Source organism: Enterocloster sp. 210928-DFI.2.20 (assembly GCF_020554465.1).
GTDB classification, from domain to species: domain Bacteria; phylum Bacillota; class Clostridia; order Lachnospirales; family Lachnospiraceae; genus Enterocloster; species Enterocloster bolteae.
Genome location: NZ_JAJCHK010000007.1, coordinates 115,344 through 173,014, shown reverse-complemented (window position 1 = coordinate 173,014; position 57,671 = coordinate 115,344). Strand labels below are relative to the sequence as shown.

General features: G+C 48.6%; 55 protein-coding genes and 2 pseudogenes (2 of these 57 cut by a window edge). 9 read left to right on the top strand and 48 right to left on the bottom strand.

What is annotated here, in order from left to right:
- Together LI015_RS28700 and LI015_RS28215 are read left to right on the top strand one after the other, a co-directional pair.
- Positions 1–15 carry the end of an IS66 family transposase gene (locus tag LI015_RS28700; protein ID WP_270294399.1) on the top strand. 246 nt of this gene lie to the left of the window's left edge, so the window shows 15 of its 261 coding nt (coding positions 247–261); its start codon lies off the left edge, out of view; it ends in the stop codon at positions 13–15.
- A gap of 100 nt (positions 16–115) precedes the next feature.
- Complete coding sequence (locus LI015_RS28215; RefSeq protein WP_264468381.1) at positions 116–628, top strand: IS66 family transposase; 513 nt, start codon at positions 116–118, stop codon at positions 626–628.
- A gap of 317 nt (positions 629–945) precedes the next feature.
- Here the strand turns inward: LI015_RS28215 and LI015_RS28695 are convergent.
- The 10 genes and pseudogenes from LI015_RS28695 to LI015_RS09335 form a co-directional block, all read right to left on the bottom strand.
- A pseudogene (locus LI015_RS28695) lies at positions 946–1,243 on the bottom strand (transposase); the annotation flags it as partial.
- Positions 1,244–1,464: 221 nt separating this feature from the next.
- Entirely contained in the window at positions 1,465–1,971 is a 507-nt protein-coding gene (locus tag LI015_RS09375) for a GNAT family N-acetyltransferase (RefSeq protein ID WP_002568882.1), read from the bottom strand.
- A gap of 83 nt (positions 1,972–2,054) precedes the next feature.
- Entirely contained in the window at positions 2,055–2,402 is a 348-nt protein-coding gene (locus tag LI015_RS28985; RefSeq protein ID WP_235622320.1) for a carbamoyltransferase C-terminal domain-containing protein, read from the bottom strand.
- Between the two features lie 15 nt (positions 2,403–2,417).
- Positions 2,418–3,951: pseudogene (gene tnpC / locus LI015_RS28980) on the bottom strand (IS66 family transposase); the annotation flags it as partial.
- A gap of 92 nt (positions 3,952–4,043) precedes the next feature.
- Positions 4,044–4,403 (bottom strand): IS66 family insertion sequence element accessory protein TnpB, encoded by a 360-nt coding sequence (gene tnpB / locus LI015_RS09360; RefSeq protein WP_002568886.1) that lies wholly within the window; start codon positions 4,401–4,403, stop codon positions 4,044–4,046.
- A complete protein-coding gene (gene tnpA / locus LI015_RS09355) occupies positions 4,393–4,734 on the bottom strand; it encodes an IS66 family insertion sequence element accessory protein TnpA (protein ID WP_002568887.1) in 342 nt (113 codons plus the stop codon). Before tnpA ends, tnpB begins: the two co-directional genes overlap by 11 nt.
- Before the next feature lie 274 nt (positions 4,735–5,008).
- Entirely contained in the window at positions 5,009–6,460 is a 1,452-nt protein-coding gene (locus LI015_RS09350) for a 4Fe-4S dicluster domain-containing protein (RefSeq protein ID WP_227124681.1), read from the bottom strand.
- A 183-nt stretch (positions 6,461–6,643) separates the two neighbouring features.
- Entirely contained in the window at positions 6,644–7,822 is a 1,179-nt protein-coding gene (locus tag LI015_RS09345; RefSeq protein WP_002568889.1) for a SpoIIE family protein phosphatase, read from the bottom strand.
- Complete coding sequence (locus LI015_RS09340; protein ID WP_227124679.1) at positions 7,822–9,843, bottom strand: [Fe-Fe] hydrogenase large subunit C-terminal domain-containing protein; 2,022 nt, start codon at positions 9,841–9,843, stop codon at positions 7,822–7,824. The genes LI015_RS09345 and LI015_RS09340 overlap by 1 nt, the downstream gene beginning before the upstream one ends.
- 2 nt (positions 9,844–9,845) lie before the next feature.
- Positions 9,846–10,085, bottom strand: a complete 240-nt coding sequence (locus LI015_RS09335; RefSeq protein ID WP_002568891.1) for a (2Fe-2S) ferredoxin domain-containing protein — start codon at positions 10,083–10,085, stop codon at positions 9,846–9,848.
- Between the two features lie 165 nt (positions 10,086–10,250).
- On the opposite strand from LI015_RS09335, the gene LI015_RS09330 reads away from it, so the two are divergent.
- From LI015_RS09330 to LI015_RS09320, 3 genes are read left to right on the top strand one after another with little or no spacing between them, the layout of a single operon-like run.
- A complete protein-coding gene (locus LI015_RS09330) occupies positions 10,251–11,432 on the top strand; it encodes an ABC transporter substrate-binding protein (protein ID WP_002568892.1) in 1,182 nt (393 codons plus the stop codon).
- 24 nt (positions 11,433–11,456) lie between these two features.
- Positions 11,457–12,206: an ABC transporter permease gene (locus LI015_RS09325; protein ID WP_002568893.1), complete on the top strand. Its 750-nt coding sequence runs from the start codon at positions 11,457–11,459 to the stop codon at positions 12,204–12,206.
- Between the two features lie 14 nt (positions 12,207–12,220).
- Positions 12,221–12,829: an ATP-binding cassette domain-containing protein gene (locus LI015_RS09320; RefSeq protein WP_227124677.1), complete on the top strand. Its 609-nt coding sequence runs from the start codon at positions 12,221–12,223 to the stop codon at positions 12,827–12,829.
- A 149-nt stretch (positions 12,830–12,978) separates the two neighbouring features.
- Here LI015_RS09320 and LI015_RS09315 read toward each other — a convergent pair whose 3' ends face one another.
- The 3 genes from LI015_RS09315 to LI015_RS09305 are packed head-to-tail and all read right to left on the bottom strand — an operon-like array spanning position 12,979 to position 14,263.
- Complete coding sequence (locus LI015_RS09315) at positions 12,979–13,611, bottom strand: manganese catalase family protein (RefSeq protein ID WP_117625586.1); 633 nt, start codon at positions 13,609–13,611, stop codon at positions 12,979–12,981.
- Positions 13,611–13,895: a spore coat protein CotJB gene (locus LI015_RS09310; protein WP_002570570.1), complete on the bottom strand. Its 285-nt coding sequence runs from the start codon at positions 13,893–13,895 to the stop codon at positions 13,611–13,613. The genes LI015_RS09315 and LI015_RS09310 overlap by 1 nt, the downstream gene beginning before the upstream one ends.
- On the bottom strand, positions 13,892–14,263 hold the full coding sequence (locus LI015_RS09305) for a spore coat associated protein CotJA (RefSeq protein WP_002568897.1): 372 nt from the start codon (positions 14,261–14,263) through the stop codon (positions 13,892–13,894). The genes LI015_RS09310 and LI015_RS09305 overlap by 4 nt, the downstream gene beginning before the upstream one ends.
- Positions 14,264–14,340: 77 nt before the next feature.
- On the opposite strand from LI015_RS09305, the gene LI015_RS09300 reads away from it, so the two are divergent.
- Together LI015_RS09300 and LI015_RS09295 are read left to right on the top strand one after the other, a co-directional pair.
- Positions 14,341–14,964: a hypothetical protein gene (locus LI015_RS09300; RefSeq protein WP_227124675.1), complete on the top strand. Its 624-nt coding sequence runs from the start codon at positions 14,341–14,343 to the stop codon at positions 14,962–14,964.
- Between the two features lie 77 nt (positions 14,965–15,041).
- Positions 15,042–15,440: a PaaI family thioesterase gene (locus LI015_RS09295; protein WP_002565473.1), complete on the top strand. Its 399-nt coding sequence runs from the start codon at positions 15,042–15,044 to the stop codon at positions 15,438–15,440.
- Positions 15,441–15,622: 182 nt separating this feature from the next.
- Here the strand turns inward: LI015_RS09295 and LI015_RS09290 are convergent, their stop codons facing one another.
- The 20 genes from LI015_RS09290 to LI015_RS09195 form a co-directional block, all read right to left on the bottom strand.
- Entirely contained in the window at positions 15,623–16,045 is a 423-nt protein-coding gene (locus LI015_RS09290) for a hypothetical protein (RefSeq protein ID WP_002565474.1), read from the bottom strand.
- Between the two features lie 19 nt (positions 16,046–16,064).
- Positions 16,065–17,363, bottom strand: a complete 1,299-nt coding sequence (locus LI015_RS09285; protein ID WP_002565475.1) for a phenylacetate--CoA ligase family protein — start codon at positions 17,361–17,363, stop codon at positions 16,065–16,067.
- Between the two features lie 125 nt (positions 17,364–17,488).
- Positions 17,489–18,064 carry an indolepyruvate oxidoreductase subunit beta gene (locus LI015_RS09280; protein ID WP_002565476.1) on the bottom strand — a complete coding sequence of 192 codons (576 nt, stop codon included), beginning with the start codon at positions 18,062–18,064 and terminating at the stop codon, positions 17,489–17,491.
- 1 nt (position 18,065) lies between these two features.
- A complete protein-coding gene (gene iorA / locus LI015_RS09275; protein WP_117626898.1) occupies positions 18,066–19,814 on the bottom strand; it encodes an indolepyruvate ferredoxin oxidoreductase subunit alpha in 1,749 nt (582 codons plus the stop codon).
- Between the two features lie 66 nt (positions 19,815–19,880).
- Positions 19,881–21,188 carry a phenylacetate--CoA ligase family protein gene (locus tag LI015_RS09270; RefSeq protein WP_002565478.1) on the bottom strand — a complete coding sequence of 436 codons (1,308 nt, stop codon included), beginning with the start codon at positions 21,186–21,188 and terminating at the stop codon, positions 19,881–19,883.
- Between the two features lie 389 nt (positions 21,189–21,577).
- A complete protein-coding gene (locus LI015_RS09265) occupies positions 21,578–22,087 on the bottom strand; it encodes a CBS domain-containing protein (RefSeq protein WP_002565479.1) in 510 nt (169 codons plus the stop codon).
- A 117-nt stretch (positions 22,088–22,204) separates the two neighbouring features.
- Positions 22,205–23,242, bottom strand: coding sequence for a LacI family DNA-binding transcriptional regulator (locus LI015_RS09260; RefSeq protein ID WP_002570573.1), 1,038 nt, complete (start codon positions 23,240–23,242; stop codon positions 22,205–22,207).
- Positions 23,243–23,300: 58 nt separating this feature from the next.
- Positions 23,301–24,464 carry a M20 family metallopeptidase gene (locus LI015_RS09255; protein WP_227124673.1) on the bottom strand — a complete coding sequence of 388 codons (1,164 nt, stop codon included), beginning with the start codon at positions 24,462–24,464 and terminating at the stop codon, positions 23,301–23,303.
- A gap of 75 nt (positions 24,465–24,539) precedes the next feature.
- Positions 24,540–25,283, bottom strand: coding sequence for a glutamine amidotransferase (locus LI015_RS09250; protein ID WP_002570575.1), 744 nt, complete (start codon positions 25,281–25,283; stop codon positions 24,540–24,542).
- Positions 25,284–25,306: 23 nt separating this feature from the next.
- Positions 25,307–26,587, bottom strand: coding sequence for a M20 family metallopeptidase (locus LI015_RS09245; protein ID WP_038294520.1), 1,281 nt, complete (start codon positions 26,585–26,587; stop codon positions 25,307–25,309).
- 57 nt (positions 26,588–26,644) lie between these two features.
- On the bottom strand, positions 26,645–27,580 hold the full coding sequence (locus LI015_RS09240; RefSeq protein WP_002570577.1) for a nucleoside hydrolase: 936 nt from the start codon (positions 27,578–27,580) through the stop codon (positions 26,645–26,647).
- Between the two features lie 14 nt (positions 27,581–27,594).
- Positions 27,595–28,530 (bottom strand): ABC transporter permease, encoded by a 936-nt coding sequence (locus LI015_RS09235; protein WP_002570578.1) that lies wholly within the window; start codon positions 28,528–28,530, stop codon positions 27,595–27,597.
- Positions 28,531–28,541: 11 nt separating this feature from the next.
- Positions 28,542–29,585, bottom strand: a complete 1,044-nt coding sequence (locus LI015_RS09230; RefSeq protein WP_002570579.1) for an ABC transporter permease — start codon at positions 29,583–29,585, stop codon at positions 28,542–28,544.
- On the bottom strand, positions 29,582–31,207 hold the full coding sequence (locus LI015_RS09225) for an ABC transporter ATP-binding protein (protein ID WP_038269443.1): 1,626 nt from the start codon (positions 31,205–31,207) through the stop codon (positions 29,582–29,584). The genes LI015_RS09230 and LI015_RS09225 overlap by 4 nt, the downstream gene beginning before the upstream one ends.
- 40 nt (positions 31,208–31,247) lie before the next feature.
- On the bottom strand, positions 31,248–32,366 hold the full coding sequence (locus tag LI015_RS09220) for a BMP family lipoprotein (protein WP_227124671.1): 1,119 nt from the start codon (positions 32,364–32,366) through the stop codon (positions 31,248–31,250).
- Positions 32,367–32,749: 383 nt separating this feature from the next.
- Positions 32,750–34,822, bottom strand: a complete 2,073-nt coding sequence (locus LI015_RS09215) for a helix-turn-helix domain-containing protein (RefSeq protein WP_227124669.1) — start codon at positions 34,820–34,822, stop codon at positions 32,750–32,752.
- 497 nt (positions 34,823–35,319) lie between these two features.
- Positions 35,320–35,577 (bottom strand): hypothetical protein, encoded by a 258-nt coding sequence (locus tag LI015_RS09210; RefSeq protein WP_002565481.1) that lies wholly within the window; start codon positions 35,575–35,577, stop codon positions 35,320–35,322.
- A 30-nt stretch (positions 35,578–35,607) separates the two neighbouring features.
- Complete coding sequence (locus LI015_RS09205; RefSeq protein WP_227124667.1) at positions 35,608–36,897, bottom strand: dicarboxylate/amino acid:cation symporter; 1,290 nt, start codon at positions 36,895–36,897, stop codon at positions 35,608–35,610.
- 36 nt (positions 36,898–36,933) lie between these two features.
- Positions 36,934–38,103 (bottom strand): MalY/PatB family protein, encoded by a 1,170-nt coding sequence (locus LI015_RS09200; protein WP_117626894.1) that lies wholly within the window; start codon positions 38,101–38,103, stop codon positions 36,934–36,936.
- Positions 38,104–38,399: 296 nt separating this feature from the next.
- A complete protein-coding gene (locus tag LI015_RS09195; protein WP_117626893.1) occupies positions 38,400–40,535 on the bottom strand; it encodes a sigma-54 interaction domain-containing protein in 2,136 nt (711 codons plus the stop codon).
- A gap of 172 nt (positions 40,536–40,707) precedes the next feature.
- On the opposite strand from LI015_RS09195, the gene LI015_RS09190 reads away from it, so the two are divergent.
- Positions 40,708–42,000: an L-cysteine desulfidase family protein gene (locus LI015_RS09190; RefSeq protein WP_002570586.1), complete on the top strand. Its 1,293-nt coding sequence runs from the start codon at positions 40,708–40,710 to the stop codon at positions 41,998–42,000.
- A gap of 8 nt (positions 42,001–42,008) precedes the next feature.
- On the opposite strand, the gene LI015_RS09185 is transcribed toward LI015_RS09190, so the two are convergent.
- The 5 genes from LI015_RS09185 to LI015_RS09165 all read right to left on the bottom strand — a co-directional run bounded on the left by LI015_RS09185 (position 42,009) and on the right by LI015_RS09165 (position 46,904).
- Positions 42,009–43,532: a 4Fe-4S dicluster domain-containing protein gene (locus LI015_RS09185; RefSeq protein ID WP_002565486.1), complete on the bottom strand. Its 1,524-nt coding sequence runs from the start codon at positions 43,530–43,532 to the stop codon at positions 42,009–42,011.
- A gap of 404 nt (positions 43,533–43,936) precedes the next feature.
- Positions 43,937–44,971 carry a bifunctional GrpB family protein/GNAT family N-acetyltransferase gene (locus LI015_RS09180; protein WP_319638723.1) on the bottom strand — a complete coding sequence of 345 codons (1,035 nt, stop codon included), beginning with the start codon at positions 44,969–44,971 and terminating at the stop codon, positions 43,937–43,939.
- The gene (locus LI015_RS09175) at positions 44,958–45,764 is read right to left on the bottom strand and encodes a hypothetical protein (RefSeq protein ID WP_002570589.1); all 807 of its coding nucleotides are present in this window, start codon (positions 45,762–45,764) and stop codon (positions 44,958–44,960) included. The genes LI015_RS09180 and LI015_RS09175 overlap by 14 nt, the downstream gene beginning before the upstream one ends.
- A gap of 63 nt (positions 45,765–45,827) precedes the next feature.
- A complete protein-coding gene (locus LI015_RS09170; RefSeq protein ID WP_117626891.1) occupies positions 45,828–46,349 on the bottom strand; it encodes a peptide deformylase in 522 nt (173 codons plus the stop codon).
- A 123-nt stretch (positions 46,350–46,472) separates the two neighbouring features.
- Positions 46,473–46,904 (bottom strand): PPC domain-containing DNA-binding protein, encoded by a 432-nt coding sequence (locus tag LI015_RS09165; protein ID WP_002570591.1) that lies wholly within the window; start codon positions 46,902–46,904, stop codon positions 46,473–46,475.
- A 274-nt stretch (positions 46,905–47,178) separates the two neighbouring features.
- On the opposite strand from LI015_RS09165, the gene LI015_RS09160 reads away from it, so the two are divergent.
- Positions 47,179–47,511: a winged helix-turn-helix transcriptional regulator gene (locus tag LI015_RS09160; protein ID WP_002565491.1), complete on the top strand. Its 333-nt coding sequence runs from the start codon at positions 47,179–47,181 to the stop codon at positions 47,509–47,511.
- Positions 47,512–47,595: 84 nt separating this feature from the next.
- Here LI015_RS09160 and LI015_RS09155 read toward each other — a convergent pair whose 3' ends face one another.
- The 10 genes from LI015_RS09155 to LI015_RS09110 all read right to left on the bottom strand — a co-directional run.
- Positions 47,596–48,462, bottom strand: a complete 867-nt coding sequence (locus LI015_RS09155) for a patatin-like phospholipase family protein (RefSeq protein WP_227124663.1) — start codon at positions 48,460–48,462, stop codon at positions 47,596–47,598.
- A 27-nt stretch (positions 48,463–48,489) separates the two neighbouring features.
- Entirely contained in the window at positions 48,490–49,788 is a 1,299-nt protein-coding gene (locus LI015_RS09150; RefSeq protein ID WP_002565493.1) for a DUF4272 domain-containing protein, read from the bottom strand.
- Between the two features lie 153 nt (positions 49,789–49,941).
- The gene (locus tag LI015_RS09145) at positions 49,942–51,576 is read right to left on the bottom strand and encodes a class I adenylate-forming enzyme family protein (RefSeq protein ID WP_227124661.1); all 1,635 of its coding nucleotides are present in this window, start codon (positions 51,574–51,576) and stop codon (positions 49,942–49,944) included.
- 34 nt (positions 51,577–51,610) lie between these two features.
- Positions 51,611–52,312, bottom strand: a complete 702-nt coding sequence (locus LI015_RS09140; protein WP_002565495.1) for a FadR/GntR family transcriptional regulator — start codon at positions 52,310–52,312, stop codon at positions 51,611–51,613.
- Between the two features lie 97 nt (positions 52,313–52,409).
- Positions 52,410–53,705 (bottom strand): TRAP transporter large permease, encoded by a 1,296-nt coding sequence (locus LI015_RS09135; RefSeq protein ID WP_002565496.1) that lies wholly within the window; start codon positions 53,703–53,705, stop codon positions 52,410–52,412.
- Positions 53,706–54,206 (bottom strand): TRAP transporter small permease, encoded by a 501-nt coding sequence (locus LI015_RS09130; protein ID WP_002576083.1) that lies wholly within the window; start codon positions 54,204–54,206, stop codon positions 53,706–53,708. It abuts the gene before it with no gap.
- A 25-nt stretch (positions 54,207–54,231) separates the two neighbouring features.
- On the bottom strand, positions 54,232–55,296 hold the full coding sequence (locus LI015_RS09125; RefSeq protein ID WP_227124659.1) for a TRAP transporter substrate-binding protein: 1,065 nt from the start codon (positions 55,294–55,296) through the stop codon (positions 54,232–54,234).
- Positions 55,297–55,312: 16 nt separating this feature from the next.
- On the bottom strand, positions 55,313–55,708 hold the full coding sequence (locus LI015_RS09120) for a VOC family protein (protein ID WP_330592516.1): 396 nt from the start codon (positions 55,706–55,708) through the stop codon (positions 55,313–55,315).
- A gap of 21 nt (positions 55,709–55,729) precedes the next feature.
- A complete protein-coding gene (locus tag LI015_RS09115; protein WP_227124657.1) occupies positions 55,730–57,307 on the bottom strand; it encodes an acyl CoA:acetate/3-ketoacid CoA transferase in 1,578 nt (525 codons plus the stop codon).
- A gap of 62 nt (positions 57,308–57,369) precedes the next feature.
- Positions 57,370–57,671, bottom strand: the 3' end of a protein-coding gene (locus LI015_RS09110; RefSeq protein ID WP_002565501.1) for a thiolase family protein. It continues 883 nt past the right edge of the window; 302 of the gene's 1,185 nt are visible here — the last part of the coding sequence; its start codon lies beyond the right edge, outside the window; it ends in the stop codon at positions 57,370–57,372.

Below are 57,671 nucleotides of genomic sequence, written 5' to 3'. Positions count from 1 at the left end.
TTCGCAGGGTGCTGAACCCATGCGAGAAGGTATTTTGCCGATGCCCTGAAGGCATTGCCGAAACAAGATCATCAGGCAGCCAAAGATACGGTCGCTTACAAGGCGACCAAGCGGATTGGCGCCATATACCATCTGGACACCCAACTCGCTGATGAAACCGGATGACCGGAAAAAGCAACGGCAAATCAATCTCAAACCTCTGGTGGAGGCTTTCTTTGCGTGGGCAAAAGAAATCCAGACTTCCGGTCGCCTGACCAAGGGTAAAACTCTGGAAGGGAGCAACTACTGCATCAATCAGGAAGAGGCATTAAAAGTATTCCTGGATGATGGCGAAGTCCCGCTTGATAATAACGCAACTGAAGGGTCACTGCGTAGCTTCTGCCTGCACAAACATGCATGGAAGCTGATCGACAGTATCGATGGTGCACAATCCAGCGCGATCATCTACAGTATCACGGAAACAGCAAAGGCGAATAATCTAAATCCCTTCCGCTATCTGGAATATATCCTGACCGTGATGAAGGAGCATCAGGAGGATACGGATTATCGTTTTATGGAAGAACTGCTTCCCTGGTCTGAGCAGCTGCCGGAAATCTGTAAGAGCAAAACAAAAACAACAAATGTGTAAACTGACCGCCGGAAACGGCGGTCATAAAATGAGCTGGTACTCATGGTCTACCATATACGGTTTTTTTGCCGGGTACCGGCTATGAATCGCTTACACCCCCTTCCTGTCCATATGCTAGGGTTTTTTTTTGGGGGGGGGAGCCTCTGATAATAGCCAGATACTAAACCGTCCAAAAGGAAGCAATACTGGGACCAGCTCTGCACTGGGAGCAAGTTTGTGTTGAGATGACCGCACTGTGAGTAAGGCGTTAAAAAGCATATGCCGTTATGTGTAAAATATAGGCAAAATATCCGCCGAAAGAAATTGTGTATTACCGATTATTTTGGTAGACAGCCCTCATACATGATGCTATACTTACCATATACCTGTCCACAATTGCGGATGTGCATTGACCATTTTTTTGTAGCCTCTAAGGTAGAGCTTTCAATAGCGATATATCGCTTGGGAACCCACTACTCTGACGGTTCAGCTTGTGGTAAGTGGCATCTGGCTCTCTATTGCGTTGGTGGTATGGATGACCTTCTTGATTGCTGTGGAAAACTTGAAGATCGAGGAAATAGCATCCCAGTTTTGCATCCAGTTTTGCATCCAGATTTTCATTGAATTGAGATATTTTTTACACTTTTTTAGTCACCCATATTGGCGTTTCCTCTCATTATTTTATGCCCATGTCAATAGCATGTCATATTTCATGATAATGTAACTATAGTATGCTGTTATGGAGTTTTCAACTTGGTGAGTCTATTCTATTATCTCAAATCATATAGAAGGAAATCCATACATTATATGAAGCATTTACTATTGTTTAGCTTCACCTTTGCACGATTATTCCAAAATCATTTTATTCTTATTCTGGTATAATAGTGTTCATTGTCTGTATGATGAATATATGCATTATTATGTAGTTGAACTTTTAGCGAGGCTATATTATCTAATCTTGTAGACATATAAACTTCATCATCAGGAATTATTTTCTTTGCTTCATCAATTGCTAATGCTAAGCCACTAGAAGCAAACCCCATTCTTCTAAAATTACGGTGAATTTGATATCCAATATGACCAGAACCATTCCTTAGGCTATCATTTAAAAAATGTCTCAATCTAAATAACCCTACTATAGTTTTTTCATCCCATAAAAAATAATTTGTTTCAGGTACATAACCACTTGGAAGGTCTATTCCATTTGAATAGTTAATTAGTTTAGGAAGTGAAACTTCCATAAACTCCTCTTTAGAAATATTATGAAGATTGTTTATAAATCCATTTTCATTCAAGGGTAAATCCTTTAAATACAAATACTCTAGTTCGCTATCGTAGGTATTGAGTTTTTTTAGGTATAACATATTATTTTCTCCATGATTACTATAAATAGGTAGCATTAATCCGTAATTAGTATAATTAGAGATGTTTAGGAAAAAATGAATTTTTAAAGAGCTGCCCCTAATGAAACTACAAAGCGTTGATAATTATCGATTTCAATTTTACCTTTTTTAACATCTTTTGTTATAAGATATGGTCCAATAGATAGGGCGTCTAAATTAGTTTTTTCAAAACATTTCAGAGCATCCATAGGTGTTTCAACTATAGGTTCTCCAGCAATGTTAAACGAGGTATTCAATAATATAGGTACACCTGAAAGCTTTTCAAACTCATCTAAAATATTGTAGAGAACTGCATTTTGAGTAGAGGTAATTGTCTGAACTCTTGCAGTTTTATCCACATGAGTAACAGCCGGAATTTCATTGGGTTTAAGGACATTTGCCACTAACAACATATAGGGACTTTCAGCTCCGTGCTTGGGCAGCTCCTCCAACAGATATTTGAAATACTCGTATGGCTTCAGGTTATTCGCTTTGGCAGTTTCAGCTATGCTGTAGGCAATGGCACTGCTCTTTGCTCCGCCGCTCGTATCAATCAGATACCAATTCTTCCTGCCCAGAGTAAAGGGGCGAATACTTTGCTCCGCAGCATTGTTTGTCATCGGGACAGCACCATCTGTAAGAAATACCCGCAGAAACGATTCCTGATTGATGCAGTAGCTGATTGCCCTGCCAGTCTTCATTTTTGGCGCTACGTGACCCTGCTCGTATTTCAGATACGCAAAGAATGCGGCAACCAATGGGGCAACGTTTCTTTTTCGCTGTTCCAGACTCTCTTCGGGAGGCATATCCGCATAACCCTGCTCATACCGGAACATGGTCTGTATAATCTGGAACGCCTTATAGCAGATGGACTCCTGAACGGACCCTTTTTCCTTACCGGCAGACTTCACAACATCGGCAAAGTCCCTTCTGGCATGGGACCAGCATCCGGCAATCGTAAGGTCGTTCCGTTCCCTCGCGATTGAATGGTATACCTCATATCCGTCCGTCACGCAGATGCCACTGCAATCCTTTAGAAACTGTCTCGGATAATCCGCTTTGCGTCCTTTCTGGTATTCATAAAGGACAAAAGGATGTGCTTCCAGTGATCCGGTCCGGTACACCCACAATATAACTCCTGGATCTGGCAGGGCGACCATCCTTTCGTACTTCAACTGGTGTTTCATCTGCGTGGAGGACATGATAGTCATTGAGTTTTTCCCTGAGACGGTCATAAATCCTCTTCAGGTAACAGTCTGAACAGACATTCGCCCAGCGGCACATGGTCGGTTCCGGAAGGAAAACGTTACAGCGCTCGAACTCTTTTACCAGTCGCTGGATTGGCTGTGCATTGACATACTTGGCGTTGTAGATACCTGCGGCGAGGGAAGGCGTCACGATGCTGTTGCGCAGAAGATCAGCGGGACGCTCACCACGCACGAACGTCCTGCCGTCCGTGCTCACAAAGACCTCTACATGATGCTCGATTACCTCAAAGGAGGCGGGATGGAAAGCCAGTCTCTTATAAACTTCATCAGGGAGCTGCTTATATTTCCCATCTGGGAACGCTCTCTGGAGTTGTGCTTCGCAGACGGGATGGCTGACTGTGCTTACGGGCAGATCCTTCAGTTCTTCCCCGCGTTTTCCAATCACCTTTTTTCCGCGTTTATAAGCCTTCTAGTGGATTTCTTCGAAGGTAGGTTCCAGGATATCCGGATTCAAATCAACCGTCATCTCGGTTTCGTTAAACATGAAACCAAGCTGGAAGTGACCCTCCGCTTCCGTCAGGCCCTTTTCGGAAGAACGACCAAACCGATGCTGGCGCAGATGAATGACCTCCTCCGTAAGGATATCAATACTCTGGCTGAGCTTCTCCATGGAGTCCTGAAGTCCCAGATACATCTTGATCAATGTTTGTTTGTCAAGGTTTGATAGTTCTTGTTCGTCCAGTCTTACCGCCATCGTCCAAGACTCCCCCTTCCTGAATTTCATTTAGGAAAGTATACCAGAAACGCTCGGGAAAAGCCACTGATTGATTTGGAAACATTTCCAATTTAGAATACTTGTGTGCAGTTGACCTTTTTTATGGTCGGACGTTCCAGGATCGTCATACCATCAAGAAGCCGCTGGAGTTCAGCCTGGCTGAGCTGCACAGCTTCCTGTTGACTGCGGAGCCATCGGAGACGGCCGGCTTCTATGCGCTTGTAAACAAGGCAGAACCCATCGCCTTCCCAGACCAGCCCTTTGAATCGGTCTGATCTGGTCCCGCAAAAAAGGAAGAGGACATTTTTCTGAAAAGGGTTAAGATTGAACTGTTCCTTTACAAGAGCGGCCAGACCATCGATTCCCTTGCGCAGATCACTTTTACCCGCATAGAGATAAATTGCTTCGAAACCATTCATCTTAGACAACATCGGTCATCACCGCCTTAAGAAAAGCGAGGATATTGTCTGGCGCATCACCGCTGACTTCAATGACGGTATCCGCACGACGGATTCGGAGAGCAACAGCGGAAGAAGGGTCCGCAGGGCAAAAGGGAACCCGCATGAATCCACCGGTATGTTCCATGGACGTCTGGCCTGCCGCAGCCAGCGCTGTATTGCGCAGCTGCCTGAGGCGATAGTAATACTGTGACTCACTGACATTGTTTGCTGCGCACCATTCTTCGATGGATAGGCCGCTGGCACTACGTTCTTGGACCATGGCTTTCCAACTAGCCATTCGTACTTCGACGACCTCGTTCATAGAGAGTAGCATCCTTTGAGTTACTTGAAAAACTTCTAAAAGTTTTCAAAGTTTTTCAAGTAGATTCTTCTAGGAGCCTATTATCTCACAGACTGGGGCTCTAATCAGCCTACTCATTATGAATCACTTACAAGGCATCTATTTCTCACGCCCTGAAAAACACCCATTTCCAGGCCGCAAATTCACTCAATTTTCCCTCAAAAACCACTATATCTTGTGGTTTTATTCTTCATTTTTCTCCAAAACCACAATTCGTCATCTAAACTACCGTAGCTTAATGCCTATGCATCGAAAACTCATCCATAGGATACTTCTTCAGATTCTCCAGCACATGCCTCTCCTCGGCAGACCCAATCAGCTGTTCCCTGGCCTTCTTGGCCTCGGTCTCAGTTTTATGCCGGCTGGGACCGCCCACGCAGCCGCCTACACAGGCCATGCCTTCCACGAAATCTTCCGGAAGCTTTCCCACCTTCATGAGCAGCAATGCCTTCTTACACTCTGCGGCTCCGTTACAGCGGGCTACTTTGACATCTGTGTTTTCATCCATTTCCTTCAGGCATTCCAGTACGGCCGCTGTCACGCCGCCGCCGTTGCCAAAACGCTTTCCAAACACAGAGCTTTCCTGATAATCGTTCTCGGCCGGCTGAAGCTCTACTCCCTTGGCGCGCATCATGGCTCTTATCTCACCAAAGGTCATGGCATAATCTGCATTTCCCTTTACATTCAAATCCAGGCTCTCGCTCTTCTTGGCTATGCAGGGGCCAATAAATACAGTAACCGTATCCGGATCCCCGCTCTTTATCATTCTGGACACTGCGCACATAGGCGACACCGTGGTGGACATATTCTCCAGTAACATTGGAAAATGCTGCTTAATCATGTTCACGAACGCGGGACAGCAGGAGGTAGTCATCTTCTTTCCCTCCTTATGGGCCTGGGCCCATTCTTCTGCCTCATAGGCAGCGGTCATGTCTCCGCCCAATCCCACTTCTATCATGTCCGCAAATCCCAGCTGCTTTAATGCAATTTTCCAGCTGGCCATGGTAATGTCAGGGCCGAACTGCCCCTCTGTGGCAGGCGCCACCATGGCAACCACCCGTTTTCCTGCCTTAATCAGGCGAATCACATCTACCATGAAGGTCTTGGACCCTATGGCTCCGAACGGACAGCTATGGATGCAGGCTCCGCACTGGATACATTTCTTCTCATCAATCACGCAGATTCCATACTCATCATAAGTGATGGCATCCACCGGACAAATTTTCTTACACGGACGCTCCAGATGGGCAATGGCATTATAGGGACAGGCCTGTGAGCATTTGCCGCATTCCTTACATTTGCTGGGCTCGATATAGGCCCTTTCACGCCCCATGCTGATGGCTCCGAAATTACAGGAGTTCTGGCAGGCCTTGCCCATACATTTACGGCAGTTGTCAGTCACTATGTAGGATGCGATGGGGCACTCCTCGCAGGCCGCGTTGATGACCTGGACCACATTGGATGTATCCTTCCCGGTGGGACATTTTCCTTCTGCCAGGCGGACCCTCTGCCGGATAATTTCTCTTTCCTTATAAATACAGCAGCGGTAAGTCGCCTGAGGCCCTGGTATCATGGAATATGGAATCTGCTCCCGCTTCTCGTCCAGATTCCCTTCCCATGCAGCTTTAGCCACCTCGTAAAGTACATCATGTTTCAAACGCAGGATTGTCGCATCATTGGTTACCATCTTTTTCTCCTCCTTGTTACGGGCACTTGGAGACCGTCCTATGGTCTCCTGCGCATTACATATCATTGGCTTATCCCATATATGTCTGCTTCTATATCACAATTCGAGTTTGTTAAAATTATATCAACACTAGAAATCTACTATATTTACCCTGAAAAAGCAAGTATTAAATGACATACAACATTAGTAATATGTCACCACTACTGTCTTTCCCATCTCCTCAATCACATGCCTCAGCTGTTCCACCAGATTCTGGCGGATACCCAGGTCAAAGGGAAGTCCCGGATTCTGGTAGGCACTGTTGATTGCCTTCCCCACATACAGGTGCACCTCCGTGCAGTCCTCTATGAGCACCTTGGCCACCATAGAACCCCCGTTGGGCTTATCCAGTTCATGAAAAAATTCTTCGGATACAGTCTCATTTTTCACATACCTGCGAAGCAGCTGAAGTACCCGGTTAAGGGTAAGAACTCCCTCCGTAACCAAATCCACACCTTCCATGTATGCAATGGGAGGTATCTCCGGATCCACATAATCCAGTGATACATCCAGTTTCTTCCCCAGGACCCTGGACACGATAGTGGCGCTGGTTCCCCCGCATACAATGGTCCTGGCATTGGGATCATCCATAAAATCCTGGACCATACGAACATCGTCTTCCGGATTCCTTGCAGGTCCGGTCATGAGGTGAACAGGCTTGCTGTCAATAATCCGCATGCACGCCACCGTAGTATCATCCCCTGGACGGAACTGATACAGCTCGTCACAGGCCCTGCTGATGCTGGCGGCCAGACGCATGGCCGACACGGTCAGAGGATACTGTCTCACTGCATAGTCCGCAATGTCCTGCCACAGCCATCCAAAGTTCAGCAGTTCACCCACCCCTGCATGGATGGTGCCGTCGCTCATGAGAATCAGGGCATCGCCTTTTTTGACCTTGAACCTGTATTCATTGATTTCCTTGCCCTGCATGACCCGGACATTTTTCGGAATCTGCATAAGCTTTCCGTCCCGGATAAATATGCATCCGGGATTATCATATTCCACCAGATACGCATCCCCGTTGTGGTATACCTGCAGTATGCTGAAGGTGGAATAAGCCACCTGCCTGACCTGACAGATGGGGAGAGTCTCACTGATGGTATCCACACACTCCTCCAGGGTAGCCCCATTAAGGAACATGGTTCCTAATATCTTAGAGGTCAGCGTGGACAGGATATTGGCCTTGACTCCGCTTCCCATACCGTCCGCCAGAATCATGATGTTGGAATCCTCGGTCTGCAAAAGCTCTACCTTGTCCCCGCACAGGATTTCGGTGTACTTGTTCAGGCTTTTATATGCAACATCCACTGTAATTCCCATTATTTACCTCCGTTGCCGCCTGGTTTCTTTAAATCCACATTGCTCAGATGGACATACCCGGACTTTCCCCCGCCCGGATTGGCGCTGCCTATATGGACATACCCCGTAGGCTTTTTCTGTTCACCGGCATTATCTGCCGGATTTCCGGCTCCTGATGCCGGCCCGGTTCCTGATATCTGTCCGGCTCCCGCTCCGCCGGATCCCCCGGCTGTCATGACGCCCTTTAAGGGCACGGCTCCGCTTCCCAGCTGTACGCCAGGAATTTCCCGCTCTCTTTCTCCCCCGGCATACCCGGCATCGCTGCCATCCTCCAGCAAGGAGTGGCACAGCTTGGTCAGGGTGGTTTTTGTCTCGGCTGTTGTCTCTCCCAGCAGACCTGCTATCTCCTGAGCCACCATCATCTGTTTGTGGATGACCTTCTGGGCCAGATCTATGGTTTCCAGCTTTCTCTCATATTCTTCCTGGGCCAGCTCCTCCTCACGGGTTATGTCTATGAAGGTGGCCAGGACTGCATTTTCCTTTTCTATGTACACAATGTTCTGCAGGGTGGAAAGATTATATTCCGGATAATTCACCCGCTTGCCGTGGATGTTCTGGTGTGTGTCAAATACCCACTGGAAGTTCACTGGGTCGATAAGTTCATACAGATACATCTGCAATGCCTGGGAACGGGTCCTTCCAAAATATCTCTCGCCCACATCCGAGTACTCCTTGATGCGCATGTCATCTCCCACAATCAGTACGATGTTGGGTGAAGTCTCCATCACCAGGTTGGCCATGGATTCCGCCTTTTCATGCATAAACGGGATACACATGCTCACCTCTGCCTTGTGCTGGAATACGGCAATGGCCTTTTCACGGCAGGTAGGGTAACCGCAGGCGCCGCAGTTCAGCTCATCCTCCGGCTTCAGCTTGTTGGTCATTCGCAGGATTTCCCGTATCTGTTCCTCCGTAGGCTGGGGGTCCCTGGGGGAATGGTCCTCGAACTGCTTCCTGAAATTCACATTATCCCATACCGGCTCCATCTGCGTTTCCTCAGCCGGCTCCCTGCAGATGCTCTCCTCCATGTCCAGCTTAACCTTAAACCTGGATATAAACTCCTCATCTACCGTGGGGCCTTTGATGCAGCCGCCGGAACACATATTCATCTCTATAAAACAGCCCTTGATTTCTCCCCGGGACATACTCTTGCACAAATCAATACAATTGTCTTCCCCGTGGACATAGAACTTTCTGTATCCATCCCCCTTCTCCTCGGTAGCCAGCACGGAATTCACCACGCCGTTGGTCACAGGATACAGGCGGTTTACCTTTGGGTCAAATGCGGTAAATGGCCGGTCTTCACAGTCCCCGATTACGATGTCTTCTTCCTCCAGCCATTTGTTTATGTCATTAAAATTTAATACAGCATCAATATAGCCCTCATGCCTCAGGTCCATGGCTTCCTTCTTCTTGGCAATACACGGTCCAAGGAACACGACCTTCACATCACGTCCAAGTTCTTCCTTCAAAAGCTTTCCGTGGGCAATCATGGGAGACACAACCGGTGCCAGGTAGGGTATAAGCTGTGGATAGTAGATTTCCACCAGGTCATTAGCACTTGGGCAGCATGTGGTTATAATATTCTCCATCTTGTGCTCTGCCAGAAGCTTCGTATACTCAGCCGTCACAAAAGCAGCTCCCTCGGAAGTCTCTCTCACATCCTCGAATCCCAGGCGCAGCAGAGCCCCCCGCACCTGACCGATTGTCTTGTATTTTAATAAACCCATATAGGACGGTGCTATGGACACCACCACACGCATGCCTTCGCGCAAAAATCCGCGAACCATGTTCAGGTCGCTCTTAAGGGTTTTTGCTGACTGAGGACAGATCTTCAGACAGTGACCGCACAGGATACACTTGTCCGGCATGATGACCGCCCGCTCATCCTTGACCTGGATGGCCTTTACCCCACAGTAGCGGACGCATTTATAGCAGTGTTTGCACTTTGTGGCTTTGAAATCTATGATTTCCATGCCCATAATCAAAGTCTCCCCTTTATCTCATTTTCAAAAAATTCTTCTGTATCTTCCGGCTTCAGGGAATACAGCTCGCCCTCCACCGTCACGCACACTCCATGGTCACAATTTCCGGAACAGAACGCACCGTTTAAATCCACCTTATCAGACAGGCCGTTCTCATCCACCAGCTTCTGGAGCTTGCTGATAATCTCTCTGGATCCCTTTAAATGACAGGCGCTTCCAATACATATCGTTACTTTCATCCCTTATTCCTCCACTATCTGCGTGTATTATGGGCTCACCCCAAACCATGGCTTCATTATCTCACATTGTGATATTTATATCAATAATATTTCTCAAATATTTTATAGAAAAGACAGGGCTGTTGTGCTATAGTTAATGATATTTACGAGAGGAGTTGAAGTACTATGAAAAAACATGTTTCTTTACTTTTAATAGCATTTATGGGTATCTCCCTGGTGCTGGGCGGATGCGGCAAGAGCACCTCAGGCACACCTGCCACAGAGGCTCGGACGGAAGCCCAGGCCGGGACACAGACGGAAGCTCAGGCCGACGCACAGACCATAAACCAGAACGGTGAAAAAGCCTCCCAGGACCAGGCCTCAGAAAGCGCTTCCGGCGCAGTGTCCTCCTCTGAATCCGGTTCCGGCGATGAACTGAACACGGGTTTTGATGAAAACAAGCTGACCTGTCAGGCAGCCATCCGTGTAGGCTCTCTAAAAGGCCCTACCTCCATGGGACTTGTATCCCTGATGGACAAGGCTTCCAGGGGCGAGACCTCCAATGTTTATGAATTTACCATGGCCGGCAAGGCTGATGAACTGGTGGGCAAGATTGCAAACGGCGATCTGGATATCGCCCTGCTGCCTGCTAATGTTGCCAGTGTACTCTACGCCAAGACCCAGGGAAATATCACGGTCCTGGATATCAACACCCTGGGTGTCCTCTATGTGGTTGCCTCAGATGATTCCATTTCCTCCATGGCTGACTTAAAGGGACGCACCATTTATATGACAGGAAAGGGAACCACCCCTGAATACGTCATGAATTACCTTTTAAAGGAAAATGGTCTTTCTACATCTGATGTGGACCTTCAGTTCAAATCCGAGGCCACAGAAGTGGCATCCCTGCTAAAACAGGATTCCAGCGCCATCGGAGTTCTGCCGCAGCCCTTTGCCACTGCTGCCTGCATCCAGAACCCTGACCTAAAAACAGTGCTGGATTTAACAGAACAGTGGAACATGCTGAACAAGGACACCGGAAGCATGCTGGTGACGGGAGTTACCCTGGTACGCAGCGATTTTCTCAGGGAAAACCGCTCCCCTGTTGCAGACTTCATAAAGGACCATGAGGCCTCCACCCTTTTTGCCACAGAACATGCGGAGGATGCATCCAGGCTGATTGCTGAGCAGGGTATTGTGGAAAAAGCCCCCATTGCCCAGAAAGCCCTTCCCTACTGTAATATTGTATGTCTGACCGGTCAGGAGATGAAGGACGCATTGAGCGGTTACCTCTCCACCTTACATGAACAGGACCCAAAATCCATCGGCGGACAGATGCCCGGAGATGATTTTTACTATATGCCCTAACCCCTGACTGCGGAGACATCCTTCATGAATCAACCTACAAATCACATCACACGAATACGTAAATATCTGGTTTGGCTGTTCTGGATTGCAGTATGGCAGACAGCCAATCTCCTGATACACAACAATATTATATTCGTAGGCCCTCTGGACATGGTAAAGGCCCTGGCAGAACAGGCAGCGGACCCGGCCTTCTGGGCCACCATCCTGAATTCCTTTGCCAGGATAAGTCTTGGATTCCTGGGGGCCTTTGCCCTAAGCATCCTCCTGGGAAGCCTGGCCTACCTCTTTCCCCTGGTAAAGGAGCTGCTGGACCCGGTCATGCTTCTGATTAAATCTGTTCCGGTTGCCTCCTTTGTTATCCTGGCACTGATATGGATTGGCTCCCGCAACCTGGCAGTATTCACCTCTTTTCTGGTGGTGGTGCCCATGGTCTATGTGAGCACTCTGTCCGGGCTGAAACACACGGATAAAAAACTGCTGGAAATGGCCCGGGTTTTCCGTATGCCCATGTGGAAGCGCATCCACTATATCTATGTGCCAGCCCTCCTTCCATACCTTGTAAACGGGTGCCGTACAGCTCTTGGTATGAGCTGGAAATCCGGCGTGGCCGCGGAAGTCATCGGCATACCGGAAGGTTCAATCGGAGAACAGCTGTACTACTCCAAACTGTATCTTGACACGGCCGGGCTATTTGCCTGGACCTTTGTCATCATAATAATCAGCGCATTGTTTGAACGTTTTTTTCTTTATCTGCTAAAGAAAATAAAGCATTAAGGAGCGTGTATGGAATGACCCTGGAATTGCAACATATATCCAAATCCTATGACGGGCTGCCCGTATTAAAGAACCTGAACCTGTCCTTTCAGCAGGGCCAATGTTATTGTCTCATGAGTCCATCCGGTTCAGGTAAAACTACTCTGCTGCGCATTCTCATGGGGTTGGAGCAAGCAGACCATGGCTTGATACTGGCAGACGGAACCCCCCAGGACATGAGTTCCCTGCCTGCTTCCGCTGTCTTTCAGGAGGACCGGCTCTGCGAATCCTTTTCTCCGATTGAAAATGTAGCCATGTGTGCCGGCCGGTCGCTCAAGGCTCCCCGTATTAAATGGGAACTGGCCCGCCTGCTTCCGGAGGAATGCCTGAACCGCCCTGTATCCACCTTAAGCGGCGGCATGAAACGCCGTGTGGCTGTCGCCCGTGCCCTTCTTATCCCCTCCCATATTCTTCTCATGGATGAACCTTTTACCGGCATGGATGACGAATTGAAACGCAATGTCATTTCATATATCAGGGAAAAACAAGACGGACGGCTTTTAATCCTCTCAACCCACCAGGAGGAGGATGTGGAACTCATGGGCGGAGAGCTGGTGAGATTGGAAAACTGTATGGACGTATGATATGTACGATATACATTAACCGAGTCAAAGAAAAGCGCTGCAGCCCATGGTTTTTCCCCTGGGCCTGCAGCGCCTTTCACATATAATTCTGAATACAATTCGTATAAACAGCCTGATTCAGTCACCTGCGCTGGTACGAAAGAATGAACTTACATCTGTCTCATCTGGTCCTGGCAGGATGGTGACTGCATATCGAAGGCAGGGTTGAACGCATAGAAATTCCTGCTGTCCAGCTTCTCCTGGGTGATACGCAGCAGTTCACCGAATCTCTGATAATGAACGACTTCCCTTTCCCTCAGGAATTTGATGGGTTCACAGACGTCATAATCCTTCACAACGCGCAGGATATTGTCATAGGTGCTCCTGGCTTTCTGCTCTGCAGCCATATCCTCATGAAGGTCCGTAATTACGTCTCCCTTGGACTGGAACTCACATGCATTAAAAGGAATTCCTCCTGCCGCCTGGGGCCAGATACCTGTGGTGTGATCGATATAGTAAGGTCCGAAGCCCTGCTCTACCAACTGGTCGGCAGTCAGTCCCTTTGTCAGCTGATGGATAATGGCAGCCACGATTTCCAGATGTGCAAGTTCCTCCGTACCAATATCGGTCAGGGTTCCCTTACACTCTTTATATGGCATGGCGTAGCGCTGGGAAAGATAACGCATGGAGGCGCCCATTTCGCCGTCCGGCCCACCATACTGACTCATTATAAACTGAGCCATCTGGGCATTGGGCTCTTTGATATTAACTGGAAATTCCAATCTCTTCTCATAAATCCACATTAATAGCACCCTCCTTCCCATGGCCACGGATCGTTAATCCAGGACCAGTATGCAGCATCTGTATTAGCGGAAGCTGTCAAAGGTCCAAACTGCGCCTCAAAGGCTGCGGCGGCGTTTCTGTATGCGTTTGCCATCTGATTATAGTAATCAATGGCGGCTGCGTCACATGGATGGGTGTCAAGGTAGAGGTTGGCATCAACCACTGCAAAGCCGGCCTGGTCCACTTCACGAAGCATGGCCTCACGGGAGGCATTAAAGTCGGGATTCATCATCTGATTCATCATCTTCCGCACCTCCCGTAATTAAACTGTAAATCCAGGTCAGGGAAAATAGTCCCCTGGACAAGGCCTCTTTCAGGGGCATAGGTGGTCTGCCACTGCTGCCACGGTACATAAGCCATGGCCACCGGAAACTGCTGTTCCAGCACGCCTCCCTCTGTGGAGGGACACGACATATTGGCTGGCTGAGTGACTGGGGCTGCAGGTGTAGGATAGGAAAGCGCAGGATTGCTTCCCCATGAGTCCCATGGGAATGCGTTCATGTCCGGATAATCCGGACTTGTATAAGAACCGCATCCATTTCCAAACGATGTACCGCAAGACATGCGGCCGCGGCCGCAGCACTGGGTACTTACATCTGTATAAGAATCCATAGGTTGGATACTCCTTCCAATTATCTTTTTCTACTATAGTTTATGAGAAGAAAAACAACGGGTGACAATAAAATACATTGAGACAATCACTCACACTTTGTCTGGGCGTCCCATATGATATAGTACAAACCAACAAAAAAGGAGAGTACAATATATGTGTTGCTTTAGACTTTGTAGATGTGGATGGAATCGTTGTAATTGTGGATGTGGCTGTGGCTGTAACAACAGTGGTTGTGGATGCGGCAGCAACAGTGGCTGCTCTTGCGGCGGCAGTAACAGCGGATGCGGCTGCAGCAATGACAGTGGCTGTGGCTGTGGATGCGGCAGTAACAGCGGATGCGGCTGTGGTTGCTCTTGCGGTGGAGGAAACAACAGCGGTTGCGGCGGCCATGATATCTGTGCAGGCGCCAGACGCCAGGCATACAGGGAAGGCTTCCGCAATGGCTATTGGGAAGGCTTCAACGATGCAACCTGGGGCAATCCAGGCTGCGGCGGCCCCACCCCCCGCACGGCCGGAGGACCTGGTCCAGCTATCGCCGAAAACAGCTGCGGCTGTAACAACTAATAGAAATTGGCAAACAACAGGTATACGGAACAGGGCCTCCTACGAGGCCCTGTTTTGCATCTTCTCTGTTTTGCATCTGCTCTTTTTTACACACTCTTTCTTTCCTAATCACCTCTACATCACAGACAACCATTGACAATCTTCCTTTTTCTGGTATATAGTTGGCTTATATTCACTATCATTTCATACATAGAACCACAGGAGGTTTTCCATATGGATGCACAAAAACTGGAACAGATACAGAAGGTCTTTGCCAACGACCGTTTCGCTACGGATAACGGGGCTGTCATTGAGCAGGTAGATGAGGGATATGCAAAATGTTGGTTGGAAATACAACCGCACCATCTTAATGCAGCCGGCACAGTCATGGGAGGGGCCATCTTTACCTTGGCTGACTTTGCCTTTGCGGTTGCTTCCAACTGGAACAAGCCCCTCCATGTCTCAACCACGTCCCAGATCACCTACCTGGGTGTTGCCAGAGGCACACGCCTCATAGCGGAAGCCAGAAAGGTAAAGGAAGGACGGAGCACCTGCTACTATCTGGTGGAGGTGAAGGATGACCTGGGCAATGAGGTGGCCCACGTAACGGCCAGCGGTTTCTCCAAAGGATAGAGGAATCAATCACCCGCATCCTGCGCCTTCTCTCCAAATATGCCAAGCCGTATTTCCGGGGTATCAGGCAGCAATCATGCAAAGGTGCCGAGAAATCATCTCAAATGATGGTTTCTCGGCACCTTTATCTTACCTTTATCTTACCTTTCACTCACTATCCATTATATTCCGGTCATACCAGACTACCAGCACATTTCCTCATTACTGTACAGCACCAATCCGCCGTCTGTCACTGCCCTGGCTGCCGTCTCTCCGTCAGACGCCTTCACAATCATTGCCCTGCGGTTGGCGGAAGCCAGTGCGTACATGTACTCAATGTTCAGCCCCTGGCTGCAGAGAATGTGGGTCATCTTGTGCAGTTCCCCCACCTGGTCCTCCAGTTTTACTGCCAGCACATCGGTCAGCATGGCTGAAAATCCTTTTTCCCTCAGCGCTGCCTTTGCCTTATCCGGATCAGACACAATCATTCTCAGCATACCATACTCCGTGGTATCCGCCATGCTGAGGGACAGTATGTTGATGTCCTGCTCCTTCAGTACTTCTGTGACCTGCTCCAGTCTGCCTTCCCGGTTTTCTATAAATACAGATAATTGTTTTACAAACATTCTTGCACCCCGCCCTTTCTTAATTCAGATTCCTCTTGTCAATCACATGCTTCGTTTTACCCATGCTCCGCTCAATGCTCTTTGGCTCCACCAGCTTTACCTTCACAGCCAGACCTATGGCCTGCTGAATCATATAGGCGATCTTTCCTGTCAGATTCTCCAGCTCCCGGATTTCATCTGAGAAGAATCGCTCCTCCACTTCCACCTGCACCTCTAAGGTGTCCAGATTGTTCACACGGTCCACAATCAGCAGGTAATGAGGCGTGGTGCCGCCCATTTCCAGCAGGGCAGACTCTATCTGGGATGGGAATACGTTGACGCCTCGGATAATCAGCATGTCATCGGTCCTTCCTGTGAATCTGGCAATCCTGGCCGTGGTCCTTCCGCACTGGCAGGTACTGTGATCAAGGCTGGTCAAATCCTTTGTGCGGTAACGGATTAAAGGCAGCCCTTCCTTGGTCAGGGTGGAAATAACCAGTTCGCCGGTCATGCCGTCTCTCAGCGGCTTCAATGTATTCTGGTCCACGATCTCCGGCAGGAAATGGTCCTCATGAATATGGAGTCCCTCATGGAACTGGCAGTCTGTGGCAACGCCCGGTCCCATGATTTCGCTGAGGCCGTAGATATCGTGGGCGTGGATTCCCAGCTGACGCTCAATCTGGGTTCTCATTTTCTCAGTCCAGGGCTCTGCTCCGTTGATGGATGCCTTCAGTTTAATCTTATCCTTGACCCCCATCTCCTCGATGGTTTCTGCAATATGAAGAAGGTAGGACGGCGTACACATGATTCCTGTCACACCGAAATCCACCATCATGGTCACCAGCTTCTTGGTGTTGCCTGTGGACATGGGGACCACGGTGGCTCCCATCTCCTCCGCACCATAGTGGGCTCCCAGGCCTCCGGTAAACAGACCGTATCCGTAAGCCACCTGGATGATGTCATTGCTTCCCAGTCCGGCCATGGTAATGCACCTGGCCACGCACTCACTCCACACGTCAATGTCCTTGCGGGTATATCCCACCACCGTGGACTTTCCCGTGGTGCCGCTGGATGCGTGGATACGGGTAATCTGGGAATTAGGCACCGCAAACATGCCGAAGGGGTATGTATCTCTCAAATCATCCTTTGTGGTGAACGGTAGCCTTTCCAGGTCCTCGATTCCCCGGATGTCTCCCGGCTCCAATCCTACTGCCTGCATTTTCTTGCGGTAATACTCCACACTGTGGTACACCCTGTCAACTAATTTTCTCAGCCTTGCGCTCTGCAGGTTGGTCATCTCATCCCTGCTCATGCACTCCTTTGTCTCATTCCATATCATTTGCCTGTAACCCCTCCAACTCTCACATGACATATTTTTATATCCCTTATCTGCTTACAGTCCACTCTCCGGTTTACTTCCCGGCTTCTGTCCGACTGGCTTCTGTTTGACCGGCTTCTGTCCGTCTAAACAGAAAGCGCATAACCGGTCTCAAATGCCTTTTTATTAATTTCCACCGTCTTAGGCGGAACCGTTGTCTCGATTACCTTCAGCCAGTCTTCCTTCTCAAATCCCATGTGCTTTGCAGCGGCTCCCAGGACAATGACATTGAATGCCTTGGGCGCGCCCATCTTTTTCGCTTCCTCCGTGGCCTCCACCACAATGGTTCTGCGGGCTTCCTTTAACCGGTCAATGATTCCTTCCGGATACTGAGCCACCCCTGTCACCACCGTAATGGGGTCAATGCGCCAGTCATTGACAATGACCACGCCGTCTTTTTTGAGGAAATGAAGATACCGCAGTGCCTCCAGACGCTCAAAAGCAATCAGCACGTCTGCCTGGCCTTCCTCTACAATGGGTTCTGCCACTTTTTCTCCATATCTCACAAAGGTTACCACGCTGCCGCCGCGCTGGGCCATGCCGTGCACCTCGGACAACTTCACGTCAAAGCCCGCCCCGATTGCAAGCTTTCCAAGTATGCGGCTGGTAAGAAGGGTTCCCTGGCCGCCTACGCCTACTATCATAATATTCTTTGATGTCATTTTATTCACCCGCCTTTACCAGATTGATTGCGTCAAATTTACACAGCTGTTTACACAGTCCGCAGCCATTGCACATGGTCTCGTCAATGGATATGGTGCCGTCCTCATTCTTTGTCAGGGCAGGACAGCCCGGTCTTAAACAAGCTCCGCATTTCTTACACTTATCCGGCAGCGGCCTGCACTTGTTGGGGAATTTGATTCCCTTAAGCAGGGCGCAGGGCGCCTTGGTGATGATGACGGATACCGCATCCCTTGCCACTTCCTCTTTGATTACGCGCTCCAGCTCCGCCTGGTCAAAGGCGTCCACCTCGCAGACATGCTCAATGCCCAGTGACTTGCACAGACCGTAAATATTGATGGCAGGAACCACCTGTCCTTTAAGGGTCTTGCCTGTGGCGGCATGATCCTGGTGGCCTGTCATTCCCGTGGTGGAATTATCCAGAATGATGACTGTGCCGGTGGCCTGGTTGTAGACCATGTTCATGAGAGAGTTGATGCCTGTGTGCATGAAGGTGGAATCACCGATTACAGCCACCCAGCTCTTAATATACTCTCTTCCCTTTGCCTTCTCCATACCGTGGAGAGTGCTGATACTGGCTCCCATACAGATCGTGGTGTCAATGACGCTTAAGGGCGCCACTGCCCCCAGTGTATAGCAGCCGATATCTCCGGCAGCATGTATCTTCAGCTTGTTAAGCACAGCGTATACGCTTCTGTGGGGACATCCCGGACACAGGATGGGAGGTCTTGCAGGAACCTGGGCCGCCTTATCCACCTGTGATGTCTGGCCCAGCACACGCTCCCTGATCAGGTTTGCGCTGTATTCACCCTGAACCGTGAATATTTCCTTGCCCACTGCCTTCTGAATGCCCCAGGATTTAACCTGTTCCTCCACCACCGGCTCCAGCTCCTCAAATATGTAAAGCTTATCCACCTTGGCCGCAAATTCCTCGATGAGCTTCCTTGGAAGGGGATTGAGAAGCCCCAGCTTCAGGACAGACGCCTGAGGCATGGCTTCCTTCACATACTGGTATGCAATACCGTTGGTGATAAAGCCCACGGATAAATCATTGTATTCCACCCGGTTGATGGGCAGGCTGTTGGCATCCTCTGCCATTTGTTTCATGCGCGCTTCCACCACCACGTGGCGTTTGATGGCATTGCCGGGCATCATGACATACTTTGCCATATCCCTCTCATAGGGGATGTCAAAGGGCTCTGCCCTCTCCTCCAGTTCCACCAGCCCCTGGGAATGAGACAGACGGGTGGTACTGCGCAGAATAACAGGGGTATCATATTTCTCACTGAGATCGTAAGCATATTTCATGAATTCCTTGGCTTCGGCACTGTCGGAGGGCTCCACAATGGGGACCATAGCAGCCCTGGCCACCATCCGGCTGTCCTGCTCATTCTGAGAGCTGTACATGCCCGGGTCATCTGCCACCACCAGCACCAGTCCGCCCCGAACGCCGGTGTATGCCGCCGTATATAGCGGATCCGCAGCCACATTCATCCCCACATGCTTCATGACGCACATGGAACGCACGCCTGCTATGGATGCACCGATGGCCACCTCTGTAGCCACCTTCTCGTTGGGAGCCCACTCCGCGTAAATCTCATCGTACTGGACCAGAGACTCGCTGACCTCCGTACTGGGTGTGCCCGGATAGGCTGCGGATACCTTTACCCCTGCCTCATAGGCACCTCTTGCTATGGCTTCATTGCCAAGTAATATTCTTTTCTCTGACACGTTTTTTCCTTCCTTTCAGTATGTATTAACTGCACCGGACCTCTTAATAACTGTCCTGATGCCTCATCAGACTTCCTTTCGCAGGTCCGTGACCCTCTTTGCCTTTCCCTCAAACCGCTGAAGGGTGTTGGGGGATACCAGCTGAATCTTGGCATCCAGACCAAGCATCAGGCGCATCTTATCCTTCAAAGTGTCCTCCAGCCGCTCAAGGGCAGCATAGGAGTCCATCATACTCTCAGCTTCCACCTCAACCTTGATAATCAGGATGTCGGAGTGGTTCTTCCTGTCCACCACGATTTCATAGTTAGGCCCGATTCCCTCTGTATTAATCAGCACTTCCTCAATCTGGCTCGGGAATACGTTGACGCCCCGAATCTTTAACATATCATCCGTACGTCCTGACAGGTTCTCCATCCTGGCGGTGGTGCGGCCGCAGGGACAGGGTTCATACATTAGCCTGGTAATATCCCTGGTACGGTAACGGATGAGAGGCAGCGCCTCCTTGGAAATGCAGGTGATAACCAGCTCTCCCTTTTCGCCGGGAGGAAGCACTTCCCCTGTGGCGGAATCTATTACCTCCGCAATAAAATGGTCCTCATTGATATGCATTCCCTTAAGTTCCAGGCATTCTCCCGACACGCCGGGACCCATCAGCTCGCTCATGCCGTAATTCTGGGTCAAATTTACATCCTCTCCCCATACCTTGTAAAGCTCATTCCTCATGGCCTCTGTCATCAGCTCGCTGCCCAGTACAAGGGTCTTTACCTTCAGGTCTTTCCTGGGATTAATTCCCATCTCCAGAGCCACCTCAGCAATGCGCATGGCATAAGAGGGAGTTGCCACCAGCAGGGTAGTCTCAAAATCCTTCATATACATCAGCTGCTTCTGGGTATTGCCGGTAGAGGACGGAACCACCGCAGCCCCTACCTTCTCCAGTCCATTGTGAAGTCCCAGGGCGCCGGTGAACATGCCATACCCAAAACAAATCTGGGCAACATCCTCGTCCGAGGCGCCTCCTGCCACGGCCAGACGGGCCACACATTCCTTCCACACCTCCAGGTCATTCTCCGTATAACCCACCACAGTTGGCTTTCCCGTGGTACCGCTGGATGCGTGGATTCTGCGCAGTTCCTTCTTTGGAACCGCAAACAGGCCATAGGGGTAATTGTCCCTCATATCCTGTTTCGTCACAAACGGAAGCTTCTGTAAATCCTTCAGTGTCTGTATATGCTCCGGCCTTACACCTGCCTCCTCCATCTTGGCGCGGTATGCCGGTACCTTTTCATAAACCCGGTTCACCGTGTCTTTTAGGCGGCTCAGCTGTATCGCTTCAATCTCCGCCCTGGACATTGTCTCCTCTTTTGCCCAAATCATGTTGTCTGACCTCCCTTTCCCTGCCCCCGCATCTCCTGTCTGGTTTCCTGTACTATCTTACTTTGACGTGACAACGCATTGGCGCATTATATTGTCTGGCGACATTATACCATCTTTTCCCGGGTTTGTCTGCTGTTTTCATGCAAATTCCATATGAGTTTTCTGTTTGCGGTTTTTACACCGGAAGCATCTGCACAAAACCTAACAGCATCCATAGCTACATCTTATCACAGTTTCATGACTTAGGCCATATTAGGGCTCATATTAGGACAGGGACATATTGACCATGTCCCTGTATATTAACAGGGAACCATGTCTCCCGCCTTATGGCGTTTTCCATGGTTCCCTGCAATCGCACAGCCCTCACCGTGCCGGACCGCCCTGTCCCGCTACACCAGGACTCCCTCCTGACTGCGCAGCTTTACCACCGCGGACAGGTCCGTCTTTTTATGTTCCTTTCCGCCCTGGTCCTGACACTTCTTGGAACGTTCCTCGGCGGTTTCGCACTTCTGGTAAAAATATTTGATAATGTCCTTTCTGGTAATGATACCAATGAAACTCTTCTGATCATCCAGTACCGGCACAAAGTTCTGGTTCAATGCCTTTCCGATCAGATCCTCCATATCTGCGTCTGCCTTAACCGGACGGTTGTCACACCGGCGGCGTATGGCTGTAACAGGTATCCTCTCAGCCCCTTTTAGATCCAAATTAAACTGGTTCTTGATTCCCCATAACAGGTCACCCTCCGTCAGCGTCCCCACATAGCGACCTGTCCTGCTGACAATCGGTACTGCGGAATACTTGTGGTGCTCCATTTTCTCCAAAGCCTGTCTTAACGTATCATCCTCGCTTATATACGCCACATCACTTTTAGGAGTCAGGAAAAACAGTATGTTCATTTTTTCACTCCTTTTTCCCGTATTCTTATTTAAGTATAATGCCTGCCTCTGAACCGAATGTGAACAAATTATTATAAATATCTGAAATTTCTTAAGATGCAGAAAATACAGATATATTTATATGTGCATTACACCTGCAGGAGCCGCCGTACTCTGTCTGACCACCAAATACGGCTGAAACATAATATTTTTCTTTGTATCCTGTTTCTGTTTCTGGCGAATAATCCGAATCATCTGCTGGACCGCCTCTGTTCCCATTTCCTCCACTGGCTGATGAATTGATGTAAGGGGCACACTTAATATCTCTGAAAAAAAGATATCGTCATATCCAATCAGAGATATGTCCTCCGGAACAGAGATTCCCTGCTGTTTTAGATAGTGAAACACACCATACGCCGACATATCATTATAAGCAAAAATTGCTGTAACATCTTTTTTGAGCAGATATTCCGCCCCCCGCACGCCGCTGCTTAAGTCATAGTCCCCATAAAATATAAGGGACGGATCAAATTCCACTCCTTTTTCCATCAGCGCCCTTATATAGCCCTGCGTCCTCCGGTTGGAATCAGCCAGATCCTTTGGGCCGCCCACGCATCCAATCCTGGTGTGGCCCAATTCCAACAGATGTCTGGCAGCAAGATAACCTCCCTCATCATGGTCCACAATCACGGAACAGCCTTTGACTTCAGGATAAAAGCGGTCCACAAGGACAAAGGGTATGTTGAGTGAATCCATCAGAGCCACCATTTCCTCCACTTTTTCACTGTCATTCTCCCTTGCCATACAGATTAATACTCCGTCTACCCCCTTGTCAGCCAGCATCTGCAGATATTTCATCTCGCGCTCATGGAGATCGTTGGTGTTGCACAGTATGAGATTCCAGCCGTTCCTGCGGCATTCATCTTCAATGGACTTAGCCATATTAGCAAAAAAGTTATTTCGGATGTCAGATAAAATCAGGCCCAGGGTTTTTGTCTGCTTCTTTACCAGTCCCACAGCTAATTGATTTGGACGGTAATTGAGTTCCTTCGCAGCCTGGAGAATGGCCTCTTCTGTTGCCTTTGGAATCTTATGTGCCTTTCCATTCAGTACCAATGATATGGTGGTAATAGAAAAACCTGTGTACTTCGCTATATCCTTAATTGTTGTTCGCAAATCCTGCCCCCTGTTAAAACATGCTCAAAATCTTACATTTCATTATATCATAAGTTTATTATTTAGCAATGTACCAGCAAAATTTTTCCATGACTCTAATTGCCTCAAAATACTTGGATATCTCCACGTATTCATTGGGCTTATGACACATCTGAGGCTCTCCCGGACCAAAGAGAAGTGCCGGACTGTCCGGCCAGGCTGTCAGGAAAATGGAAGCGTCTGTAAAATAGTTGATACCGGTCTCTCCTGCATTATCGCCTATAAACCCTTTCAGCCTGTGAAGCCACTGGTTTTTTTGGCCGGTCTCTACCGGCATCCTGTAATTTGATATTTCAGGCGTAAAGGACAGACCTCCGTTATAAACTTCACACCGCTTTTCTATAAGGCATTCCAGACGGTTCAGAACCTCCTTTTCATTTAAAGGCGGCACAATACGGATATCAGCCAGAAACTGCGCCCTGTCCGGAGTCATATTTGGTGCAATTCCACCCTCCGCCATGGTAACCTGGAGTGTGCTGCGTCCCAGCACAGGGTGTTCCTCCCTCATAAGCTCCTCTCTCAAATCCGCAAGCAGGCCAAATCCCTGCTCCAGGGCATTGATTCCCTGCCAGGGTTCTGCTCCGTGGCTTGTCTTGCCTGAAACAGATAGTTTTAACCAGATACATCCTTTCTGGGCCACACCAGCCTGACATGAAGTAGGCTCTCCAATTAAAAGCAGCTTTGGAAATAAATCAGGATACTCCTTTATGATTTCCTTTGCGCCCAAACCGCCACGTTCCTCATCACAGGTTCCCGCAAAAACAATTGTTTTCTGCGGGACGCATCCGCTCTCCGCCAGCTCTCCCAGAACAAAAGCCATGACTGCCAATCCGCTTTTCATATCACTGGCGCCTCTTGCATAAAGGCGTCCATCCTGTTCTGCGCACACAGCCGGATTGGTATTCCATTCGTTTATATCTCCATATGGGACCGTATCCAGATGTCCGTTAAAAAGTATGGTCTCTTCTGTTTTTCCTCTGAGCACGCCAATCACATTGCCGTGATGCTCGTCAATCAGCTGAACCCTTGTTTCCATACCTTTTCTTTTTAAATATTCTGCCAGATAAACAGCTGTCTCCTGTTCCCTGTCTTTTCCGTTAACACTGGGTATTTCCAGTATGCTCTTCAATAACGCCAGAGCCTCTGTTCTTTTCTGTTCCTCTGTTCTTTTCTCTGTTTCCATCTGCAATCCTCCTGCAAAAAGAGGACTGCCGCCCATGGAATCCTTGATTTCAGGCAGCAGTCCCCATCCTTATTCTTACTTTGTCAGCCAGTTCATGATTCCCTGCCACATCCTGTTATAATATTCCCACTCACAGAATTCCGGCGGGGCCCAGTGCGGGGCACAGTCCGTGGTTACTACAGCGCTCTTTCCCTTTCCATATTCCCCAAAGGCAATAAACGGATCATCATCTACCACAGCGGCCACAACCGCTTCCGGCTTTGCAATGGTCTTGTTATATCCCAGTACCTGCGGGAACTCCCCGGGAATCCCGTTCAGGGCTTCGTGCTGAACAACTGTTACAGGTGTGGTTCCCTCGCAGTGCTCCATACGGTCATCCACAGTAAGCACCTCTACCGGCAGAACCTCCTGCACCGCAGTATCATGCCATTTTCCTTTTGCATCCACGCCTGAAAAGGTAAGGTAGCCTCCCACCATCATAAGGGCTCCCCCATCCAGCACGTAATCGCGAATCAGATTACATCTGTTTGGCTTCTTCTCGCTTCTCATAAATGTGGCAGAGGGAAGAAGAAGCGTATTGGCTCCAATGTCAGAGAGAATTACTGCATCATATTCCTTTAATTCTTCCATTGTAAACGGAAATTCCTCTCCTGCCAGATGGTTAGGCATAAAGGTAACCTCATAACCGCCTTCTTCCAGCGCTGCTTTCAGCCACTTTTCTCCTGTCTCGTATACAGAGGTATAAAAACTGTCAAATCCTTTCACATGTGTAGTGTAACTCATCCAGGACTCTCCTGCTAACAATACTTTCTTACTCATCTCTCTTCTCCTTATTCTTCATTCTATTTATTTGCCTTACACCATTCCAGTATGAGCTGGGCATAAACGAGAATGGCTTCCAGATATGATTCTGCCTCCACGTACTCATTTACAGCATGGCACTCTTCCAACCGTCCGGGACCAAACTGCATGGTGGGGCATCCCGCGATATTCTTCCATAATCTTGAATCACAGCCTGCCGGAGAACCGACCAGACGCACCTGTCTTCCAAGGGCTTTTTCGTATCCATCCATAAAGCAGGCCACAAAGCTGTCATCAGATTCCTGTTCAAAGGCCCCTCCGGCCTGATACATGGTTATCACCGGCCTGTGCCGGCACAGCCATAAGTCGCTGTCAGCCACCCGGTTCACCGCATCTGTAAACTCCTCTACAATTTGATCATAGCTCATCTGTCTGGGCAGATAATGGATGCATGTCTCGAAATAACAATGTCCCGGCACCGTTGAACCGGCGCTGCCTCCGTGAATCGTACCTATATTCAGATTGGGAGCAGGAAGCAGGGGATGTTTATAAGTCAGCAGCCATTTGTGTTCCAGCTCCTCCAGCTCACGGATAACCTTAAACGCCTTATCAATTGCACTGACTCCCTTCCACTTTGCTCCGGAATGATTGGCTTTTCCCTCAAACTCCACTTTAAAAAAGACAAATCCCATATGGGCCAGAATCAATTCATCGGAAGAAGGCTCACATACAACCACTCCATCGGCTTTTTCTCCCGACATGATTGCCGCCATAGAACCATTGCCTCCGCCTTCTTCATCGCAGACTGAAGTGATATGTACATCTCCCGGCAGTTTTATCCCGGCATCCTTAAGCAGCTGCACTGCCATAACAGATGCCATAAGTCCGCCCTTCATATCAGCCGCGCCAAGGCCGTAAAGCCTGCCGTCCTTCATGGTTGGCGTGTGCGGCGGCGTATTCCACTCATTTTCATTTCCTGCCGGCATTGTATCAATATGACCGTTAAACATCAGGCTCCTGCCGTCTTTGTCTCCTTTGAAAACAGCATACACATTATAGCGGTCATCGTAATTATGTCCAATGTTTCCTTCCTGATATTTGGCCAGGCATTCTTTAATGGCTTCCTCTGTCATAGGATCCCGGCGGATGCTATCCGCTCCCATATCCTCGAACAATTTCACCATATACTCCTGCCCCTGCTTTTCCAGCCCTCCTGCTATCCCATGGCCCAAATCATGGGTGTCGATAGCTATAAGGTCCATCAAACGCTGTATATATGCCTGTTTATTTTCTTCCAAAACTTCTTTTAGCGGCCTCATAATTTCAACTCCTTTTTCGGTCAGACATGGTTGCGGCATTTCATCACTCCATTAACCAGATTAACCGTAATTGCGGATTCCCTGTTCAATGATATCCCAGAACTTTTCCACATCCACTTCCACTGCCACATTGCTGTTGGGCTCCCTCTTGAAATATCCGAAGAAGTCACAATTCGTACGGCCGTAGCTCTGAACGCTGCGGATATCTATTTCCGTAAACATTGCTTTCGTTGTCAGGACTGTCGGGTCTATCAGGTATGCTATGGTCAGAGGGTCATGAAGAGGTCCTCCCTCCCATCCGAATACAGCTTTTTGGCTCTTGCTGAAAAACCGCATCAAATCTGCAAACAGCATTGCCGGCGGCGTTCCTATCTTTTCCATTCGTTCAATCACGGACGGGTAACACAGCACTTTTCTGGTCACATCCAGTCCCACCATGGTTATGGGCCTGTTGCACGTGAACACCACATGGGCCGCGTCCGCGTCCGCCAGAATGTTAAACTCTGCCGCAGGCGTCATATTTCCCAACTGATAGCAGCCGCCCATAAGCACAATCTCACGAATCTTAGGAAGAATTCTCGGTTCCATACGTATTGCCATGGCAATATTAGTCAGCGGGCCTGTGGGTACAAGTGTGATATCACCGTCCGATGCCATCAGCGTATCTATGATATACAGCACCGCATGTTTATCTTCTGCTTTTTTTCTGAGAGGTGCAAATACCGGTCCGTCAAGCCCTGTCTCTCCATGTATGTCATCCGCAATAACCTGCTTATCCCGTATCATAGGCTGTCCGCATCCTGCGTACACTGGAATATCCAGCCCCAGATATTGGCACACATTTAATGCATTGGCCGTTGTTTTTTCCAATGTCTGGTTTCCGGCCACCACCGTGATGCCCAATAAATCAATTTGCGGGCTCTTAGCCGCCAGCATTATGGCAACCGCGTCGTCATGGCCCGGATCGCAGTCTAAAATAATCTTGCGCTTATCCATATCTTAACCTCCTGTTATTCAATCGTAACCAGTGAACTCTTTTTCTTCTCCTGGGCTTTCTTCTTGGATATCATGGAAACTGCCAGTACTGTAATGGTCACCACGTAGGGCATCAGCAATACAAACTGGGAAGGAACACCATACGCCTGTATACGGGCTCCCAATGAATCTGTAAATCCGAATATCAGACAGCCAACCGCTGTAAGAGCAGGATGAGCTCCTCCAAAATACATGGCGGCCACACCCATAAAGCCTCTGGAATTCGTCATACCCTCTGTAAAAAGCTGGCTGTATCCAAGGGACAGATGAGCTCCTGCCAGCCCTCCAATCAGACCGGATATGGCTATTGCCTGGTATTTCATAGCATTTACATTAATACCTGCTGTTTCTGCAGCCATGGGAAACTGTCCCACTGCCCTCAGCCTCAGTCCCCATACTGTCTTATAAAAAAGAAACATCATAAGAAATACCAGCACGATAACAAACCATTCCGTAACACTCCAGTTGTTAAACAAGCTGTCCAGGACCGGCACACCGTCTAAAAACGGCATATGTACCTTAGGTATGCCTTTAATCTGCGGGCTGGTAAAGGAGCCGCTTACTCCAAGCACGCTATTAAGCATGAACTTGGTAAAGGCAATGGCAAACAGATTAATACCCATACCGATGGCACAAATCTCTGCCTTGTACTTAATGTGTCCCACAGCCATAATCATAGCAATGAGAAGCCCTGCCACCATTGAAATAAGGATTCCCAGAACCCAGCTTCCAGTCAGATAACTAACAGTTACCGCTGTAAATGCCCCTGTAAGCATGATACCCTCAGTACCAATATTAAGAATATCCGCCTGCTGGGTAATAGCTGCACATAGAGCTGCATATATGATGGGCGTAGCTGAACGGAACGTCGCATATATTAATGAAATATCAAAAATCTTATCAAATTGCATATGTCCTCCTCCTACTGCGCATCTGCTTTTGCCTTGCGTTTTTTATTAAACTGGAACAGCAATTCCATGGTAGCCACGATAATAAAGATAGCTGTAATGGTATCTACAATGGATTTTGGAACACCTGTATTCTGCTGCATACCCAATGCACCAGAGCGGAGCACTGCCAGGAAAAACGCGATGAACGGGGTTGTAACTACATTGTTCTTAACTATCAGGGAAGCCAGCATTCCGTTTGTTCCCAGGTTCGTGGCAAAGTTATTCAGGAAGTATCCGTATGTACCCAGCACCTCGATACAGCCTGCCAGGCCGCCAATGGCGCCGCTGAGCATCATGGTACGGATAAACACCTTCTTCGGATTGATTCCAACATACTCAGCATTGGCCGGATTGGTTCCCACGGTTCTGATCTTATAGCCCAGCGTTGTTTTGTTCAGCATCCAGATGACAGCGATGACCGCTGCAATAGCTATAAACAGCCCAGCGTTGGCATTACTTGGTTTCAAAAGTTTGGGAAGCGTCACATTCACCGGTATGGACTGGGGATTGGCAACGCCTGCACTGATTGGTCCGCTTACTAAATAGGAAGTGATATACAAAGCCACACTGTTCATCAGAATGGTGGTACACACCTCGCTGACGCCGTAATACGCTTTTAAGAATCCCGGAATCCATGCCCATGCCGCACCTGCTGCAACGGCAGCCACAAAACATGCCACTAACAGCAAAGGCTTTGGAAGCCATGTACAGTAGATTCCCACATAGGCAGCTGCCATACCGCCTAAGAATACCTCGCCCTCAACACCTACATTGAAAGCTCCTGCCTTAGCCGCCACTGCAAATGCAATGGACGTCAAAAGCAGCGGGGTAAAGTTGGCCAGAGTTGTACCAATTTTCAATTTTCCCACAAAAGCGCCCTTAAACAAAGCCGCATATGCCTCCAGCGGGTTTTCATGAATCAGAAGTATAAAAACAGCTCCTATGCCCAATGCCAGAAGAGCCAGCAGTAAAATCCTCCTCAGGCTTTTCATCACTGATTCTACTTTTGGATTCATTGTCTGCCTCCTTCCTGCTCCTGAATACCGCAGCCTTCCATATCATGACCGCCCATCATCAGAAGTCCCAGCTTTTCTTCATCTGCTTCCTCCGCCATCATGCGCCCTGTAATCCTGCCCTCATACATAACCACAATACGGTCAGACAGAGACATGATTTCTTCCAGGTCCGCAGATACCAGAAGCACTCCCAGGCCCTTTTTCTTAACATCCTGCAAAATAGTGCGGATCGATTCAATGGCTCCTATATCAACACCTCTTGTAGGCTGGGATGCCACCAGAAGTTTTCCGCCTATGGAAACCTCTCTGGCCACCACTACCTTCTGGGCATTACCTCCCGAAAGTGATGATGTGGGAATCTCAGTATCCCTGGGTCGTATATCAAATTTCTCGGCCATCTCCTTGGCAAACGGGTAGGATGCAGAATCATTTACCATGATTCCCTTGGCAAAGGGAGCTTTGTCCTCCTGAACTGCCACCAGATTCTCCCGTATTGTCATGGTACGGTTTAAACCTCTGGTATTTCGGTCTTCCGGTATATGGGCAAGTCCGGCTTCTCTGGATTTCTTTGGAGAAAAATTAGTTATTTCCGTTCCTCCCAGAATAACACATCCCTTCTCCACCTTTCTCAATCCGGTTATAGCCTCTATAAACTCACTCTGGCCATTTCCATCAATACCGGCAATACCCACGATTTCCCCTGCCCTGACTTCCATAGAGACACCGCGTATCTTGGATATCTCTTTTTCACCCGATGTCCACAAATCTTTGACTTCCAGGACCACATCACCGATATCAGCCTTTTCCTTTTTTATATCCAGGAAAACTTCCCTTCCTATCATCATCCTGGCTAAATCTGAAGGGGACGTATCCTGTTTATCTACGGTACCAATAAAACAGCCCTGCCTCATTACGGTAATACGGTCCGATATCTCCATTACCTCATTGAGTTTATGAGAGATGAAAACAATGGACTTGCCATCCTTTCTCAAATTCTCCAGAATCTCAAAAAGTCTGCGTGTTTCCTGAGGCGTCAGCACAGCTGTCGGTTCATCCAGTATGATTACATCTGCTCCCCTGGTCAATATTTTAATGATCTCCACTCTCTGGGCTTCTCCCACGGAAATCTGATTTATTTTCTTACTCATCTGTATATCCATGCCGTACTGGTCTATATAGTGCTGCACTGTATTTTTTGCTTTATCAAAATCTATGGTGCATCCCTTTCTGGGTTCAAATCCCAGAATAATATTCTCCAGTACTGTAAGCTCGCTTACCAGCATGAATTCCTGGTGCACCATGCCTATTCCTTTTTCTATGGCAATCTTGGGGGTGATGTGGCTCATATTCTCGCCTTTGATTTTTATATCTCCCCCGTCAAAATCATATAGTCCGTACAGCAGTTTCATCATGGTGGATTTTCCTGTTCCGTTTTCACCAATCAGGGAGTGTATTTCACCCTTTTTCAAGTTGAACTGCCCATCTTTTACCGCCTGTACGGAGCCAAATGATTTCCTGATATTATTCATTTCCACTACATATCCGTTCATTCCGGTCACCTTTTTCCCTGAATCTTTGCCTCTAAAGATTTCATAAAACCCGGGGCGGGAAGACATATCCATGTCCTGCCGCCCCTTAAGTATCTCCGCGCTTTATACTGCCTTACTGAGCGTCCTTACCGAATCCCTCATAGTTATTTACCACAATCTCACCAGAAATGATTTTATCTTTCAGTTCCTGCACCTTGTCCTGGATATCAGCAGGGAACTTATCACCTAAGTGCTCTTTAATGACTGCGAAATCAGTTAAATCCACACCGTCATTGGAAACTTCCAGATAGCTGGTGGTATCTCCTTTGAAGTTACCCTCCACTACGGACTCAATCACGCTGTAGCAGGCAGTGTCAACTCGTTTAACCATGGATGTCACTACGTGTCCCGGCTGGTCGTTATCCTGATTTAAATCAACGCCAATCGCATATTTTCCAGCTTCCTTGGCCGCCTCCAGAACACCTGTACCTGTACCAGAAGCCACATTCATGACAATGTCAGCACCCTGTTCATACTGCGCCAATGTCAGCTCCTTGCCCTTAAGAGGGTCAATCCATGTTCCTGCGTAAGACTGAAGAATGGTAATGTCGGGATTAATATACTTTGCTCCCTGCTCAAATCCAACATAGAAATCGTGAAGCACCGGAATGTCCTGGCCTCCGACCCAGCCTATAATAGCATCGTCATTTACCCCTTCAATCTCGGAGTGGGTCGTGAACATAGCTGCCACTGCACCGGCTAAAAATGAACCCTGATTCTGAGCAAAGCTGATGGAAACCACATTTGGTCCTTTTACAGTTGTATCAATGATAGCAAATTTAACGTCAGGATAGCTGTCTTTATATTTCTCAAGATATTCCTGGAAATTAGAGTTAGAGCAGATGACCAAATCATATCCGCCCTCGCAGCATGCCAGAAGGTTGGCTTCCCACTCGTCTGCGGTAGTGCCTTCCAGGTTCTTTACCTCCACGCCAAAATCCTTGGCTGCCTGCTGTGCACCTGCATTACAGGAATCATTGTAGGATTTGTCTCCCAGATTACCAGAGTAAACAACAGCTACCTTTATGGGACTTTTGCCCTCAGAATCTGCTACCTCGCCGGAGCCCTCCGCTGCAGTCTGCCCGCTGTCCGCTTTGCTCTCTGCCTTAGCTCCTGTGCTGCTGGAACCACACCCCACCAGACTTAATCCTAATACTGCCGCCATCGTCATTGCCAAAAAACGTTTCTTCATAATAAAACTACTCCTTCCTTCACCTAAAATATAATTGTTTCCTTTTACCAGGAAAAAGCTTTTAGTAAAGCGTTTTTCCAAATTTATTTCGTGATTTAATCTTATTACTATTTTTTAATTTTGTCAATACATAAATATTGCACTATATTGAAAACATATTTTTATGCATTATTTACAGTTTTTATATGTGTTCTGCCCTTATGTTCTGATTGATATTTCCTTCGATGGTAAAAGGCTTTATCTTCCCTGATGCTGTAAATCCCAGTCAGATATCACAACATTTTCAACGCCGCACACAACCGATGGTTCGTTCTGACCGCCAAATAAGAAAATGGCAGGAGATGGGCGCTTCCCGCACCGCTATATCTCCTGCCATATCCGCTCTATATTTTTTTCCCATCCCCATACAAATTCCTATACTGCCCCGGCGTCATATTCTCTGAACTCTTAAACCTCCTTGTAAAGTTGGACAGATTGGCATATCCAGCCTCCTGGGCTATCTGGGCTATCTGCTTATCTGTGTGAATCAGACAATCCTTGGTGTAATCCAGACGTTTTTTGGATATCAGTTCGGAGAAACTGGTATTCAGGTTCTGGGTTATGAATTTACTCATATAGCTGGATGAATAGCCAAAGTGTTCCGCCATTCCCACCAGGCAGAGACTGCTGTCCCTGTAATTATCTTCTATGTATACAAGCACCTGCTTAACTAAATCATTGCGGGTGTCCTGCCTGGAGGCCGCAAGGACACCATTGATTCTCATAAGAGCATCTCCCAGCTTTTCACCGAATTCTTCCACAGTCCTGAACGCGGTCAGCTGGTACAGTTCCTTCTCCGTCAGCCGGATGTCATTTTTCTTCACTTCCTTCAGAAGATGGCTTACGATATCATAACAGCACATCAGCGCCATCTGTCCCGGAAGCTCCTCCAGGCTCAGCACCACTTCCTGCACAGAGCCCTCCACCCCCTCCGGCGAACCGCTTTCCAGACACCGGCTGATACACAAGAGACATTCAGTCTGATAGCGGCTGATGGTAGCGCTGTACTCCTCACCCTTTCCCTGCTCCATGTTCTCAAAATCCAGCTCTTTGTGGGGATTTAACAGACGGAACTTCATGTTGGTAAGGGCCTCCAGATAGGACAGATGCACACCTGACGCATCCTCATGAATATTTCCTGCGGAAATGACGCACTCGCAACTGCTGAATACCTCCTTCAAACGCTCCCTGGCCCCAATCCTGTGTTCCTCAGTCAGGACCTTGCGGCTGAGAATGACGGCAATTGCGCCGAAATAGTACAGGAAACTTGTATACACGCCGTAATCCGTCTGAAATCTCTCTTTTATGGGACCTTCCTTTTCTTTGTACAAAGCGGATAACTCCCTGGAAGACATGTTTCCTCCGGCCGCCAGAATCACCATATGATTCCGCCCCTTCATCTGCTCCGTTAGAATGCCGTTCACCATGTCGTCCTCCCGGGTACCGTCCTCCCGGGTGTCGTCCTCCCCATAGAGCAGCTTTGTCACAAGCCGTTCCTCCACCAGGGGCCACTGCTTTTCAATCTCCTTTGCAAGGGAATCCCTGACAGAATTCAGGCTGTCATACTGATGCTTTATAAATACCAGCTCGTCCCTGCTCCTGTCCTCACTGTTTTCATTGTCCTGTTTCATATATTGAGCCAGCTGGTGTATGGGCTTGTAATAATGGTAGGCCATGTAGATTGCCATAAAGCATCCCAGGATTAAAAAGAGTAAAACTCCGGTGACCAGCAGGCTGTTATTCTGTACCACATCTGCCAGCAGGTCGGGCATGGTTATCTTACTCAATATGATAAGAGAGGGATGGTCCATAGGATATACGATATAACGGCCCTGTCCCGCTCTCTCCTGAAAGGTGGTACAGCTTCCCGGCTCTGCCTCCAGGACCCGTCCCATCACCTCATCCAGCCCCAGATCCTCCCCTTCTGTTGCCAGTATCTTTCCCTCTCCGTTCAGCACAGCGATTCCATGGCTGTAGCTGCCCGGGGACGTGGTCATACTCCGGCTGATTTTGGAGGGCTGCAGTTCCAGCACCACCCAGGATTCAACCTTAAAGGAATAATTATATACCGGATAAATGAATACCATCTGCGGTCTTGTTATGATTCCGTCCTTCATGTGGTACTCCTTGTTGATAACATCGTACCCGGGATGGTCCATATTATACAGTTTTTCCAGGAATGGCTGCCTTTCTTCCTCCGGCAGCCTCAGCTGGCCCGCCAGAAGAATATCCTTGGCATACCGCCCTTGGGAAGAAAAACTCATATCTTCATTTTCGTAGAGGATATACGCCTTTGTTATGTAAGGATTGGCTGCATTCTCCTCGCGCAGCATGTCCACCATCTGAATCTGGTTTTGGGCATCCCGGCTTCTGGATACCACAGGGCCGCTGAAGCTGATTCGGTTCCCAGCCTCCATAAGGCCGGCCGTTCATGGTTACCAAATCATCTCCCAGACGCTCCAGAATATTTTCATTGTACCCAAGAATCTCCCTGGACAGATTACGGTACATAATAATTTGTAAACAAATAGAAAGTACCACCATAGGCACCAGAAAAAAAGATGTAAAACCCAACAAATATTTATGAAAAATGCCTCTGCGCAAATCTGTACCTCCCCGCCGTATATGGTTGTGCACATGCCATTTTTACATTATATATTATTTTGAGGTGATTGGAAAGAAGTTAAATGGGAAGAGCATATGTTCCATTAAATGGAAGCGCATATCTGCCGGACAGGAAGGAACACGCCTGCCGCATTATATTTATCAGCAAAACAGCAGGAAAACGCGTTCAGATGCTTACCCGCGTTTTCCTGCCGTTATCCATACCTATATGATTCCATAATCCCGCCGCCCCGAACCCCATCCTGTACCTGTTCCGGAAACAGCCTTACACCGAAACGCAAAACCTGTCTTATATCCGCGCCATAACTTCATTTAAATCCAATGTTCCGGTACCGTCCTCCAGTTCAAAATACGGTATGCCGATTCCTCCTGCCCGGCGCACAGATTCATACATCTCATTCTGTTCCCGGACCTCCAGATACTGCTTCAAATCCGGAAGGCTGGCAGACAGGTTCTTAAAATCAATGTCCGCCTGCTTCTCTGTCAGTTTACATAATGCATACAGTGTGTCAGGACATAAATGACTTCCTATAACAGTTACTTTCATACTATAAATCTCCTTTTCTATCATATGATTCTATTTGGTTTCTGCTATAGCGGCTTGTGCCGCGGCAGTATTTCCCATGGGATTTTCTTTGTAAATCTGTTTTTCCAGCCAGTCTTTTCCTTCCACCAGCCTGGTCACCATCATGGAAGCAATGGTATCGCCGCTGGCATTAAGGCAGGTTGCGGCCGGGTCCACCAGAAATCCTATGGTGGCAATCAGCGGGAAGGCTTCTGCCGGAAAACCGAAGAGGCTGACAATAAGCATTTCTCCCACCAGGCCGCCCCCGGGAGCACCGGACAGCACAAAGGCGCTCAGGATAGCAACCGCCATAGCCATGGCATAGGTACCGATTCCGGTAAAGGACTGGCCGAATATACCAAACAGGAAACTTATCTTCACTATGGAGGAGAGCACGGAACCATCCATATGCATAGTCGCCCCCATGGGCAGCACAATATCCCGGATGTCCCTTGGCACCCCTATCTTGTCACACGCCTCGCAGTTTACAGGCAGGGCGGCAATGGAGCTCTGAGTGGCAAATGCAGTGACCGCAGGATTCAGTATATGTTTGAACATACGCCTCACTCCCTCTCTTCCTCCTGCGAAATAAGAATATGCCGGAAATGCTGCCATGAAATAAACAATGCACATGGGATAATATACCAGCATGGCATGTCCGTAGTCTCCGATCAGTCCCGGGCCGAACTCTCCCACCAGGGATGCAAAATACGCTCCCAGTCCAATCGGCGCGTACAGCATGATAATACTCACGATTTTCATGATAATTGAATTCAGGTTATTGAGCATCCTTCCCACAGGACTGTCCTCACCTCCGCAGGCGCTGACGCAGAAACCGGACAAAATGGCGAATACAATGATGGGCAGCATGTTCTTCCTGCTCATAAGCCCTGAAAAATCGTCAACCGTCAGTGTGCCTACCACCATTTCCCCGATTCCGCTCATTTCCTCCATCTCAGCGCTGGCAAAATGGATGCTGGTGCCTGCCGCCGGCGGAAATACATTTACTACCACCAGCACCAGGACACCTGCGATGGCACCGGTAATCACAAATACCATCACCAGACTGCTCAGTATCTTCCCCAGCCGTTTCATGTTCACCATGTTCCCCACTGCGCTGGATATGGAAACAAAAACCATTGGAACCACAATCGTAAACATCAGGTTCAGAAAAATATCTCCCAGGGGAGCCAGAACCTTTGCCTTTTCGCCAAATATCACCCCGATGACGGCGCCTATCATGATGCCTGATAATAAAATGATTGGAAAACGGTAATTCTTCCATATTTCTGATTTGTTCATCCCTTACTTCCTCCTTCTCCTTTGGCGCAGCCCGGTCTACAGACGATCCACTGCGTTCTTTAACTGTCCCAGGGCCCTTTCTAGTACACTCCTTGGGCAGGCGGCATTCAGCCTCATGTAACCGGACAGGCTCCGTCCGAAGGTATACCCCTCATTCAGTCCCAAACCGGCTTTCTCGATCATAAAGGTACGCAGGGTCTCATTATCCATATTCAGTTCACGGCAGTCCAGCCACACAAGATAAGTGGCATCCGGCACCGTGGGCCTGATTTTGGGTATATTGGCGCTGCAGTATTCCCTTATAAAGGTAAAGTTCCCATCCAGATACGCAAGCAGCTGTTCCAGCCACTCTTCCCCCTCATTAAACGCTGCCTCCATTGCCACGGAACTGAACGCGTTATTTCTGTGGATATCCATAGCCATCCAGAAGTCATCAAATTTCTTCTTCATCTCCAGATTGGGAAAAATTGTGGTGGATGCCTGAAGCCCCGCCAGGTTGAAGGTCTTTGTACCGGAAATACAGCTGATTACCCTTCCGGCCGTCTCCGCGGACAATGTGGCGGTTGGAATATGTTTTTTTCCATGGAATACCAGGTCAGAATGTATCTCGTCGGAAACCAGCAGAGTGTTGTTGGCCATACAGATATCTGCCATTCTGGTCAGCTCCTCCCTGCTCCATACAATTCCCAGTGGATTGTGGGGGCTGCACAAAAGGAATATCCTGGCTTCCTTAGCCTTGGCTTCAAAATCCTCGAAGTCAATTCCCCATGCACCGTCCTTTTCCACCAGTCGGTTTTCCAGCACATTCCGTCCCCACGCCTCTGTTACATCGTAGAATTCCGAGTACACAGGCGTCTGAATCATGATGCTGTCACCCGGTTCTGAAAACAGCTTTACAATGGATGACAGGGCCGGCACCACTCCCAGGCTCCAGCTCATCATCTCCTTTTTTATATCCCATCCGTTGCGCCGCTTCTGCCAGCCCCGGATCGCCTCAAAGTAGGAATCCGGCCTGGAGGTATATCCCCAGATCCCCTCTTCGGCCCTCTCCTTAAGGGCGTCTATGATGGGCTCAGCTGTCCTGAAATCCATATCGGCCACCCATAAGGGAATCACATCCTCCCTGCCGAATTTCTTCATCCTCTCATCATACTTGGCTGCCCTGTTGTGGCTCCTGTCAATGACTTCGTCAAAATTATACTTCATGTCATATACCGCCTTTCTTTCATTGTTTATGCTGGCTGTGCTTTTCCGCAGCTGCTTGTGCTTTCCGCATCTGGCTGTGCTTTTCCGCATCTGCCTGTGCTTTTCCGCATCTGGCTGTGCTTTTCCGCATCTGCCTATTTAATAAGCAAGCATCATGCCAACTTTTACAATCATATTGAAATCAACGCAAAAAAAGGACTTGATTCCTTATTAAATCAAATCCTTTTCCGCTGTATTTAAATTATTCCCCAAACCAAATCAAATGGTTATATTGGCCGCTAATTGGTTGTGTTTTTTTATTTTTGGTTGATAATATGGTTTATTTGGTTAAATTCATATCCTTCCCATATCTTCCTGCCCAGGGATGTTATACGGCTTCCGCCTCTTCCCCGTCCAACCCTGGCCAGGCCATATTCCCTGAATATTCCCAGGATAGACCTGACGGCCGGCTGGGAGAGAAGGAGCTTTTCTTTTCTGGCAGCTTCCAGAATCCGCTCCCGTCCCACTGTCTCTCCATTTTCAGAGGAACAGTATAACATTTTTAGTACAAACCAGTATTCCTCCGGTTCCAGCCCCTGTTCCCGCATTGCCTGTTTCCACGGTGCGGTATCAGGCTGCAAAACCGGTTCCGGATATTCCGCCTTTTTGGACGCGCAGTACGATAATCCTGCCCCAATCCCATCATACTGAAATGTGGGGGGCAAATCCTTTACAGTGATGACCTGGCTGCCTGTAAAGCAAAAGTACTCCGCCAGGTTGCGCAGTTCCCGGATATTCCCCGGCCAGCTGTACGTGCGGAAAATCTTCTTTACCTCCTCTGAGAGCACAAACTCTCCCTTCAGCTCCCGGCAGAACCGTTCCATGAGAAGGAATACATCCTCCCCCCTCCGGCACAGGGGAGGAATGAGGACCGGCAGTGTGTTCAGACGGTAATACAGGTCCCGCCGGAAGCTGCCGTCACGCACCTTTTCTTCCAGGGATTCATTGGTGGCTGCCACGATACGTACATCCACGCTGATAATCTTATTGCCGCCCACCCGCATGATCTCATGCTCCTGAAGCACCCGAAGCAATTTTACCTGGAGGGCCGGACTCATGCCCTCCACCTCATCCAGAAACAAGGTGCCGTGATGGGCGAATTCAAACAGCCCTGGTCTTCCGCCTTTTTTGGCCCCGGTAAACGCGCCCTCCTCATACCCGAAAAGCTCGCTTTCCAGCAGATTTTCCGGCATAGCCCCGCAGTTTATGGCCACAAACGGCCCCTTTTCCCTCCTGGAAGCCAGATGCACTGCGTTGGCAAACAACTCCTTGCCAGTGCCTGTCTCACCAATTAAGAGTACCGGTGATTCCGTGTAGGCCATGCGCCTTAAAATGGCCTTTGTCCTCAATATCTCCCCGGACACCCCAATCACATCCTCAAAGGTGTACTTGGCCCGGTACCCCTTGTGCATCAGCTGGTTGCGCAGCTCATGCTGGCGGTTCTCAGCATCATTAAAGGGCTGCAGGATGGCAAACGCGCCGATGCAGTCCTCCCTGCGCAGCACCGGAACCACTGTGACGCCTACATTCACATTGTTGATGCGGATTACCCTGGGCTCTATCTTCTCTTTTGTCTTAAGGCACTCAATAAACGGCAAATAGGCCAGGGAGGCAGATGCCTGCTTATGCATCACCAGCGTACGGCTCAGCCCCGTAATCGTTTCCGCCTTCCTGTTCATGGCAAATATCTCGGCCCGCTCATTGATACCGATGATTCCCTCGTCCAATATCTCCATCAGTATGTCAAACTGGCTTTCCAGCCTTCTGGACCTGGCGAACATCATGTCAAAATTGTAGGTGCTGGTGACCACACTTGAAAAATATGCCTGGAACTTAGGCGTCTCCAACAGTTCCTCCAGGCCCAGTTTTAACGCTGCCTCAATCATGGTCTCCGAAGTCAGACAGCGCTGTCCTATGTTGACCACCTGCTTCACGCTGTCCGGGACATACCGTTCTTCGTCCGGTGTGACAGCCAGGCCAATGCCCTCCACCGGCTCCGCTCCCGGATAAAAGGGTATAAATTCAATGTGGTTCACCCCCAGCTGGTTCAAACCCGATGTGGCTTCCCTGACCATTTTCTCCGTCATATTCACAAACAGAGCCCTGGTTCCGGCAGGAATGGTCCGCAGCAGCCGTATGGTTTCCCATAGATAGGTCACGTGAATCTCGCTGATCTGCGCTTCAATGGGGATGTACTGGGGCACATCCTCCCGGTTGTCAAATGCGTCTGTTGACATGAGATACAGATCCGCCCGCTCCATATTGGAAATCGTTCCTTCTCTCACACTGTATGAATTCACCTTCACGTATTCCCCGAACAGCTCCTGCACCTGTTTTCCGTAAAATGCGCTGGCTCTTGGGTCCAGGGCAATGACCGCCACCTTTTTAACCATTTTATTCCTCCATTTCAACCATTAAAACCATTATAAGACCAAAACCCGCCTTTCTGCAAGCTGAATTTTCAGGCATGAATCTTGCTTGTAATGAGAGATAGATAGGATTTGCGCTGAACGCCCTGCCATTCGTCAGGGCTGCATGGTGCGGGAATTGCAAAGGAGGAACATCATGAATAAAGAAGAATTGATTGCATTGTTAAAGCAGGAGGTAGTGCCTGCCCTGGGCTGTACTGAGCCAGTGTGTGTGGCCCTGGCCGCGGCAGATGCCGCAAAGGCTGCCGGAGGAACCATTCTGTCCGTCAGGGTAGAAATGAATCCAGGCATCTATAAGAACGGTATGAATGTAGGTATTCCCGGTTTTGACCGGGTGGGACTCAAATATGCCGCTGCCCTGGGCGCCTGCCTGGCCAATCCTCAGAAAGGACTTAAACTCCTGGAGGACCTTTCCCCTGCTGTCAGCAGCCAGGCCATAAACCTGGTGGAATCCGGAATGGTCACACTTAAGCTCAAGGAGGACGAGCCCCTGCTCTATGCCCATGCAGAAGCAGTGTCCTCTGCCGGTACAGGAGCCAGCACAATAAGAAATACCCATTCCAATATTGTCTGTACCGCCCGGACAGTAAACGGAGTTCTCACGCCTTTCTTTCAGAAGGAATACTCCCTTACCGGCAGAACGGCTCTCCATGAAAAGCTGGCCTCCATGACCATTTCGCAGATTGTATCGCTGGTCGAAAGCTGTTCCCCGGAGGAACTGGCCTTCATGGAAGACGGAGCCCGGATGAACTCTGCCCTGGCCGATTACGGCATGCAGCACAAACTTGGCATCGGAGCCGCCTCCTCTCTGGCAAAATACTGCCGGACCGATATTGTGGGAAACTCCCTTATGAGCCGTATTATGACCCTTATGGCCAGCAGCGCGGAAGGCCGCATGTGTGGCTGTCCCTATGCAGTCATGAGCAGCGCAGGCAGCGGCAACCACGGCCTTACCACCATTCTGCCTGTTGTGGAAACAGCCCGGTATCTTGGCTCTGACAAAGAACATCTGGTAAAGGCGCTGGCCATATCCCATTCCATCAATGTGTACATCAAGGAATTCACCGGCAAGCTGTCCGCCACCTGCGGATGCGGTGTCTCCGCTGCTTCTGCCGCCTCTGCTTCCATGGTCTGGCTCATGGGCGGCAGCCATGAACAGATGGGATATGCCATCATCAATATGAGCGGCAACCTGACCGGCATGATATGTGACGGCGGAAAAATCGGATGTGCCTTAAAACTGGCTACAGCCAGCGGGGCAGCCCTTATGAGCGCCTGTCTGGCCGTGGACAAAACCGTGCTGGATCCAAAGGACGGCATATGCCACGCCACACCGGAGGGCGCCATCCGCAATATGGGACGAATCAGCAATCCCGGCATGGCACAGACAGACCGCACCATTCTGGAAATCATGATGGAGAAAGATTAATCCGCCCTTTAGTCCACCAGCTTATCCAGTTCCTTCACATGTTCTGTCTCATTGGAGGTTTTATGCTTTGCCTTGGATGCGTACAGGTTCACGGATGCCTGGGACTTCTTAATAGGCTGCATGGTTCCTGCTCCGGCCACACATCCGCCCGGACACGCCATTCCCTCCAGAAGGTAGCCATTGTATTTCCCGGCCTTTGCCATGGTCAGCAGTTTTCTGCATTCCTTAAGGCCCTCTGCATTGGCTACCTTGATTTCCTTATCCGGATAACGCTCATGAATCACATCCACTACGGACTTGGCCACCCCGCCTGCCACCGCAAAGTTACGGCCGTCCATGGAAGCGTCATTGACGCCTTCCGGATCTTCTTCTATCTTCTCCACGTCCACATGCCGGGCGTCAAAGATGCCGTCCATTTCTTCAAAGGTAAGGACGAAATCCACATCGCTTCGTATGTCCGTACGCATGGCCTCCAGCTTCTTGGCTGCGCAGGGACCGATGAATACAACCTTTGCATTAGAATGGTGCCGCTTAATCAGCCTTGCCGTCAATGTCATGGGGGTCAATGCCATAGAAATACAGTCCGCATGCTCCGGGAACAGCTTCTTAGCCATCATGGACCAGGCCGGGCAGCAGGATGTAGCCATAAAGGGAAGCTTTTCCGGCACTTCCTGGATAAAGTCAATTGCCTCCTGGGTAGCGCACAGGTCGGCTCCCACAGCCACCTCAAATACGTCCGCAAACCCCAGCGCCTTCATGGCTGCACGCAGCTTGCCGGGCGTCACCTTTGGTCCGAACTGCCCCACAAAAGCCGGGGCAACTGCCGCATAAACCCTTTCCCCTGACTGGATGGCCCGTATAACCTGGAATATCTGCGATTTATCCGCTATGGCTCCAAAGGGGCAGTTCACCAGACACATTCCGCAGGATACGCATTTATCGTAATCAATATCCGCCTTTCCATTCTCATCCGTGGAAATGGCGTCCATACCGCAGGCAGCGGCGCAGGGTCTTTCCTGGATAATGATGGCCTTATAGGAACAAACATCCGCGCACCTTCCGCATTTGATGCATTTGTCGTCATTGATGTGGGAGCGTCCATTGGTCCTGTCCAGCTTGATGGCATCCTTAGGGCACACCTCCTCACATGGATGGGCCAGACAGCCCTGGCAGCCGTCTGTTACAAATACACGCTTTTCATGACAGGCATTGCAGGCAAATTTAATCACATTAATCAGGGGAGGCGTATAATAAGTCTCCGGTCTGTCCGCAGCCTCTATGTTATCCGAAACCGGCGCATGTTCCGCCGCGCTGCGGTACGGAAGCCCCATGGCCAATCTGAGCCGTTCCCCGACAATAGCCCGTTCCAAAAAAACGTCATTGCGGAAATTCCCCACTTCTCCCGGTATGATTTTATACGGAAGCTCTTCAATACGTTTATCCACCGGCCATTCCGTATGATAGGCCATCCTTGCCACTTCCCTGAATATCCTGTGTCTGATTTCCTGTATACGTGTCTCCACTCCTCGCATATTCCTGCCTCCTTGTTATGAGCACTTAGAGACCGTCCTTTGGTCTCTTACGTGCGATACATTCCGCTGGCACTTGGCGGGCGTCCTTTGACCGCTTAGTGCAGCGGTTCGTTATGAGCACTTAGTGACCCGTCCTTTGGTCTCTTACGTGCGATACATTCCGCTTTTAACAGTACCGATTATATACCAGCCCATGAAAAATGCAAATGCCTAAATGCATTTTTCCCCTTTTGTTCTTAAAATAAAGCACGGACCGCAGACAAAAAACAGGCGTCCGGCCGTTTTTTCCCGGCCGCGCGCCTGTTCATACGTTACCATTTTACCAGTCTCAGCACCTCTTCCGCCAATACAGACTATACAAGCCTTGACCGCAGTATACCTTATCCGCCTTTTTCCATGTAATATCACAGGTCATACACAAAATGCGGAACCGGACGGCCGTCCACAGGGGACCGTGTTTCCCCGTCCCGGACCGCGCCCATTTTTCTGTAAAATCCCACTGCCTGGGGGCTGGTAACAAAATGAATGCGGCATATTTCCTGTTTTCCGCACCAGCCGGTCATATGCTCCCACATCTGTTTTCCCAGTCCCCTCCCCAGCCTTTCCTCTGCCACATAAAAATACTCTAATTCCCATGCATCTCTATCCTGCCTGATTCCCCAGAAGGCAGCCGGACAGCCGCGTTCACCTGCCGCATACACAGGATTACGGCGGATAAAATCTTCCGTAACATTAAACCCTGCGTCAAAGTTTTCCATAAACGCCTCATCATATCCCCAGTGTGCCTCCGAAGCCCTGGCAAGCCGGCGCAGCGCCTCCGTATCTTCGGGCTCAGCCCTGGCAAACCTCAGAGCCTGCCTTTTATACCGGCCGGGATAAAGATTCTTTGCCTCCCTGGTAAATCTTTCCACCACAGCTTTTTTCTGCTCCGTATACCCATCCCGGTCATGTTCATATTCTTTCCAGAGTCCCAGCTTCAGCTCCTCATATTCCCTGGCTGCTTCCGGATGCTCCCTCAGATAATCCCTAAAATATAACTCGTCGTTATCCCCCGCCTCTCTCAGATGCAGATGGAATACCTTCTCCGCAAATCCCAACGGCGTGTAACCCCTGTTGAACGAAATCCTCCCTGCCTTTTCCATCATGCAGATGTAGCCGCCCCCGATAATATGTTCCTTCATGGCCTGCATATCCCCGCCTTCCCCCATTTCCACCAGGATATCCACTATGGGCTTGGCCCAGATGGATGGGATGGATGTGCTTCCCACATGACTGATTTCGCAGATATCCTCCATGGGAAGGATACCAGACAGCCGCTCCCTTTCCTCCTGGTACCACTGCGTCCAGACCGGCCTGTGCTCTGTGAGGAAAACAGGGAACAGCTGCCACAGTTCCTCCAGGCTCATGCCGGAAAACGGTTCCTGTCTATCCTTCATCATCATATCTCTCCAATTGTTTCTCCCATTCCTCCTTTACCCCTTTCATCCTGCGGAAATAAGAGCTCATCTCATCCGCCATGCCTGACAGACGGTTTAGGAGCGTGGAGAAATCCTTTAACATTTCATCGTCCTGGAAATAGGGGTATACGATATCATGGTCAATCTCGCTCCAGCCCTCCTCGAACAGGGTTCTTCCCTGGATTTCCACATAATATCCCTTATATTTGATGATATAGTGGAGGGAGCGGTATATACCGTTGGACTTAATCTCAATCAAATTCTCGTCATAAATCCTGGTGTCTCCGTTTCTGCGGTAGACCTTTGGCCGTTCCGCGATGTAATAATGCCCGGTGTCCTCATCAAAATCCTTTATGCGGTCCACCACATATAGATCAGGGTTATTCTCAAATACACTGGTTATATATTTGTGGAAATGAATCCAATCCTCCCGGTAAAGGAAAAACACACGAATTCCAATCAGGTCCGTGATGTACTTATGGTAATTGCTTCTGTTTATATCCTCAAACCGTTCAAAATGCTCGTTGCGCTTGCGTATGATTTTCTCTATCAGATGGCCGGGATCCTTAGTGCGGTACCGGTAGGAATGGATGCCTGCCCTCTCAATATCATAGAGATAATCGTACACAAAATCCTTACCAATGCTGCGCAGTTTTCCCTCAACGGACAAATAGTCATCATAGATGGCCGCCAGCTCCTCCCAGTCCAGTCCGGCCGCCTTAAGTTCCTCAGGTTCAATGTTGTAGCTTGTTAAAAATTTTTCCTTGTCAATCATCCGGTATCATTCCTCCTGTGTCTAAAATGTCTGCATATCCTTACTGACGCCGTACTTTATCCGTCAATGGGGCTTCATCACCAACGCTCTTTCATCCACTGCCCGCAGGGTTGCCAGTATTCCGTCCAGGTGATCGTACTCATGCTGAATCAGTTCCGACATATCCCCTTTCAGTTCCATGGAGCAATCGTTCCATTCCAGGTCTTTATAATATATGATGCACCGTTTATACCGCTTTACCCTTACCAGCAGGTCAGGAAACGACATACAATCATCCAGCACGTCTATCATTTCCTGTTCTGGAAAGGTAAGCCGGGGATTGATAAACAGCACTGGTGTGTCCAGATGACGGTAAATAACACGTTTCTTCACCCCAATCTGGGGCGCCGCAATGGCCCTTCCCACTCCATAGCGGGCCCTAAATGCCAACAGAGTATCCTTTAAATCCTCCCTCACCTGTTCCATCTGATGAAGCTCTTCTATTTTCACTTCCTGACTGACCTCATATAATTCAGGATTTCCCAATAACAGAATGGTCCGTTCCACCTCAAAGCCTCCCTCTGCGCTGTTTTCGTTCCCGTACAACGCGTTTTCCTAAGTATATCATGATTCCATCCGATTTCCAAATCCCAATTAAAGGGTAAGGCAAAAAAAATCCGGACCGTCTCCTCAGTCGAGACAGTCCGGGTCTGTATGCCTTTTTAGATATTACGCCTGGGGGAACTCAATCAGATTCAGTCCGATGGATTCACTCATCCTTCTGCCTGCGGTTCCGTCAATCACCGTAATGAAAATCTCAGCGGTGGCGCTGATAACCGCCCTGTTCAAATGGCCTCCGTGGCACTCTCCCACCAGCGGATTGCCGATTACCATGTGCAGATGAAGATAGGGGTTTTCTCCCTGCTGTGTAATGTTGCCTGTAAGGGAGGCAATTTCATAGATTCCCTTGAAGGACTTTCCATAATACTTCTTCTCCGTTGTATCAAATACCCCGAGTTCCACCTCACAGGCAGCTCCCAGCCCAGAAACCTCTCCCAGAGCCACCTTTTCTGTTCTGCACACTTCCCGGATACACTCTGTCACTTCCTCGCCCGGATTCAGGCGGAGAATGATTTTTTGTCCAAATCGCTTATATTCCATGGTATTGACTCCTTTCAAACACAGCTTATAATACATTTAACCATTATATATTCATGTATGTAAGATGTAAAATTATATTTTCTATGGTCTGCTCTAATTTTTTGTTATGATTGGCTATGTCTGAGTTTCAAAAATATTCCTTGGGATTCTCCCACATTAAAATTAACATCCCCGTCCTCCCTTCCCATTGTCAAATCCCCTTTACAGGTATATAATTATACTAACAGTTTTTTTATACTATACACCTATAAAGATACTCAGGAGGTGATACAGAATGGATAACGCAATAAAAATACCTGATTGTCCCGTGGAAATGACCTTGCAGCTTATCGGCGATAAATGGAAGGTTCTCATCATCCGGGATTTGCTCACAGGGACAAAACGGTTCAACGAGCTCATGCGGTCAGTGAACGGCATAACCCAGAAAGTCCTGACCAGCCACCTCAGGGCCATGGAACAGGCAGGCCTGATTACCCGCAAAATATATCCCCAGGTCCCCCCGAAGGTGGAATATACCCTGACCGAAACAGGGTACAGCCTGAAACCCATACTGGACTCCATGGTAGCCTGGGGAACGGATTACAAAAAGAACATAGGACAAATGTAAACGCACAAAGAGCCGTGCCCCCGGTTTCTCTCAAATCCGGGGACCATGGCTCTTATATGATCCTTATGTGAAATTACTATGATATTATCCCTGTGCAGCCGGCTCCAGTCCTAAAAAAACCGCTGTGTCCTGAAGCGCCTTCATACCGTCAAGACACCCTAAATCATACATTTTCTGTATCTTCTCCGGTCTGTTTTCTGTCCGGCTGATTTTAATAAGACGGCTGGGACGTATGACAAAGATTTCCCCGGCAGACTCCATGCGTCTAACCTCCTCCAGTTCCCGGTTATACATCAGATGGCGGCACTCCATGGTTTTTATAAATTCGGGATATCTGCGGTATACCCTGCGGATAGCGGGGAGCATTTGGTTTGGCTTTTTGCGGTAACCATCCGGCCTGGTAAGTATGACCAGGCTTCTTTTAAAGCCCATTTTGCGGAATGCAGCTACGGGAATGGAGTCGGATACGCCTCCGTCCAGAAGCTTCTGTCCGTCTATCTCCACAATCCTGGAAACCAGAGGCATGGAGGCGGATGCCCTGATCCATTGTATGTTCTCCCCCCTCAGGCTGCCGCATCTGTGGTATACCGGCCTGCCGGTTTCCACATCTGTGCAGGTGGCATAAAACTCTATGGGCGAAGCCTCAAAGGCGTCATTGTCAAATGGGTCCAGCCGCTCCGGCAGTTCGTGATAACAGAACTCATTTCCCACCAGATCGCCGGTCATTACCAGCGACCGGAAACTCATATACCGCGGGTCGCGGCAGTACTTCAGATTATAGCGTATGGAGCGACCGGCCTGTCCCGCCACAAAGCTGCACCCATGGATGGCTCCTGCCGAAACTCCTACCAGACCATCTGCCTTAATCCCATGTTCCAATAATACGTCCAATACGCCGGCGGCGTAAATGCCCCGCATTCCGCCGCCTTCCACAACAATTCCAGTTTTCATTTCCATCTACCTCTTTACAGGCGTATTTTAGGAATTAGTTCTTACCTCATCCCACTGGCCATGGCCTGTCAGCCAGTTCAGAGCCTTGTGCCACTCCCTTACCACCCCGGTCTTCATGCCCACAGGCTCCGGCAGTTCATGGCGTCTGGCGTTGATGCAGGACCATTCCAGACAGGAAATAAGGTCGCAGGCATCCAACAGCTCTCTGGGGCTCTTAGGCCTGGACTTTGCCATGATTTTACTGATACTGGTGCCATTTCTCAGTAGCTTTACCAAATCAGCGGGATTGCAGGGATGATCCGGGAATCCCAGCTCCTCCACCAGTCCCAGCGCCCATTCTACTACATGAAGGGATTCATACTGTCTTAAGAAAGACAGGATTTCCTTCCTGTCGGGAGCCGTATCGTGCAGATACTTCCACTCCTTTGGAGAGAAATAATCCTGGGTATTGTTATTATCAATATAATCCATCAGGAAATTCTGTGCCTTTTCCATGCCCTGTTTTTCATCCAGAAGGCATTCCGAATAAATGGCAACGCCCATAATGGCCAGTGCCCTCTGAGCAGTCTCCTCCAGGGAGGGGCAGGTTATCTGTGAAGCAGGCGCAACTGCGGGCAGCCATCCTGGTACATAGATTGCATTTCCGATAAGCGTCTGCATGGTGCGCATCCTGCGGTCCACCTGCTCCTGGGTGATATCCTTTCCGGCCTTTAAGTCCGGCTCCTGATAGGGAAGATAGCGGGTAAAGGCGCTTCCGCCCTTGTCGGACAGAATCAGTAGCTTTTCCCCATTTTCCCCGCTGCAGAACATGCCGTCCTCTTTCTCATCCTGGTTCTGAATCAGGATAATTCCCTCCAGATCGTTTAAAATGGACACGAACATATCCTCAATCATGGTCTTCTTGTCCTCAATATCCTCTTCGTCCTCCACGTCAAAGGCATATTCCACCAGCACAAAACTTCTGGCCCGTCCAATCTGGTACAGCAGGTTGGTCTTAACATCCACAACCCCTGTTTTAACCTGATAAAAATGGTCGCAGGTTCCCTCCACCTGTCTCTTTATAAACTCCTCCGCCTTTTCACCGGCAGACTCGCTGGCCACTGCCAGACGGATTTCTATATCTCCGTTATGCAGTACAAGGGTATCTCCCTTTCCCTCCGGGTCCAAGCCAAAGGTTGTACACAAAACCTGAATGATTTTTTCCTGTGACGGGATATCTGAGAAAATGAAGGACTTGCCTTCATATCGCTTTGCTGGGGCTGATGTCATATTCTCTGCCATTACAGGCTCCGTATTCTGATTCTTATCATTTTCAAATGGTTCCATATAATTCTCCTTAATTCTTTCGTTGTCTGCAACATTTTGATTATACTATGTTTGGCGGAAAAACACAAATTAATCCTTCAATATATATAATTTATGGGCGGACAGCCGGAAACAATATCTATTTCCGGCTGTCCGCCCATAAATACCTGTTTTCTATTTCACACCGGAAATTTCCGGACTCCCTTCCATTATATTTCTCATCCACTCTTTTATCATTCGCTTGTCAATCTTGCCATTATGGGTTTTGGGAATATCCTCCACAAAGACAATATACTCCGGTATCTTAAAACGAGCCACTCTGGTCTTAAGCATCTCCTTTATATCTTCGGCCCGGACATTCGTTCCCTTTTCCAGTTTGATTACCGCAGCCGGTACTTCCATATACTTGGAATCAGGTACCCCTACGACCACGGCCTCCACCACGCCCGGAAGGGTGTGGATGGTGTTTTCAATATCAAAACTGCACACCTTTTCCCCGCCGCGGTTAATCATATCCTTCTTTCTGTCCACGATATACAGATAACCCGCCTGGTTATAGTAACCTAAATCTCCTGTTCTCAGCCATCCATCTTCTGTAATAGAATCAACCTTCTGTTTATAGTATTCCTCCACTACAAAACTCCCCTTTAAACATATCTCCCCGATTTGATTTTCCATCAATTCCGTGCCATCATCATCTGCAATCTTGATCCGCAGGTCCGGCATGGGAATGCCGGAAGCCCCAATCCACGGGCTGTCCGCCGCACCGCCCGGAAATATGGTTCCGGCTCCGGAAGTCTCCGTCATTCCATATACAGTATGGAACTCAGCCTGGGGCATCCATTCTTTCAGTTTCCGTATGTTCTCAGGAGCCATATTTCCGCTTCCGCACGCAAAAGACTTCACAGAAGGAATTAACGGATAGCTGCTCCTCTTTTCCAGCAGTATTGTAAACACGGTAGGAGACGCGTGATAGAATGTAATATTATTTTCAAGAAAACAAGTCAATATCCGGTCCGCATCCACCTTTTTCATGAGATAGACCGTGCCACCCACCGCCAGCATAACAGACAAAATACATATCATTCCTGTCACATGGTACATCGGGGTAGCTATTACAGAACTGTCAAGCTGGGTCAGCCTTAAGGTTGCGGCGTATGCTTCTACTGAATTCATGACCTGATAATTTTTCATGGCAACGCCTTTGCTTCTGGATGTAGTGCCTGAAGTAAACATGAGAATGGCGGAATCATCCCACGTACCCACACCATCCGTTATTTCGTTATCCTCCATATCACGGAGCATCCAGTCCAATCCAAAATCCGGTCCACTTTTCGATACAACAACAGTTACTTGCTCTAAATTTTCAAACCAGGGCCCAAACTTTTCTTCACAGATTATAGTTGTAACATCTGCTTTCTCTAACAAAGACAGGATTTCCGGCCTCTGAAACTTTCCCGGGAGAGGAACCGCCACCCCGCCAATTTTATTGGCGGCCAGATATGACACACAAAATTCCGGCCCGTTATACAGGAGAATTCCAATTCGCTCCCCTTTTTGTATGCCTGTTTTTTTCTTAAGCGACGCAGCCATCCTGTCTGTCATATCCAGCAGCCGGCCATAGGTCAATGCTTGTCCTTTGTCATCCACCACCGCTGTTTTACCCGGCCACCTGGCAGCGGTAAGGCCAACCGCATGATATATGCTGTCTGCCATGCCTTCATACACATGGATGTTCCGGCCGCCTGCCCCGGCTTCTTTTATACGTTCACGCAGCAGGTCCGGCCAATAATTTTCCCAAGATAACATTTCCTTTTCCCCTCATACGGAAAGGCAGGACAGACTATTCTGAATGTTCGATATCTAACAGGGCTCTTCTGGAACGTTCCAAATGGACCTGCATAATATGACAGGCAAAATCCCCATCCCCGTCTTCCACTGCACCGAATAACTGACGGTGGTCCATCATGGACCGGGATACGATTTTCGGATCTCTGTTCAGGCGATCCGTGTATCTCTGAGCAATATCATTGAACATCTGGGATATAAGGACGAGAATCCGGTTCTTAGACGCTGAAACCAGCAGATCATGAAACTTCCTGTCGTATTTCGAATAGGAAGCAAACTCATTAAAGGCAATGGCCTCTTCCATATTGTCGAGGTAACGTTTAAGTACCTTAATCTCCTCCTCCGTTCTGTTTTTAGCTGCCAGTCTGCATGCCCCGCTCTCCACAAACAGTCTGGCATTATAGATTTCATCGATATCATTTTCCGTCACTGTCAGCAGGTTAAACAGAGGCTTCATAAATTCAGAAGGATTCACTTCGTTTACATATGTACCATCGCCCTGCATGATTTTAACGATTCCGAGAACATTCAGTTTTTTCAGGCCTTCCCTGAGGCAGACCCGGCTCACACAAAATTCCAAAGCCAGCTCCGCTTCAGGAGGAAGTCTGTCTCCCACCTTCCATCTGCCCTTCCTTATTTCTTCTAAAATTTGATCCGCAACAATATCGTACTTATATTTTTTCTTTCCCTCTCCCATTGCCATCCTCCCCCCTGCCAGCTCATTTTACCAAATTATAACATCAGCTGTTTTAAACCGCAAGTTTCCCCGCCGACATCAGGAGCATCGCACTTGATTATGTAAGCATCTGCGGAAGGAAAAGGCTTATGGCCGGAATATACGTGGTCAAGGCCAGCACCACCAGCATGTATACCAGTAGCTGCAATGCGAATTTCAAAGTACTCTCCAACTGTATTTTACTGATTTTACATCCTACGAACAAATTGATTCCTACCGGCGGTGTAATCATACCAATGGACAGATTCATTACAATGATAACACCCAGCTGAATCGGATCCACGCCCAGGGGCTGGACAATTTTCAGCAGAATGGGGCTGAGGATAATGGTAGCAGGAGCCGCGTCCATGATCATGCCCACTACAAGGAGCAGGACGTTAATCAATATAAGGATAAGATATTTATTTGTAGTCATATCCAGAACACCGTTCGCTATGGACGAGGTCACTCCTTCCAGGGTGAGCAGCTTTGCAAATGCCGTGGAGAAAGAGATAATAACAATAAAACTGCAGCTCTTGGCAGCCCGCATAAAGACTCCCGGAAGATTCGTAAGCTTCAGGTCCTTATAAATGAACATACCTGCAAAAAGTGCATACACACAGGCCACAACCGAAGCCTCGGTAGGAGAAAAAACACCGGAATAAATTCCGCCCAGAATAATGATTGGCACCAGCAGAGCCCAGATAGCTTCCTTAAAATTATACCAGAACCCCATGTCATAAACTTTTTGCAGTTCTGCCTTTACCTCTGGTCCCGGAACATATTTTTCCTTTACCGATATCTTCTTTGCAATGATAATCATTGCGATACCCAGAAGGATTCCCGGAAAGGCTCCTGCCAGAAACAACTTTGCAACCGATGTGTTTGTCGCCACTCCATACAGCAAAAACAGAATACTGGGAGGGATAATAGGCCCTAATGCTCCTCCGGCTGCTGCGGCCGCCGTGGAAAACTCCTTACTGTATCCGGCACGAATCATCTGCGGAATCATGATGCCTCCAATGCAGGCAACTGTGGCAGGACCTGAGCCTGATATGGCAGCAAAGAACATGCTGGCAATAATTGTAACAATTGCAAGTCCGCCTGGTCTGTCTTTCACCAGGCTCATACAGAAATTAATCAGCCTCTGGGATATTCCTCCCTCAATCATCAATTCCCCCGAGAGAATGAAAAACGGGATAGCCAGAAGGGTAAAGCTGTTGGTTCCATTGAGGAAGGACTCCACAATCAGCGACATATCTATGGTGCCAAACAGATTCGAATACAGGCAGCATACCAGCCCCAATGCGATGGCTATGGGAAATCCCATAAATACCAGCACGAACAAACCGCCAATTAATATTGTACCAGCCATCTATTCTCCCTCCCTGCCACTGATAAATTCATAACGTATGATAAAGTAAATATTCATAAGGCACCGGATAGCGGATGCTCCCATTCCCACAAAAAGCGATGCCGACATAATCCACAGCGGAAACTGGGTAATGGATACGGTCTTCATCTGAAACTGGTCAATCACCCTCAAAAAAACATAATATCCCACAACCGTGACAAAAAGGAAGTCAACAACATACAGGAACAAATGGGCAGCCTCTTTTACTTTTCCCGGAAGCTTGTCAATGACAGCCACTATCTGAATATGGTCATTTCTGAGGAAGGCCCCGCTGCATGCCAGGAATACAAAGTACATAAACATATAGAGTGAATATTCTGAAATCCATGCAGCGGATGCCTTAAATATATATCTCATGACTACCTGTACAAAAAGCATCACTACCATGACCGCCAGAAGAACAGCGCCCACCCATTCTTCCAGGTGATTATAAAATTTATTCTCGTTATAATAAGCCTTCATATGCTCCTCCTGAATCAAAAATCAGTTACTGAGCTTCATCGGTGCGGCCAAGGATCTCCAGAACCTTTTTCACATTTTCCTTCGATGTAAGAGAGACGTTCTCATCCCACCACACTTTGTCCACGGAAATCTGTCTCAGCATGTCCTCGTCTTCCTTGGATGCTTCGGTCACAATTACATTCTTTTCCCTCATTTTTCCGATTGCTTCTTCCAGATAATCCACTTCCAATTCCCTTGTCCTGGCGATCAGCTTATCCACATTTTTATCTATAATGGGTTTCAAATCATCCGGAAGCGAATTGTAAAACTTATCATTTATAATATAAAAATGATAACTTTCTCCGCAATGTGTGGTCAGTATACTCTTTAACTGGTCATAAAAGCCATTGGAATAAAACAACGGCACATTGGTCACCATACCATCAACAGTACCCTGGGCTAATGCTGTATACACCTCTGAAAATGCAATGAATTGAGGATTGATCCCGGCGCCTTCAGACAGGGCAATCATCTGGTTTGTCTGATTGATTCGGATTGCCATCCCCTTTAAGTCGGCAATCTGATGTATTTCCTTACCTGTGGCAGAAAAACCAAACCATCCCATATTTACTCCGCCGTCAAATACCTTTACGCCCGTTGCTTTTGCAAAGTCTTTATTCAATCCCATAAACCACTCGCTCTCGGCAACCGCGTTCAGTTCCTCATCCGTGGACATCAGATATGGAATTCCATATACATAATACTCAGACATTCCGGAAAGGTCGGCAAAACAATTGGGTGTGGTGTTGCCCATCTGAAGGGTATTGGAGCGTACCTTGTCCAGCACATCGGCATCCGTCTCGCCAATGGAACCGCTGGTAAACAGCTCCACCTGTATACGGCCTTCGGAAGCCTTTTCCACCTCTTCCTCAAACTCCCGGTACGCAACATTAAATGGATCGATATCAGAAACCGTATTGCCTATCTTCAGTGTAAATGTCTCACCGGATGCCGGTTTTGCCGTCTGTTCAGCACTGCCCGCGTCTTTTTTTCCGCACCCCGCCAATAGTAATGCAGCCGCCATTACCAAGAAACCATATCTTCTCATCATAGTTTTTTCCTCCAATTCATTTCTTTAACTTCTGTACAAATTCCACCAGGATTCCTTCTCCAAATCTGGGACGGAGGAAGTTTACGATAATTCCTCCCGCCCCCGGTACAGCTGATTCTTCCAGAAGTTTCATCCCCTCTGCTTCATACTTCCTTTTGACCTCTTCCACGTCCTCCACTTCAAAGGCAATGTGATGCATCCCCCCTTTTCCATTATTATATGTAGCCAGGACCCCTTCCAAAGGTATCACCAGTTCAATGGGCGTCTCATCCTCCTTATGCTTTGTAAAAAGGCAGTTGGATTTGTAAGACTCCACATATTCCATATAATCTGTTTCCAGACCAAATTTTTTCATAAACCGGTCTGCTCTTTCCTGGGAATTCATGACTATTCCCACATGATGAAGTTTCATATGTTCCATAACCAGCACCTGTCATCCTTTTATGATATTCTTTAAACCAAATGGACCCTCTCTGTATATGTGTATCGGAGTTTCTTTTATATGTTCGGCTATCAGCGGACGAAACTCCATATTGGCCAGTATATCCCGTTCCAGATCCGCCCCTCTGGCAATTTCAATCAGCATGGGACCATCCTCTGTCAGCTGGAACACAGCCCGCTCCGTGACATAAAACATATTCTGTCCTCTGGAAACCGCCATTTTCCCGTTATAGGATATCTGCTGAACCTTCTTTACCAGTTTCCTGAACCGGCCTTCCTGGAGTATTTTTATTCCACATTCGTCAAATTCCACCTTGATTTGGCCACCTGTAAAGGTAGAACAGAATACCACGTTCTTTGCAGTGCTGGTAATATCAATAAAACCACCGGCGCCGGCCGCAACAGCCCCCATTTTGGTTGCATTCACATTCCCCTGCGCGTCCATTTCCCCTGCGCCCATGAATGTATAATCAATTCCTGCCCCTGTATAATATTCAAACTGCCGGTCATGGGGTATCAGCGCCTGTGGACTGCACGAAATGCCAAAGTCAATCCCCCCGGCCGGCACGCCCCCATATATGCCGGACTCAACCGTCAGCATCACATCGTCCTGAACATCTTCCTCCGCCAGTATAGGACCTATGACATCATTGGGGATACCAGTACCCACATTTATGATGACATTGCTTTTAAGAAGCATGGCAGCACGGCGGCCTATGACTTTTCTTATGTTGAGCGGAATAGAGGATGACGCTCTGAGCGGAGTATGAATCTGACCGCTGTAGGAAGGGTCAAAATACCAGGATGATGTCTGTTTATGCTCCTCCATGGGATTTTCGCAAACCACCACCGCATCTACCATAACCCCCGGTACAGCCACCCGTTTTGGATCCAGGGTGCCGGTCCGTACAACCTGCTTCACCTGGCAGATTACCTTTCCTCCAAACCGTTTGGCTGCCATGACAGCAGGAAGAACCTCCAGAACCATTGCCTCTTCTTCCGTACTAATATTCCCTGCTTCATCTGCGTAGGTCCCCCGTATGACCAGTGTATCAATGGGCACCTCACGATACTGCATATATTCTTCCCCATCCACAGTTACCACTGCCACTATATCTTCCTTGTCCATGGTCCTGGAATTCATCTTTCCCCCTTCAATCCGGGGATCCACAAAGGTGCCCAGTCCGATTTTACTTAATTTTCCAGGTTCGCGCAGTGCCATGCTGTGGAACATGTTGGCCATCTGCCCCTGTGGAAGGTTGTATGCCTCCAAACGGTTTTCCGAAATCATTTCCATGAAAGGAGGACAAAGACCCCAATGCCCTCCTATGACTTTCGTTACCAGTCCTTCATGGGCCAGATGGGCTATTCCGTCCTTTCTGTCAGACTGGCCGCAGGTATGGAATAATGTAAGGCCGCGCGGCGTACCTGTGTCCAGGAATTTTTGTTCAATTGCCTTCAGCACAGTTTCACTGGCAGATACCAATGTCATCCCAATGGTACATAATGTCGAATGATCCTGAATCATTCCAATTGCTTCCTGTGCCGAAACAAATATAGGTTTTCTCATAATCTTCTCCATTCTCTGTGCTATTTGCGTCAGCACACCTTTATCTGTTTATTTCCCCTCCCTTAAGAGCAGAGTTCAAATAACACGGCAAGGCCCTGGCCTCCTCCAATGCATAACGTGGATACTCCGTATCTTACCTTCCGGCGAATCATCTCGTTAATCAGCTTAATGGTAATGATGCATCCTGTAGCTCCGATGGGATGACCAAGGGAAATCCCGCTTCCGTTTACATTGACAATATTCTCATCCAGTTCCAGTTCCTTCATGCAGGCCACTGCCTGTGCGGCAAATGCCTCATTCAGTTCAATGAGTCCTATTTCTTCTTTTCTAATCCCTGTCTTCTTCAGCAATTTTCTGAATGCCG

Excerpts from the sequence above, each read along its gene's own strand:
- LI015_RS09290 (WP_002565474.1), bottom strand. The coding sequence starts at position 16,045 with ATGTTTGTAAAACAATTATCTGTATTTATAGAAAACCGGGAAGGCAGA.
- LI015_RS09250 (WP_002570575.1), bottom strand. The coding sequence starts at position 25,283 with ATGAGTAAGAAAGTATTGTTAGCAGGAGAGTCCTGGATGAGTTACACT.
- tnpA (WP_002568887.1), bottom strand. The coding sequence starts at position 4,734 with ATGAACGAGGTCGTCGAAGTACGAATGGCTAGTTGGAAAGCCATGGTC.
- LI015_RS09305 (WP_002568897.1), bottom strand. The coding sequence starts at position 14,263 with ATGGATTCTTATACAGATGTAAGTACCCAGTGCTGCGGCCGCGGCCGC.
- LI015_RS09375 (WP_002568882.1), bottom strand. The coding sequence starts at position 1,971 with ATGTTATACCTAAAAAAACTCAATACCTACGATAGCGAACTAGAGTAT.
- LI015_RS09255 (WP_227124673.1), bottom strand. The coding sequence starts at position 24,464 with ATGGAAACAGAGAAAAGAACAGAGGAACAGAAAAGAACAGAGGCTCTG.
- LI015_RS09205 (WP_227124667.1), bottom strand. The coding sequence starts at position 36,897 with ATGAACAAATCAGAAATATGGAAGAATTACCGTTTTCCAATCATTTTA.
- LI015_RS28985 (WP_235622320.1), bottom strand. The coding sequence starts at position 2,402 with ATGTTGTTAGTGGCAAATGTCCTTAAACCCAATGAAATTCCGGCTGTT.
- LI015_RS09145 (WP_227124661.1), bottom strand. The coding sequence starts at position 51,576 with ATGTTATCTTGGGAAAATTATTGGCCGGACCTGCTGCGTGAACGTATA.
- LI015_RS09115 (WP_227124657.1), bottom strand. The coding sequence starts at position 57,307 with ATGAGAAAACCTATATTTGTTTCGGCACAGGAAGCAATTGGAATGATT.
- LI015_RS09335 (WP_002568891.1), bottom strand. The coding sequence starts at position 10,085 with ATGAAAGTAACGATATGTATTGGAAGCGCCTGTCATTTAAAGGGATCC.
- LI015_RS09225 (WP_038269443.1), bottom strand. The coding sequence starts at position 31,207 with ATGGATATGTCTTCCCGCCCCGGGTTTTATGAAATCTTTAGAGGCAAA.
- LI015_RS09235 (WP_002570578.1), bottom strand. The coding sequence starts at position 28,530 with ATGCAATTTGATAAGATTTTTGATATTTCATTAATATATGCGACGTTC.
- LI015_RS09190 (WP_002570586.1), top strand. The coding sequence starts at position 40,708 with ATGAATAAAGAAGAATTGATTGCATTGTTAAAGCAGGAGGTAGTGCCT.
- LI015_RS09330 (WP_002568892.1), top strand. The coding sequence starts at position 10,251 with ATGAAAAAACATGTTTCTTTACTTTTAATAGCATTTATGGGTATCTCC.
- tnpB (WP_002568886.1), bottom strand. The coding sequence starts at position 4,403 with ATGTTGTCTAAGATGAATGGTTTCGAAGCAATTTATCTCTATGCGGGT.
- LI015_RS09310 (WP_002570570.1), bottom strand. The coding sequence starts at position 13,895 with ATGATGAATCAGATGATGAATCCCGACTTTAATGCCTCCCGTGAGGCC.
- LI015_RS09265 (WP_002565479.1), bottom strand. The coding sequence starts at position 22,087 with ATGAACATACTGTTTTTCCTGACTCCTAAAAGTGATGTGGCGTATATA.
- LI015_RS09315 (WP_117625586.1), bottom strand. The coding sequence starts at position 13,611 with ATGTGGATTTATGAGAAGAGATTGGAATTTCCAGTTAATATCAAAGAG.
- LI015_RS09200 (WP_117626894.1), bottom strand. The coding sequence starts at position 38,103 with ATGAAGTATAATTTTGACGAAGTCATTGACAGGAGCCACAACAGGGCA.
- LI015_RS09210 (WP_002565481.1), bottom strand. The coding sequence starts at position 35,577 with ATGAAAGTAACTGTTATAGGAAGTCATTTATGTCCTGACACACTGTAT.
- LI015_RS09325 (WP_002568893.1), top strand. The coding sequence starts at position 11,457 with ATGAATCAACCTACAAATCACATCACACGAATACGTAAATATCTGGTT.
- LI015_RS09280 (WP_002565476.1), bottom strand. The coding sequence starts at position 18,064 with ATGACATCAAAGAATATTATGATAGTAGGCGTAGGCGGCCAGGGAACC.
- LI015_RS09215 (WP_227124669.1), bottom strand. The coding sequence starts at position 34,822 with ATGGAGGCTGGGAACCGAATCAGCTTCAGCGGCCCTGTGGTATCCAGA.
- LI015_RS09230 (WP_002570579.1), bottom strand. The coding sequence starts at position 29,585 with ATGAATCCAAAAGTAGAATCAGTGATGAAAAGCCTGAGGAGGATTTTA.
- LI015_RS09150 (WP_002565493.1), bottom strand. The coding sequence starts at position 49,788 with ATGGAACCATTTGAAAATGATAAGAATCAGAATACGGAGCCTGTAATG.
- LI015_RS09185 (WP_002565486.1), bottom strand. The coding sequence starts at position 43,532 with ATGCGAGGAGTGGAGACACGTATACAGGAAATCAGACACAGGATATTC.
- LI015_RS09125 (WP_227124659.1), bottom strand. The coding sequence starts at position 55,296 with ATGATGAGAAGATATGGTTTCTTGGTAATGGCGGCTGCATTACTATTG.
- LI015_RS09180 (WP_319638723.1), bottom strand. The coding sequence starts at position 44,971 with ATGATGAAGGATAGACAGGAACCGTTTTCCGGCATGAGCCTGGAGGAA.
- LI015_RS09175 (WP_002570589.1), bottom strand. The coding sequence starts at position 45,764 with ATGATTGACAAGGAAAAATTTTTAACAAGCTACAACATTGAACCTGAG.
- LI015_RS09130 (WP_002576083.1), bottom strand. The coding sequence starts at position 54,206 with ATGAAGGCTTATTATAACGAGAATAAATTTTATAATCACCTGGAAGAA.
- LI015_RS09345 (WP_002568889.1), bottom strand. The coding sequence starts at position 7,822 with ATGGGAATTACAGTGGATGTTGCATATAAAAGCCTGAACAAGTACACC.
- LI015_RS09285 (WP_002565475.1), bottom strand. The coding sequence starts at position 17,363 with ATGATATGGAATGAGACAAAGGAGTGCATGAGCAGGGATGAGATGACC.
- LI015_RS09340 (WP_227124679.1), bottom strand. The coding sequence starts at position 9,843 with ATGGGCATGGAAATCATAGATTTCAAAGCCACAAAGTGCAAACACTGC.
- LI015_RS09120 (WP_330592516.1), bottom strand. The coding sequence starts at position 55,708 with ATGAAACTTCATCATGTGGGAATAGTCATGAATTCCCAGGAAAGAGCA.
- LI015_RS09135 (WP_002565496.1), bottom strand. The coding sequence starts at position 53,705 with ATGGCTGGTACAATATTAATTGGCGGTTTGTTCGTGCTGGTATTTATG.
- LI015_RS09295 (WP_002565473.1), top strand. The coding sequence starts at position 15,042 with ATGGATGCACAAAAACTGGAACAGATACAGAAGGTCTTTGCCAACGAC.
- LI015_RS09155 (WP_227124663.1), bottom strand. The coding sequence starts at position 48,462 with ATGAAAACTGGAATTGTTGTGGAAGGCGGCGGAATGCGGGGCATTTAC.
- LI015_RS09165 (WP_002570591.1), bottom strand. The coding sequence starts at position 46,904 with ATGGAATATAAGCGATTTGGACAAAAAATCATTCTCCGCCTGAATCCG.
- LI015_RS09320 (WP_227124677.1), top strand. The coding sequence starts at position 12,221 with ATGACCCTGGAATTGCAACATATATCCAAATCCTATGACGGGCTGCCC.
- LI015_RS09160 (WP_002565491.1), top strand. The coding sequence starts at position 47,179 with ATGGATAACGCAATAAAAATACCTGATTGTCCCGTGGAAATGACCTTG.
- LI015_RS09350 (WP_227124681.1), bottom strand. The coding sequence starts at position 6,460 with ATGGTAACCAATGATGCGACAATCCTGCGTTTGAAACATGATGTACTT.
- LI015_RS09220 (WP_227124671.1), bottom strand. The coding sequence starts at position 32,366 with ATGAAGAAACGTTTTTTGGCAATGACGATGGCGGCAGTATTAGGATTA.
- LI015_RS09195 (WP_117626893.1), bottom strand. The coding sequence starts at position 40,535 with ATGGTTAAAAAGGTGGCGGTCATTGCCCTGGACCCAAGAGCCAGCGCA.
- LI015_RS09270 (WP_002565478.1), bottom strand. The coding sequence starts at position 21,188 with ATGATTTGGGCAAAAGAGGAGACAATGTCCAGGGCGGAGATTGAAGCG.
- LI015_RS09240 (WP_002570577.1), bottom strand. The coding sequence starts at position 27,580 with ATGGATAAGCGCAAGATTATTTTAGACTGCGATCCGGGCCATGACGAC.
- LI015_RS09140 (WP_002565495.1), bottom strand. The coding sequence starts at position 52,312 with ATGGGAGAGGGAAAGAAAAAATATAAGTACGATATTGTTGCGGATCAA.